Source organism: Kribbella sp. NPDC049174, assembly GCF_043197365.1.
Lineage (GTDB): Bacteria > Actinomycetota > Actinomycetes > Propionibacteriales > Kribbellaceae > Kribbella.
Map to the genome: position 1 here is coordinate 109,351 of NZ_JBICSZ010000002.1, position 53,915 is coordinate 163,265.

The window sequence follows — 53,915 nt, forward strand, 5'->3', positions numbered from 1 at the left end:
GGATGAAATCGGCGCGGTCCGCGGTCCACTCGGCCGGCAGCGCGTCGCGCGGGACGAGGCGCTGGATCAGCTCTCGCTCGGGGTCGGTGGGTGGCAGCGGAGGGCCTTTGCGCAGCCGGTGCAGGAGTTCGGCGAAGTGCTCCTCGATCAGCGCCGGCCAGCGGTGTTCCTCGTATTTGGAGACGGCACGAGCGAGATTGCTCAGGCCGAGGATCGGGCCGTCCGCAGAGGGATCGGCCGGGACGAGGGCCGCGCCACCCGTGTAGGTGACGTGCAGGCCGAGGCGGGCCGCTGCGGTGAGGCCGAGGCGCACGAATCGTGCGGCCTGGAGTCGGTTCAACGGAATCAGGACCGGGTGGGGCCGGTCGGAGTGGTTGCCTTGGGCACGTTCGGTGGAGCTGTCGATGGTCATCGTGGCCACCTCCTCGCCAGAGAAAGTACGAGGAACGGCACCCGATCCAGCCGGTCGTTTCGAACCTGTGGACAACTGCCCGGGATAGTCTGCGGCAACACCTCGGTAGACACGTCAGGCACGCAAGAGGAGTGGAACAGGATGTCCAGCACACCGTCGTCACGGCCCACCTCGGAGACGCGGTTGTCGCTGTCGCACATCACCGCGCAGAACGAGACCAACCTGCTGGGCACCGTGCACGGTGGCGTGATCATGACGCTGGTCGACTCGGTCGCCGGCGTGGTGGCGGCGCGGCACTCGGGTGGTCCCGCGGTCACCGCGTCGATGGACGAGATGACCTTCCTGGTACCGGTGCGGGTCGGTGACGTGGTGCATTTCAGTGGTCAGGTGAACTGGACCGGGCGCAGTTCGATGGAGGTTGGCGTACGGATCACGGCCGATCGGTGGGACTCCGTCGGGCCCGAGGTCCATGTCGCGTCGGCGTACCTGGTGTTCGTCGCGGTCGACGCCGACGGGCAGCCGCGGGCGGTGCCGCAGGTCGTCCCGGAGACCGACGAGGATCGCCGCCGGCTGCGCGAGGCCGAGATCCGGCGTAGCCACCGGCTCGCCCGCCGCGCCGCCATCATCGCCTCCCGCGAGGAAGACGCCCGCGAGAAAGAAGCTCCCCGGGAAGCAGCAACCGGGGAAGCCGCCCGGGAGGCCACGGCAGACACCGGGGACGGTGCGCCGTGACCCTGTTCGGCAGTGCACGGCGGCATCCGTCCGCGGTGTTGCTGCTGGTGCAGCTGCTCGGCGTCCTCGTCTACCCCGCGATGGAAGGCTCCCGCGGCGGTCGCGTCGCGTTCGAGATCCTCGGCATCTTCGTCCTCGTCCTGGCCGTCTTCTCCGTCCGCGCCACCCCTGGCCTGACCTGGGTCAGCATCGGACTCGGCATCCCGGCCGTCGTTCTCTCGCTGGTTGACGCGTTCAGCCCGACAGAGCCGGTCGTAGCCATCTCCGCCGTACTGCACGCGGCCTTCTACTTCTACGCCGCCTACAGTCTGCTGCGGTACATGCTGTCCGACCACGACGTCAGCACGGACGAGCTTTACGCGACCGGTGCCACGTTCACCTTGGTGGCTTGGGGTTTCGCCTACCTCTACGTGTTCGTCCAGGTACTGGTGCCCGGCAGCTTCACGGCAGCCGTCAACGCCGCCGCCGACCGTACCTGGATGGAGCTGCTCTTCCTGAGCTTCACCACCCTGTCCAGCACAGGTCTGAGCGACATCGTCCCGATCACGTCCTGGGGCAGGTCGGTGGTGATGCTCGAGCAGCTGGCCGGTCTCGGGTACGTCGCCATGGTCGTGTCCCGCCTGGTCGGTCTGACCATCACGCGCCGCAGCAACACTTAGACCCGCGGCCAACCCGCCAACAGATCAGCCGCAGCCCGGTAAGCCACCTCCGGCGCGTGCTCCATCGCGGCAACCCGGAAGCTCACCAGAGCACCCTCGTGCAGCAATAGCAGGCGGTCGGCCAGCTCACCGGGACCAGCGAGGCCGGCCAACGTCGCCTGCGCCTCGAACTCGGACCGCATCCACTGCTTCTGTCCGACGATCACCGGCATCGCCGGGTGGTCCGGCGCGGCCAGCTCCACGCTCGCGTTGATGAACCCGCACCCGTTCCGTGACCCCGCGACCCAGTCGGTCAGCGCGGCGAACAGTGCCAGGATCACCTCTTCCGGCGTCGACGGCTCGCGGGCCGCCAGCTGCTCGTCCAGGAACTCGTGCCACACCCGGTTGCGACGCTCGAGGTACGCCGCGATCAGCCGGTCCTTCGAGCCGAACCGGTCGTACAGCGTCTTCTTCGTCACGTCAGCGGCCTCGGCGATCGTGTCGACGCCGACCACCCGGATCCCCTGCTCGTAGAAGAGCGTGGACGCTGCCGTCAGAATGCGCTCGCCGGCCGGTGTCAGCGTGGCCGCCTCCGGCAGTCGCCGATCCACCAGCAGTCTCATCTGCTGATCAAGCATACTGACAGTATACCGACCGGTGTGGTTACTGTCCTTGTATGAAGACAGGGGAAGAGCACCCCGCCCCCTCGCTGCACTCGGGGGCGGGGGAGGTCGGGCAGACGCGCGGGGCCGAGGAGCCGTGCGTGGGCGCGGGCGAGGTCGGGCAGACGCACCGGGCCGAGGAGCCGCGGGTGGTCGCGGGCGCGGGCGCGGGAGTGGTCGCGGGTCCGGGGGTGGTGAGCTCTGTGCGGCGGGCGAAGCTGATGCCGTTGGCCGCGGGTGCCGGGTTTGTCGTGTTCTGGAGTTGCGGGTTCATCGGGGCGCGGTGGGGGACGGAGTACACGAGCGCCTTCGACCTGCTCGCATGGCGCTTCCTGGTCGCGGGTGCGCTGGCAGCCATCGTCTTGCTGGTACGGCGGCCGGCGATCACCCGCAGGGACCTCGTGACCCAGGTGTGGATGGCCCTGCTCACCCAGTGCGTCTACCTCGGTCTTATCTTCACCGGCATCGACCACGGCATCTCAGCCGGTGTCACCGCCCTCATCGGCTCACTCCAACCAATCCTCATCGCCACAGTGGCCGGACCCCTGCTCGGAGAACGCGTCAGCCAACGTCAGTGGATCGGACTGGTCGTCGGTGTCGTCGGAGTCGGTCTGGTCGTGGCTGACGACCTTCACGGCTCCCCACTGCTGTTCCTGCTGCCGTTCGGCGGTCTGCTCGGTCTCGTCGTCGGCACATGCATGGACCGACGCCGCAAGCCCAGCACCAACTCACTCGATGCACTCTGCGTGCAGAGCCTCGTGTCGGCGGTGTTCTTCGTCGCACTGGCGGCATCCACCGACCAACTGACGGTGCCGAGCCAAGTGGGCTTCTACGGCGCTGTCCTGTGGCTGGTGCTCCTGGCAACAGGTGGCGGCTGGGGTCTGTACCTGGTCAATCTGAAGCTCTCCGGCGCCACGCGCATCAGCAGCCTGCTCTACCTCGTGCCGCCGACCACGATGGTGTTCGCCTTCCTTCTGTTCCACGAGACGATCGGTCCGCTCGCCGTGATCGGCATGCTGATCTGCGCGATCGCCGTACTCCTGATCAGGTTGGACGAGCGAGCGGAACCTGTTCTGGCTACGCTGCGGGGATGGCGGAACCCCGGTGGCTGAACGAGCAGGAGCAGCAGGCGTGGCGCGCGTTCATCGCGGCGCAGCGCGTAGTGAACACCCGGATCGAGCAGCAACTGCAACGCGACGCAGGGATACCGCACACGTACTACGAGATCCTCGTCCGACTGTCCGAGGCGCCTGACGGCCGGCTGCGGATGAGTGAGCTCGCGGTGGCAACCCAGGGCTCGCGCAGCCGGCTCTCGCATGCGGTGAACCGGCTGGAGCAGGCAGGCTGGGTACGACGCGAGGGCATCGAGTCCGACCGTCGCGGTCAGGTCGCGATCATCACCGATCTGGGCCGGCAGAAGCTGGTCGAGACCGCACCCGGCCACGTGGAGGAAGTCCGCAAGTCGATCTTCGACGCGCTCTCCGAGGATCAGGTCGAGCACCTGCACGACATCTGCGCCACCCTCGCCCGGCACTCCGGTGACACGATCGACCGGGCCGCTTGGGAGCGCCGCTGAGATGAAGCGCCAAGCAGCAGTGGTCGTGCTGACAGCACTCCTGCTGACCAGTTGCAGCGACTCCGGCTCTCCCACCGCCGGCCCCAGCACGGTGCCGTCGTCTTCGGTCTCACTGCCCACAACAGCCGGGCCCACCCCGACGCCGACCCCCACACCGACGCCAACGCCAACCCCGACGGCCACGCCGACCCAGGCCAGCTGCATCGACCAGAAGCTGCAAGCCCTCACGCTGCGAGAGGAAGCGGCCCAGCTGATCATGACCGGCATCAGTGCCAACGGCATGACCTCGTCCCAGCGCTCCATCGTGCAGAAGCAGAAGCCCGGCGGCATCCTTCTGCTCGGCAACGGCGGCAGCCTCTCCCACACCCGTACGGCGATGGCAGCGACGACCGCTGCCGCCACGGTGATGGGCATCCGCCCGCTGATCGCGGCAGACCAGGAGGGCGGTCAGATCCAGCGTCTGAAGGGCCCTGGCTTCGACCGTATTCCGGCCGCGACCGTGCAGGGCACCTGGTCCAGCTCGAAGCTCACCGCGGAAGCGGAGGGGTGGGGCGACCAGCTCAAGGAGGCCGGTGTCAACGTCGACCTCGCGCCGGTCGCTGACGTCGTACCGAACTCACTGAAGGAGCAGAACGCTCCGATCGGCAGTCTGGACCGTGAGTACGGCAACACGCCCGGGGAGGTCGGGCCGCCGGTCCAGGCGTTCGTGAAGGGGATGCAGGCGGCCGGCGTGATGACCTCGGTCAAGCACTTCCCGGGACTCGGCCGGGTGCGCGGCAACACCGACTTCTCGTCCGGTGTGGTCGACAACGTCACCGTGCGCGGTGACGCGGACCTCCAGCCGTTCGCCGACGGGCTCGAGGCCGGTGCCGACATGGTGATGATCTCGACCGTCACCTACCGCAAGATCGACCCGAACAACCGCGCTGTGTTCTCGCCGACTGTCATCCAGGGCATGGTCCGCGGCGATCTGCAGTGGGACGGCGTGGTGATCACCGACGACGTCGGGGCGGCCGCCGAGGTCGCCTCGGTACCGGCGGGCCAGCGGGCGACCCGGTTCGTCGCAGCCGGCGGGGACATCGTCATCAACGCCACGGCAGGGCTGACCGCCACCATGGTGAACGCTCTGGTCGCCAAGGCCGAGCAGGACAAGGCGTTCGCCGCGCAGCTGACGAGTAGCGTGAGGCGCGTGCTGACACTCAAGGAGAGCCACGGCCTGGTGAGCTGCTGATGACGGAGGAGCAGGAACCCGACTACCGCTTCACCCTGGCCAACGAGCGGACCTATCTGGCCTACCTGCGGACCTCCCTGGCCTGCTACGCGGGCGGCCTGTCCGCCGTACAGTTCCTCGACCTCGGCCCGGACCGCTGGGCGGCCAAGGTCATCGGTGTGGTTCTGGTCACTGCCGGGATCGTCACCACGGCAGGTGCCTTCCGCCGCTGGCAGCAGAACTTCACCGCGATGCGCACCGGCGGTAGCCTCCCGGTGACCCGGCTGCCCTTGATGCTGGCAGCAACGATCGGTGTGGTCGGCCTGATCGGCCTGCTGTTCTCGATCTGGCGATGAGCACACCCGACCCCGGTCTGCAGCCCGAACGGACACTCCTCGCCTGGCGTCGTACGGCGCTCGGCCTGATCGCCAACAGCATCCTCCTGCTTGCTTCCGGCCACGGCACGTCGGACGTCCGCACCGGCCTCGGCATCGTCGTACTGGTCCTGTCGCTGGCCTGCTGGGCCGCGGTCAGCGCGGTATATCGCCGTACCAAGGGTGCTCCGGTCCATGCCCTCGGCCACCAACGCCTGCTGCGCGCGGCGGCCGGTCTGGTCCTGGTCGTCGGGCTGTTCGACCTGTACGCCGTGCTCACGCGGTGAAACCGAATGGTTACTCACCGGTCGTGTCCAGGCGGGGGAGTTCATCGCGACGCGGTACGTTGACTGGGCGGATGCCGCGTCAACGGTCCGTTCCCCCTAGCATGTTCACGGTTTGTCCCTCGTTCATCCGGAGCTTGAAGTGCCGTTACGTCTGCGTCCGAACGACCCGACGTTCTACGACCTTTTCACCGAGTCTGCCAACCACCTCGTGGACGGATCCCGGATCCTGGCCGAGTTGCTCGGCAGTACGGCGGGAACCGGGCTGTCGTCCAGTCACCAGATCGCCGCCGAGATGAAGGATGCCGAGCACGCGGCGGACGAGACCACCCACTCGATCATCCGCCGGGTCAACTCGACCTTCGTCACCCCGTTCGACCGCGAGGACATCTATCGGCTGGCCTCCGATCTGGACGACGTGATGGACTTCATGGAGGAGGCCGTCGACGCCGTCCACCTGTTCGGCCTGGAGAAGCTGCCGGAGGAGATCGCCGAGCAGATCGAGGTGCTCCAGCGGGCCGCCCAGCTGACCGCGGAGACGATGCCCCGGCTGCGGACCATGAAGGACCTGGCCGAGTACTGGATCGAGATCAACCGGCTGGAGAACACCGGTGACGCGGTTCATCGCCGCATCATCGCCAAGCTGTTCAGCGGCGAGTTCGACGCGCTGACGGTGATGAAGTTCAAGACCGTGGTCGACCTGCTGGAGGCCGCGATCGACGCCTTCGAGCACGTCGCCAACACGGTCGAGCAGATCGCCGTCAAGGAGAGCTGAGCGTGGAATTCGCGCTCGTCGTCGCGGTCATCGTCATCGCCTTGACGTTCGACTACACCAACGGCTTCCACGACGCGGCGAACGCGATCGCGACCTCGGTCTCCACCCGGGCGTTGACGCCACGGGTCGCGCTGGCGATGGCCGCGGTGATGAACTTCCTCGGCGCGTTCCTCGGTACCGAGGTGGCCGAGACCGTCGGCAAGGGCATCATCAGTATTCCGTCCGGCGAGCACGGGCTGGTCGTCGTGGTCGCCGCCCTGGTCGGCGCCATCACCTGGAACATGATCACCTGGTACTTCGGCCTGCCCAGTTCCTCGTCGCACGCGCTGATCGGCGGCCTGGTCGGAGCCGGGATCGCCTCGTCGAGCGTGGTGCTGTGGTCCGGCATCGCCGACAAGGTCGTCATCCCGATGGTGCTGTCGCCCGCGATCGGCTTTTTCGGGGCGTTCATCCTGATGACGGCGATCCTGTGGATCTTCCGGCGCAGCAACCCCGGCAAGGTCACCCGCGGCTTCCGGTTGTCTCAGGTGGTGTCGGCCGCCGCGATGGCGCTCGGCCACGGCCTGCAGGACGCGCAGAAGACGATGGGCGTGATCTTCCTGGCCCTGGTCACCACCGGATACGTGCAGCCGGACGACGGCATCCCGACCTGGGTGAAGGTCGCTGCCGCGACCGCGATCTCGCTCGGCACCTACTCCGGGGGCTGGCGGATCATGCGCACCCTCGGTCGCCGGATCATCCACCTGGACCCGGCTCGCGGCTTCGCCTCCGAGTCGGTCGCCGCGACCGTCCTGTACGTGATGGCGATCGGTCTGCACGCGCCGGTCTCGACAACCCACACGATCACCTCGGCGGTGATGGGTGCCGGCGCGACCAAGCGGCTGTCCGCGGTCCGCTGGGGTGTTGCCAGGGGTATCGTCGCGGCCTGGATCCTGACCATCCCGGCCGCCGGTCTGGTCGCCGCCCTCTGCTACGGTCTGGCCCACCTGATCCTGGAGTGAGCCCGCCGTACCAGAGGCACACCTGACCGGTGTCTCAGCGGTTCCAGCGGCGTACTGCCTTGGCCACGTCCTTGGGGCGGATCGAGCCGAGGTTGAGCTCCCAGGTGGCGGCCAGGCGGTCGCCGAGCTCGGGCAGGTTCAGGTAGGCCTGCGGCCGGACGGCCATCACCCAGGTCGCCGCCGCCGCGTGGCCCTGCTGGAAGAGCAGGTGGTTCGCGGTCGCCTCGATCCGGCGGCGCTTCTCGCCGTCCAGCCGGCTGGACGCCCAGTCCTGCATGATCGAGCCGTCGTCCGCGGTCATCCGGGCCAGGTACGTCAGCGGCCCGCGCCAGAACCCGCGGCTGCCGATGTTGTCCAGGCTCTCCAGCGGGAACCAGCCGTTCTGGCAGCGCCGGCCGTTGATCGCGGCCTCGACCTCTCGGGCCTGGGCCGCGTTCAGGCCCTGGACCGCCCAGTCGAGGAAGTACAGGCCGACGTCGGGGACCTCCTCCGCGACGTGTGGCGCCACGGTCAGCGTCCCCGGCTCGAAGAGATGCAGCTCTTCGGGTGATTCCAACACAACTTCCCCCGCCCACCTGAGTACGACGGCCGCGCACGCCACCGCGCGGCCGGGAACACAGGGACCCCCCAGGTTCCTGCACTGTCAACAGAGGTTCTTCGTACCCTCGTGCCGATCCGGGGTCAAGGTGTTGTCCGATTGCCGACTACTGCTGAGGCAAACGTCTACTTCTTCCGGTCCGCCCGGCGGGCCAGCTCCTCCTGGTCCAGCCGCTCGGCTTCGGCGGGGGTCGGGGCGCTGCCGCCGTACGAGGCAGGCAGCCACCAGGCGCCGGCCGGCTGCTCGGGGTAGGCGCGGATGGTGCGGTCGAGCATGCCGGCCATCGTCGAGCGCAGATGTGCGGTCGCCTCGACCGCGTCGTCGCCCCGGGTGACGGTGATCGGCTCGCCGACCGTGATCGCGATCGTGCGGTGCCGGGAGAAGTCGCGCGGATGGTCCTTGGTCAGCATCCGCTGCGTCCCCCACAGGATCAGCGGGATCACCGGTACGCCGGCCGCCGCGGCCATCCGGACCGTGCCGGACTTGAACTCCTTCAACTCGAACGACCGGCTGATCGTCGCCTCCGGGAAGACGCCGACGACCTCACCCGCGTTCAGGTACTGCAGCGCCTGCCGGTACGACGCCGTACCGGCCGCACGGTCCACCGGGATGTGGTGCATACCGCGCATCAGCGGACCCGAGTACCGGTTGCGGAACAAGACCTCCTTGGCCATGAACCGGACCAGCCGTTTGCTCGGGACCGCGCCGAACCCGCCGAGGACGAAGTCGACGTACGAGATGTGGTTCAACGCGATCACCGCGCCGCCGGCCCGTGGCACGTTCTCCGTCCCGGTCAGCTGGAACTTCAGGTCCAGCACCTTGAACGCCGTCTTCGCGAAGCCGATCACCGGCGGGTATACGAGGTCTCGCATCCCCCGACGCTACCGGGCCGGTCAAGACGGCAGGTTAAGGTGACCGTTGACAATTGGAGATCGCGGGAGCTCGCACCGTAGCGGGCTGAGAGGGCGGCTGGGTGAACCGGCGCCGCCGACCGCCGAACCTGTCCGGGTAATTCCGGCGTAGGGAGCAGCATTGTGACAACCATCGGCAATTCTGTCCGTCCGTCTGTCACCACCGGCCCGATCTCGGGCTCGGAGAAGATCTATCGCGGTGAGCTGGGTGTCCCGGCCCGCCGGGTCCACCTCACCAACGGCGAGCACTTCGACCTGTACGACACCTCCGGTCCGTACACCGACGCGTCCGCGACCATCGACGTCCAGGCTGGTCTGCCGGCGCTGCGGCGGGACTGGATCGCCGGTCGCGAGCCGTCGACCCAGCTCGCGCACGCGCGAGCCGGGACCATCACCGAGGAGATGAGGTACGTCGCCGTCCGCGAGGGCGTCGACCCGGAGTTCGTCCGGGCCGAGGTGGCCCGCGGCCGGGCGGTGATCCCGGCGAACCGGCGGCACCCCGAGTCCGAGCCGATGATCATCGGGAAGAAGTTCCTGGTGAAGGTGAACGCGAACATCGGCAACTCGGCCGTCACCAGCTCGGTCGAGGAAGAGGTCGAGAAGCTGGTCTGGGCGACCCGGTGGGGCGCGGACACGGTGATGGACCTGTCCACCGGCAAGAACATCCACGAGACCCGCGAGTGGATCCTGCGGAACTCACCGGTGCCGATCGGGACGGTGCCGCTGTATCAGGCACTGGAGAAGGTGAAGGGCGATCCGGCCGCGCTGTCGTGGGAGGTCTACGGCGACACGGTGATCGAGCAGTGCGAGCAGGGCGTGGACTACATGACCGTGCACGCCGGCGTACTGCTGCGGTACGTCCCGCTGACCGCGCAACGGATCACCGGGATCGTGTCGCGCGGCGGTTCGATCATGGCCGCGTGGTGCCTGGCACATCACCAGGAGTCCTTCCTCTACACGCATTTCGCCGAGCTCTGCGAGATCCTGCGGTCGTACGACGTGACGTTCTCGCTGGGCGACGGGCTCCGGCCGGGATGTATCGCGGACGCCAACGACGCTGCGCAGTTCGCCGAGCTGCGGACCCTCGGTGAGCTGACCAGGATCGCCTGGGAGCACGACGTCCAGGTGATGATCGAGGGGCCGGGACACGTGCCGATGCACAAGATCGCCGAGAACGTCCGGCTCGAGGAGGAGCTGTGCGGTGAGGCGCCGTTCTACACCTTGGGGCCGTTGGCAACTGATGTGGCGCCGGCCTACGACCACATCACCAGCGCGATCGGCGCGGCCCAGATCGGCTGGCTGGGTACGGCGATGCTCTGCTATGTCACGCCCAAGGAACACCTCGGTCTGCCGGACCGCGACGACGTGAAGACCGGTGTGATCACCTACAAGATCGCTGCCCACGCGGCCGATCTGGCCAAGGGACACCCCGGGGCGCAGGACTGGGACGACACGTTGTCCAAGGCAAGGTTCGAGTTCCGCTGGGAGGACCAGTTCAACCTCTCGCTGGACCCGGACACCGCACGGTCCTTCCATGACCAGACGCTGCCGGCCGAGCCGGCCAAGACCGCCCACTTCTGCTCGATGTGCGGTCCGAAGTTCTGCTCGATGCGGATCACTGCCGACATCCGCGCCTACGCCGAGGAGAAGGGCCTGACCTCGACCGAGGCCATCGAGGCCGGTTTCGCGGAGATGTCCGACACCTTCAAGGCGCACGACAAGAAGCTGTACCTGCCGCTGGCCGACTGAGTCGCTTCGGACCCGGAGTACGCCGTACTCCGGGCCCGAACCGTGCTGACGCGCAGTGAAGTCGCGGGGCGAGTCGAGATGCCGAGGGCCCGGGACTGAGCGGAGAATGAGGAGATCGGCGGGCCTGCGGGGCGATCACTGAGAGTGATCGGGTGAACCGATTCAGGTTTTTTCCTTCACTCTACGTGAATAAGACTGTAGCCTTAATGCGTTGGGAAGGAGGTGCAGGGCGGTGGTCTTCGTTCTCACGGTAGATCAACGGGGCAGCCGAAGCATGACCGATCTCGTACCCGAGCTACTGAACACCCTGAACCGACGGCCGCGGCGGACCGGGTTGCTCCGGAAGTTCGAGCGGACGGCCGGCGACGAGGTGCAGGGCGTGCTCTCGGAGGCTCGCGCCACCATCGACGTGATCGTGGAGCTGCTGCGCTCGGACACGTGGTATGTCGGGCTCGGCATCGGCGACGTCGCCCAGCCCTTGCCGCGCAGTACCAGGGCAGGCAGCGGCGACGCGTTCGTGCACGCGCGGGAAGCGGTGAACCGGGCCAAGTCGAGCCCGCACCACGTCAACGTGGTCGGGACCGATGCCCGCGTCGCCGAGCAGGTGGAGACGGTGCTGTGGCTGATGGCGTCGGTGCTGCGGCGCCGGAGTGAGCGCGGCTGGGCCGTGGCCGACCTGTTGGCCGAAGGACTCACCAGGCGGGAGATCGGCGTGAAGCTGGGGATCAGCCAGTCGGCGGTGACGCAACGGGCCCAGGCGGCCGGCTTCGTCGAGGAGCAACGTGGACGGGTGCTGGCAGCCGAGTTGCTGGGCGCCGGGGCCGCGGCGTGACGGCTCTGATCCTGTCGCTGACCGCGGCAGCCCTGGTCCTCGCCGTACTGGCCTGGGTGCCGAAGGCCGGCTCCACAGTGCAGATCGTGCTCAGCGGCGTGATGCTGGTCTGCCTGGTGGCAGTCGGCCTCTTGCTGCTGGCAGGCGACGGTGTGGAGGGCTGGGTCGAGCGCTGGTGGAACGTACTGCTCCTACTGGCCGGAGGCCTCGCCGTCACCGGTGGCGGCCCGCTGACGACGTCTGTGCTGGCTCTGGTCGACCGGGGCAACACCAGAGCCCAATCGACGCAGAAAGCCGGTGAGGTACTGCGTGGAGGCGCGCTGATCGGCTCACTCGAGCGCGGCGCCATCTACGCCGCTCTGGTGGCGGGCTGGCCGGAGGGCCTCGCGATCGTGCTGGCCATCAAGGGACTGGCCCGCTACCCCGAGCTGCGCAGCCCCGACCAGCCGGCCTCCGTCACCCCGCAGGCCGTCGCCGAACGCTTCATCATCGGCACCTTCACCAGCGTGCTCTGGTCCGTCACCTGCGCCGGCTTCCTGCTGTCGCGCTAGTTCGACCTGATCACGTACGTCGACATCACCTTGTCGTGCCAGGTCTGCTTCTGGTCGTCCCACAGCGGCCACAGCAGGTTCAGGAAGCAGGCGTTGTTGAAGAGCCCGGCCAGGAACTCGCGGAGGAACGCCTTGCCGGCGCCCACCGGCTGGAAGTAGGTGGAGTCGACCAGCCGCAGGTTCAGCACGCTCTTGCCGACGCTCTGCCCGGTCTTGCCCTGGCGGAAGACCCGGTTCCACAGGCCCAGCCCCAGGCTGACGGCGAGGCTGAGGAGGAAGACGAGGATCGCCCAGATCTCCGGATCGTCGTCGGGGTAGGTGTTGTCGGCGCGGGACGCGATGTTCGCGATGAAGATGCCGTACCCGATCAGGATCGGGATCGAACTGATCAACGAGTCGATCAGGAACGCGCCGGCGCGCGGACCCCATTCGGCGAGCGGGGCGGCCGGGGCTCCGTAGCCGTAGCCACCTTGCTGACCATAGGCTGGCTGGCCGTACTGCGGCTGCCCATAGTGCGGTTGCCCGTATTGGGGCTGCCCGTATTGGGGCTGGCCGTACTGGGGCTGGCCGTACTGAGGTTGGCCGTACTGAGGTTGGCCGTACTGCGGCTGCTGTCCGTACTGGGGCCGGCCGTCGGGCGGCGGTGTCGGAGTACTCACATCGATTCCATCTCTTGGAGTGTCACGTCAGAGGCGGATGACCACGTCGTTGACGACCTTGTCGTGCCAGGTCTGCTGCTTCTCGTCCCACAATGGCCAGAGCACGTTGAGAGTACAGATGTTGTTGAACAGGACCGAGCAGAACTCGCGGCCCAGGGTCGAGCCGATACCGATCAGCTGACCGGTCTCCGCGTGCACGATCTTCAGGCCGGTGACCTTCTTGCCGAAGGACTGCCCGGTGCGGCCCTGCTGGATGACCCGGTTCCACACCCAGACCAGGAACGCGACGAAGAACCCGCCCAGCATGGCGAGCGCGCCACCAGTCCCCAATTCCTGCTGGTCGCCGTCGATGACCAGCGACAGCACCAATCCGGTGACGGTGGGGACGAACTGGAGCAGCGAGTCGAGCAGTGAGGCGCCCACCCGGATCGGCCAGCCGGCCAGTTGCCCGGGTGGTGCGTACCCGTACCCGTAGCCCGGGCCGTAACCGCCTTGTCCGTAAGGGTTGCACCCCTGCTGGTGGTACTGACCGCCTGGCTGCCCCGGCGGGTATCCACCCGGCTGCCCTGGCGGGTACGCGCCGTACCCCGGTTGTCCTGGTGGGTATTGAGCCGGCCGGTCCTTGGGCCGGCTCTGCTCGCCGTACGGCGGGGTGCTCACGTGTGGGGTCCTTTCTGGGCGCTCCGGATCCGCAGGGACGAGTATCGCGGACCGGCCCGGAATGCCGGACGCCGCGGCCCCAAGAGGCCACGGCGTCCGGTGCTGCGCGGTGCTACGTCAGAGCTTGATGACGTAGGTGTTGTTGATCTTGTCCGCGAACGTCTGCTTCTTCTCGTCCCACAGCGGCCACAGGTAGCCGATGTAGCAGGCGGCGCTGTCCAGGATGTGGGTCAGCTGGCGCAGGAACGTCTTGCCCGGGCCGAGCGGCTGACCAGTGTTCGCGTCCACCAGCTTCAGGCCGAGGACCTGCTTGCCGACCGTCTGACCGGTGTTGCCCTGGCGGATCACGATGTTCCAGATCGCCAGGCCGATGCCGATCAGGTAGAAGATCAGCGCGATGATGGCCAGGTTCTCGTTCGCCGCCAGCGCGGCGCCGATGCCGTACGGCACACCCACGATCAGACCGTCGATCAGCGCACCGCCGACACGGTTCGGCCAGGCGGCCAGGTTGCCGGGGATCGCGCCGAAGCCCGGCTGCCCGTACTGCTGCGGGTAGCCCGGCTGGCCGTACTGGCCCGCCTGCTGCCCGTACTGACCGGGCTGCTGGGGCTGCTGACCGTACTGGGCGGGCTGCTGCTGGCCGTACTGCGCCGGCTGCCCGTAGCCCGGCTGCTGCTGAGCGCCGTACCCGGGCTGCTGCCCGTACTGGGCCGGCTGCGGCGCAGGCTGTCCGTACTGACCGGGCTGGCCGTACTGACCCTGCTGGGGGTCCTGCGGGCCGTAACCCGGCGGTGGCGTCGGAGAGCTCACGACGATCCCTTCTACTGTTGCTGGTTGAGGAGTGAGTTGCAGGCTAGTGGTCGGACGGCTCAGTTCCGGCTACGGATCCCACGTGATGAGAGTTACCGTTGTCCGGTGAGCCTTTCGCTGAGCGTCGTACTGCGGCCGACCGGCCCGGTCCAGCCTGTGGACAGACGGGTGCTGGGTCTGGCTGCCACCGGCGTCGGCGGATTCGGTCTCGCGGCCGTCTACCAGCTGTCCGGCGGGCGGATCGGGATTCCTTGCCTCCTGCACGCAACCACGGGTCTGAACTGCCCACTGTGCGGATCGACCCGGATGGCGGCCGCGCTGCTCCAGGGCGATCTGAACGCCGCCTGGCACTTCAACCCGGTGGTGCTCGTCCTCGGCCCGCTCATCGGTGTTGCCGTCGGCTACCAACTGCTTGCCTGGTCGCTCGAATCCTTGCGGCTGATCCGGCTGCCCCGGCTGCGGATGAGCCCGCGCGCGGTCGACTGGACGGTCAAGGGCCTGATCGCCCTGCTCCTGGTGTACGGCGTCGCCCGCAACCTGATCTGAGCCGTCGCCGGGCGGTGGTCCGGCCCGGCGACGGTGTCGTCTCAGCTCAGTAGTTGATCCAGCCGAGCCCGTAGGACGCGACGCCGAGCACCAGGGCGACGATGCCGCCGATCCAGGCGACCTTGGCCAGGGTGTCCGACCGGTTCTGCTCGCGGAACTTGCTCTGGGCAATCAGTCCCAGAGCGATCGCGGCCGGGCTGCAGCAGAACCAGCAGACGATGCCGATGATGGCCAGCGTCTGCGGGGTGTTGTTCTGCTGGACCCCGCCGCCGTAGGCGTACCCGCCGGGCTGGCCCGGGTACTGGCCGTAGGCGCCGGGCTGCTGGGCGTAAGAACCCGGGTACTGGCCTGGCTGCTGCTGACCGTAATCCGGCTGTTGTTGCCCATAGCCCGGTTGCCCGTACTGACCAGGCTGGCCCGGGTACGCGCCCGGCTGCTGCTGCCCGTACTGACCGGGCTGCTGGCCATAACCAGGCTGCTGCTGCCCGTAGCCAGGCTGCTGGCCGTACTGGCCCGGCTGGCCGTAGGCACCAGGCTGCTGCCCGTACTGACCGGGTTGGCCAGGCTGCTGACCGTACGGGTCTGGCTGCTGACCGTATGGGTCGGCTTGCTGGCCATATGGGTCCTGCTGCTGACCGTACTGGCTCGGCTGGTCGTCGTCGGACTGACCAGGCGCGCCGGGTGCTTCGCCGTACTGGCTGGGCTGCTCGGGCTGGTACGGCTGCTCGCCGTACTGGGTCGGCTCTTCTCCCGGGGTCTCAGGGGCGTCCTGCGGCCTGTCAGGGTCGTTCGGGTCGTCGCCGGGAGGCGTCGGAGTGCTCACCGCGGTCCCTTCTGAGAACGTCGAGGATCCTCGCAGGCTATCTTTTCCACAGGTGCCTGGTCACGCGTCCACACCGGATCCCTTGAACACTTAAAGTTGGCCGGGTGACTCAACCCCCTCAGCCTCCGCCGCCCGATCGCCGTCCCGACGATCCTTCGCCGGAGACCCGCCACCTACCGGTGCAGTACGAGCCGCCCACGCCGACGTTCGAGGCGGCGCCCGCCCCGCAGCACGGCCGGCCTCCGGGTCCGTACCAGCCGCCGGTCGGTGGGCCGTACCAGCCCGCGCAATCGCTGCCCCTGCAGGCATTGCCGACCGGGCCGGTGCTGGTGACCGTCGGCGACATCTCGGTCGAGCAGTTCCGGATCGTCACCCCGGCCGGCGTGCTGCCGACCCAGGGCACGAACTGGTCGGCGATGGACATGTCGCGGACCGAGGAGAAGATCCCCGCCTGGGCGATCATCCTGGCCATCGTCTTCGCGCTCGCCTGCCTGCTCGGTCTGCTCTTCCTGCTCTGCAAGGAGCGCAAGACCACCGGCTTCGTCCAGGTCACGGTGCAGAACGGCAACCGCACCCACAACACCCACGTCGGCGTGGCGTCACCGCGCGAGGTCGCTGACACCCTTGCCCGGGTCAACTTCGCCCGAACTCTCTGTGTCTGAACGCATCCTCAAGCAGATCGGCCGCCGCGAGCACACTGCTCGCGGCGGCCGAAGCTTGTCGGTACGACGGATCAGCCGAAGCGGCCGGTGATGTAGTCCTCGGTCGCCTTCTCGTTCGGGTTCGAGAAGATCTGCTTGGTCGGACCCATCTCGATCAGCCGGCCGGGCTTGCCGGTCGCGGCCAGGTTGAAGAACGCGGTCTGGTCCGACACCCGGGCCGCCTGCTGCATGTTGTGCGTGACGATCACCACGGTGAACTTGTCCTTCAGCTTCTCGATCAGGTCCTCGATCGCCAGCGTGGAGATCGGGTCGAGGGCCGAACACGGCTCGTCCATCAGGATCACCTCGGGCTCGACCGCGATCGCCCGGGCGATGCACAGCCGCTGCTGCTGACCGCCGGACAGACCCGCGCCGGGCTTGTCCAGCCGGTCCTTCACCTCGGTCCAGAGGTTGGCGCCCTTGAGCGACCTCTCGACCACCTCGGTGAGCTTCTTGCGGTCCTTGACGCCGTTCAGCTTCAGTCCGGACGCGACGTTGTCGAAGATCGACATGGTCGGGAACGGGTTCGGCCGCTGGAACACCATGCCGACCACCCGGCGGACCGCCACCGGGTCGATCCCGGTCGCGTACAGGTCCTGCTGGTCCAGCATGACCTTGCCCTCGACCCGGGCGCCGGGGATCACCTCGTGCATCCGGTTCAGGGTGCGCAGGTAGGTGGACTTGCCGCAGCCGGACGGACCGATGAACGCGGTGACCGAGCGGGGCTCGATCGTCATCGACACGTCCTCGACGGCCTTGAAATCGCCGTAGTAGACGTTGAGGCCGCTGACCTCGATGCGCTTCGCCATATCGACTCAGAACCTCTCGTGACTATTTCGACTTGATGGTGCTGAACCGGGCGACGAGCCGGGCCAGCAGATTGAGTGCCAGGACAAGCAGGATCAGCGTGAGTGCCGCCGCCCAGACCCGGTCCGCGGCCGGCTCCAGGGCCAGCTCGGTCCGGTCCTGGTTGATCATCGTCGGCAGTGCGCCCATGAACCCGTCGAACGGGTTCAGGTTGATGTTCTTGGAGTAGCCGACCAGGATCAGCAGCGGCGCGGTCTCACCCATCACGCGGGCCAGGCCGAGCATCACGCCGGTGACGATGCCGCCGAACGCGGTCGGCACGACCACCTTCAGGATCGTCTTCCACTTCGGCACCCCGAGCGCGTACGACGCTTCGCGCAACTCGTCCGGTACCAGCTTCAGCATCTCCTCGGTGGAGCGCAGTACGACGGGCAGCATCAGCAGCACCAGCGACAGCGAGACGGCGAACCCGACCCGGTTGAAGCCGAACACGGTGATCCAGACCGCGTAGATGAACAGCGCGGCGACGATCGACGGAACGCCGGTGAGGATGTCGATCATGAAGCTGACCACCCGGGCGGCCTTGGTGCCCTTGCCGTACTCGACCAGGTAGATCGCACCCATGATGGCGATCGGGACCGCGATCGCGGCGGTGATCAGCGCCATGATCAGCGTGCCCATGATCGCGTGGTAGGCGCCGCCGCCCTCGCGCCGGACGGTGATCCCGCGCTGCGACTGGCTCCACCAGTCCGCGCTCAGCAGCAGGCTGTAGCCCTTGCTGACCACGGTCCACAGGATCCACAGCAGTGGGATCAGCGCGACCACGAAGGCGAGCACGATCAGCACGGTGGCGAGAGTGTTCTTGAACGCCCGGGCGCCCGACTTGCCGGTCAGGTCCAGGGTCTGGCCGTCGTACGCCGGCTTGTTCGCGGCGATCGTGGTCACGATGAGGCTCCTTCGGTCGCGGCCGATGCTCCGGCGCGGCGGTTGCGGCGCGGGCGCTTCCCGCCCGGGCCGCTGCGGGCGACGATGATCCGGGCCGCGGAGTTGACCAGGAACGTCACCACGAACAGCACCAGACCGGCCGCGATGTAGGCGCCGGTCTTCTCCGGCGAGTCGAACTCGGCGGCGTTGTTGGCGATCTTCGACGCGAACGTCTCGCCACCGGCGAAGATCGACGAGTTCCACGGGTCGTTGCCGTTCGGCACGGACAGGATGATCAGCACCGCGACGGTCTCACCGAGCGCCCGGCCCAGGCCGAGCATCGAGGCGCTCACCACACCGGACCGCCCGTACGGCAGCACGGCCATCCGGATCATCTCCCACTTGGTCGCGCCGAGGGCCAGAGCGCCCTCACGATGCTCGATCGGGGTCTGCGCGAAGATCTCCCGGCTGATCGCGGTGACCACCGGCAGGATCATGATCGCGAGTACCACCGACGCGGTGAACACCACGCCGACGTTGTCGCCGGGCGGCTTCTCGAACACCGGGAGCCAGCCGAGCGCGGAGGCGAGGCCGTCGATCACCGGGCGCAGGATCGGCGCGAAGAACAGGATTCCCCACAGGCCGTAGATGATCGACGGCACCGCGGCGAGCAAGTCGATCGCGTGTGCCACCGGTGCGGCCAGCCGCTTCGGCGCGTAGTACGTGGTGAACAACGCGACCCCGACCGCGATCGGGACCGCGATCAGCATCGCGATGATCGAGCTGACCACGGTGGTGTAGAACAGCGCGGCGATACCGAACCGGGGGTCGGTGCCGCCGGGCTCCCAGATCCGGGAGAACAGGAAGCTGCTCTTGTTGTCGGCCAGGGACGGGATCGCCAGCGCCAGCAGGAAGATGCCGACGAAGGCGACGATGGCGACCACCAGGCCGCCGGAGCCGCGGGCCAGGCCGGCGAACAACCGGTCGCCGAGGTGACCGACCGGGCCGAGCTCGAGCTTCGGTCCGGTCTGCGTCAGGGTCTGTGCCGTGGTGCCTGCACCGTCCGCGGCCACCTGGTCCGCGGTCGGGGTGCCGGCGGTGGCCTGCGCCGCTGCCTCGGCCGCTGCCTCGTCGGAGGCCGGGCCGGTCGGCCGGTCGGGCGGGGCCGTGCCGTCTGGACTACTCATCGATGGTGCTCCAAGCGCCTGGGTCGTGGGCTTTGACTGCTGCGGGTCCGACGAGGCGAAGCCCCGGCCGCCTCCGATGACTCGGACCGGCCGGGGCTCGCATCAGTGCCGTTTCGTCGTCAGCTGATCGACTGGATCGCGGCGTCGACCTTGGTCCGGATCTCGTCCGGGAGCGGCGCGTAGTTCAGCTCGGTCAGCGAGGACTGGCCCTCGGTGCTGGAGAAGTAGCTCAGGAAGCTCTTGACCAGCGCGGTCTTCTCGGCCGGCAGGCCCTTGCTGCAGGCGATCTCGTAGGTGACCAGGATGATCGGGTAGGCACCCGCCTCCTTGGTCGCGTAGTCCAGCTTCATCGACAGGTCGCTGCCGGTACCGGCCGGCTTCGCGGCGGCCAGCGCCTTACCGGCGGTCTCGGCGGTCAGCTCGACCGGGGTGCCCGAGCCGTTGTCGATCTGCGCGACACCGAGCTTGTTGTCGACGGCGTACGACCACTCGACGTAGGTGATCGAGTTCTTGGTGCTCTTCACGCCCTCGGCGACACCCGCGGACTTCTCCTTGCCGGCGCCGGTGCCGGTCCACTTCTTGGCCGGCTTACCGGTCCAGGCGCCACCGCCGGCGGCGGCCAGGTACTTGGTGAAGTTCTCGGTGGTGCCGGACTCGTCGGACCGGAAGAACACCGAGATCGGGGCGGACGGCAGCGTCACACCCGGGTTGAGCTTGGCGATCTCCGGCGCGTTCCAGGTCTTCACGGCGCCCTGGAAGATCTTCGCGGCGGTCGCGCCGTCCAGGATCAGCTTGTCCAGGTCGTCGACGTTGTAGGCGATCGCGACCGGGCCGATCACCATCGGCAGGTTCAGCGCGGCGTTGTTCTGGCAGCGCTTGGCCGCGGCCGCGGCCTCGGAGTCGCCGTCGGACGCCTCGGTCTTCAGCGCCGAGTCCGATCCGGCGAAGTCGACCTGGGCCGCGGTGAACTGCTTGATACCCGCACCGGAACCGGTCGGGTTGTAGTTCACCGTGACGTCGGCGCACTTCTCGTTGTACTTGGCGATGACTTCCTCGATGGCGTTCTTCTGCGCCGAGGAGCCCTCTGCGTTCAGGGTGCCCTGCGGGCAGTCGGCGCCGGCCGACGACGAACCCTCCGGGCTCGAGGAACCGGACGGCTCCGGGTCACTGCCACAGGCGCTCAGAGCGAGAACGCCGAGGGATGCCACGGCGACGGTGCCGACGCGGAGCAGGCGATTGACGGACACGAGAGTGTTGCCCTTCTGCGGGAATCAGACTTCTGAACTTCCACCGACGGTAGGGAGACGAGGTGACCGACCGGTCCGTCGCCGGTGAACGAGCGGTGAACGATTCCAATAGCGTCGGCGACGCTTGGCGTGCCGCCAGGCGGCCAGCAGGTGAACTGAGTAAGGAGTCGTGACTCTGCGTCGATGCAAACGACTGTTGGCTCACGCTTCGGTGACGCTCAGCTGTCTCCCTCGCCAGGGGGACGGCGGTCATTCGCGCGGGGGAAGCGATCGACGGCCGGCACGACAAGAGTTGGTGCGTGAAGACATCGACAGCCCACGCGGCAGGCTACGTCACAGTCGCCGCGATGGTGCCGTACCTCTCGATCAAGACCGCCTGGCTTCTCGGCAGCGACATCGGCGTCGTTCAGCCCGGCCTGATGCGTACTGCGCCCTTCGTCGTCGGCAACCTGATCACCGCCGCGATGGAGGTTGCCGGCGCCGCGCTGGCGTTGGCGCTCGTTCACCGATGGGGGCGACGACTGCCCGTCTGGCTGGTGTTGTTCCCGCTGTGGGTCGCCGGCGGCCTGCTCGCGCCAGTGATGCTCGCGGCCCCGCTCGGCTTCCTCGCCGGGAACAGCACCACACCGGTGGCAGACAACCCCATCGACGGTCTGCACGGTTGGGTGTACGGCGTCGTTTACGCGGGCTTCATCCTGCAGGGCGCCGGGCTGGGGGTTGCGTTCATCCTGCATGTCCGCGCCCGCTGGGCGCACGTCTTCCGCGCCCGCCTCGACGCCAAGGATTCACCAGGCTCGATCCACATCAGGGTGACTGCTGTACTCGGAGCGCTTGTCGCGCTGGTTGTCACGGTCCGATTGTTCTGGGCCTTCGGCGGGACCTACCGGGCTGGTCACTGAGGTGCGGGACGGCCGGAGCGTTGCCCAACGGGCATTGGACGTTTCGACGGCGAGTCTGGCGCTCGCGGGTCTGCTCGGACTGGTCATCCTCGTCACCCGCCGGCCACGAGCCATCCGGGCCTGGGGTCCGCTGGGGGCCGCGTGGCTGGGGACCGGCGCGATGTTCTGCTCGGGCGGCTATCAACTCACCCTCCTGCTCGCGCCCAGCACACCGTTCGATGCGGCCGGCGGTGGATGGTTCGGCCTGATCATCGCCGCCCAGGTGGTTGCCGGCCTGCTGGGCGCGATCATCCTTCGCGGAGTTCCCCTCCCGCCGAGTCGTGAAGTGGCTCACAGATGTCACAGCCGACCGCGGCATCTCGTCTCGGGGGCATGACAAATACGGAACAGACCTCGGTGTTGATCACCGGAGGCAACAAGGGACTTGGTTTTGAGGCGGCCCGGCGGCTCGGCGAGCAGGGTTGGACCGTCTTCCTCGGCTCGCGTGACGAAGGTCGAGGACAGGCAGCTGCCGACAAGCTGGCTGCCGAGGGCGCGAACGTGGTCATGATCCCGCTGGACGTGACCTCGGACGAGTCGGTGGCCGAGGCGGTCCGGCTCGTGCAGAAGCACACCGAACGGCTGGACGTGCTGATCAACAACGCCGGCGCGCCAGGCAAGGGTGTTGCGCCGGCGGACGCGACGGCTGATGAGATCCACTCCGTCTACGACACCAACGTGTACGGACCGATCAGGGTGACGCACGCGTTCCTTCCGCTGCTGCAGGCGGCGGAGAACCCCCGGGTGGTGATGGTGTCCAGCGGAGGCAGTTCCTTCACCGTCGTGACCGATCCGGAGCAGCCTTTCTCGAAGTTCCACGAACTTGCCTACAGCTCGTCGAAAGCAGCGCTGAACATGGTCACCGTCCGGTACGCCCAGGCGCTGCCGAAGATCAAGTTCAACCTCGCGACTCCCGGCGAGATCGCGAATCGCAAGTTCGCCGCCACCGACATGAACAACCACACCGGCCAGCTGACGGTCACCGAGGGCACCGACTCGATCCTGAGACTCGCGATGCTCGACGCCGACGGGCCGACCGGAATCTTCGTCGACCGCCTGGGTCCCGTTGCATGGTGAGCACCTGCCGCGCTCAGGGCGGATCGGCTATCCGCCCTGAGCCGACTGGCTGGTGCGCAGGTCAGCCTTCGAGCCGGCGGCGGGTCTGCTGCAACTCGCGGGTGATCGCCCAGGCGTCCCCCACCGGACCGAGGTGCCCGAGCTTGTCGGGGTTGAGCACCGAGCGGATCGTCTGGATCCGTCCGTCGAGAGTGTCGAGTGCGAACGTGCTGACCACCTTGCCGTCCCGATCGCGAAGAATCGCGCCCGGCTGGCCGTTCAGCTCGCGGAGCTCCACGCTCGCCTCGATCCGGGCGAGCACCGGGAACATCGACGCGAGGAGGCGGGCCACGTTGTCGGCACCGACCACGCTCCTGGCCAGTGCGGGCGCCTTGCCTCCCCCGTCCCCGACCAGCTGGACGTCGGCCGCCAGCAACTCACGCACTCCATCGATGTCGCCGTCCCGGAGCGCGTCGAAGAACCGCGCCGCCAGTTCGTCGCGCTCCCGGCGGTCCGCCTGGAACCGGGAGCGTCCCAGGTCCATGTGGCGCCGCGCCCGGACCGCCAGCTGGCGGCAGGCCGCCTCCGACCGCCCGACGGCGGACGCGACCTCCGGAAAGCCGAACCCGAACACTTCCCGCAGTACGAAGACCGCCCGTTCGAGCGGGGACAGCCGCTCGAGCAGCACCAGGGCCGCCATCGACACCGAGTCCGCCAGTTCGGCCGACCGCGCGGGATCCTCGTAGGGGTCGGTGAGCAGCGGCTCGGGGAACCACTGCCCGACGTACTTCTCCCGCCGGACACGCGCCGAGCGCAGTACGTCGATCGAGACGCGCGTGACCACGGCGGAGAGGAACGCCTTGGTCGACGCCGGCTTCGTCGGGGAGGACTCGTAGCGCAGCCAGGTCTCCTGGACCGCGTCCTCCGCCTCGGCCACGCTGCCGAGGATCCGGTAGGCGATCGAGAACAGCAGCGCCCGCAGCTCCTCGAACTCCTCAGCCGGCGTCACGCGGGTTCTCCCGTGACACTCTGCAGCCGGCCGAGAACTCCGGTTCCACCCGTCACGAACACTCGCATCACGTCGACCTCCTATCAGGTACTGGCTTCCACCACCAGGACGAGACAGCCGAAGCATTCTGTGACATGGAGGACGGCACTGAGGAGACGAACGTGAGTCAGCTGGAGAAGTCCTCCGGGGCGACACCGTCGAGGAACTGGCGGAAGCGTTCCAGCTCGGCCTGCTCTTCTTCCGGGGTGGCGACGCCGGCTTCGCGCAGGACCTGTTCGGTACAGCGGATCGGGGTGCCGAGTCTGACCGCGAGGGCGACCGAGTCGCTCGGCCGGGCCGAGACGCGGGCGCCGTTGGCCAGTACGAGCTCGGCATAGAACACGGCGTCGCGCAGTTCGACGATCTCGACCGCCTCGATGTGCACGCCGAACGCCTCGATCAGGTCGCGCATCAGGTCGTGGGTGAGCGGCCGCGACGGACGGAGGCCCTGCTCCTCGTAGGCGATCGCGGTCGCCTCGACGGAGCCGATCGAGATCGGCAGGTAGCGGTAGCCCTCGGTCTCGCGCAGCATCATCACCGGCGCCCGGTTGGGTGATTCCATCCGGATCCCGATCAGTGTCAGTTCTCGCATCATCGTCATGGTGCGCCCCGAACCTCTCCTCAGACCCGGGCCCGGTGGGGCGCCAGGTTCCTCGGTAGGAACATACCCGCCAGTTCCGGTGTCATCCGGCCACCCCGGCGGCTGTGCCTTGATCGTCACCGACCCGTGCCACTCCGTATGCCGTACCGCGGAACGCGGCGCCGGTCAGGGGGCGCCGAAGCGCTCGTAGATCAGCCGGCCGTCGCCCAACCGGTGGGCGACCAGGAACGCTCCCGGCGAGAACTTCCCCACCCTCAGCCCGAATTCGCGAGCCAGCGCGGGCAGCACCGGCCGGTGCGAGCAGACGACCGTCACCTTGCCCGGCTTCCATGCCTTGTCGGCCAGCCCGCGGACCGCATCGGCGTCCGCGCCGAATCCACGCTCCGAGATCTCCGGCCAGAGGTGGATGTGCCGGTCGATCGAGGCGGCGTACGGCGTGACTGTCGCAACGCACCGTTCCGCGTCGCTGCTGATGATCTTGTTCACACCCAGCGCGGCCAGTACGCCGGTGAGCCGCTCGGCCTGGCCGGTCCCGGTGGTGTCGAGCGGCCGGACCGTGTCCTTGCTCTCCCATTCCTTCCGCTTGACCGCCTGCGCGTGACGCAGCAGGACCAGTGTGGCGACGACGGGCACGACACGACCCAGGCAGTCGAGGATGTCCACGTCACGCGGGTAGCTGAGCCTGTCGCGGGCCTCGTCCACCGAGAGCCAGGCGACTTTGTCGACCTCGCTGTTGGGCTCGAACTCGGCGTCCTCGTCCGCTGTGGCGGACCAGTAGTGCACGAGCTTGTCCGCGGTCCCGCCGTTCTTGCGGACCGTGTAGCGCTGCACACCGAGCGACGGACCGAGGACCACCTGCTGCCCGGTCTCTTCCTCGATCTCACGCCGCGCACCGATCAGCACGTGCTCGTGCGGCGTGAGCTTGCCCTTCGGAAGCGACCAGTCGTCGTACCGCGGCCGGTGCACGAGCAGCACCTGCCGGGTGCCGTTGCGCTCACGCCAGACGACACCGCCCGCGGCGATGACGGTCGCCGGGTTGCTCATGGATTCACCCTAGGTAATGGGGTCAGCAGTTCTGCGGCGCCCACGCGTGGCGATGAGTCTTTCCTGCAGATCGCGCAGTGATGCTCCGTCCGGACCGGTCAGTCTGGGCTGCCAGGTGTCGTCAGGCTGCAGCCACCACGAGCTGGTGTCCTGGTCGAGCGCCAGGTCGAACATCTCCCGCAGCTCACCGACGTGGTCCAGCTCCTTCAGCTGGACCAGCACCTCGACGCGGCGGTCCAGGTTGCGGTGCATCAGGTCCGCCGAGCCGATCCACACCTCCGGCTCACCGCCGTTCTCGAACCAGAACACCCGGCTGTGCTCGAGGAACCGGCCCAGGATGCTGCGCACCTGGATGTTCTCGGACAGCCCGGGTACGCCGGGGCGGAGCGTGCAGATGCCGCGGATCCACAGCTCCACCGGTACGCCGGCCTGCGACGCTCGGTAGAGCGCATCGCACAGGGCCTCGTCGACCAGGCTGTTCACCTTGATCCGGACCCGGGCCGGACGACCGGCCAGGTGGTGCTGCACCTCTCGGTCGATGCGCTCGACGAGCCCACGTCGTACCGACTGGGGAGCGACCAGGATCCGCCGGTACCCGGCGCTGCGGGCGAAGCCGGAGAGGTGGTTGAACAGGTGTGCGATGTCCTCGGTGACCACCCTGTCGCTGGTGAGCAGTCCGAGGTCCTCGTACAGCCTGGCGGTCTTGGGGTGGTAGTTGCCGGTGCCGATGTGGGCGTACCTGCGCAGGCCGTCCGGCTCGTCGCGGACCACCATCGACAGCTTGCAGTGCGTCTTGAGGCCGATGACGCCGTACACGACGTGGCAGCCGGCGTGCTCGAGCTGACGGGCCCACTTGATGTTCGCCTGCTCGTCGAAGCGGGCCTGGATCTCCACCAGCACCAGGACCTGCTTGCCGGCCTCGGCGGCGTCGATCAGCGCGTCCACGATCGGGGAGTCACCGCTGGTCCGGTAGAGCGTTTGCTTGATCGCGAGCACGTGCGGATCGGCCGCGGCCTGCTCGATGAACCGCTGCACGCTGGTCGAGAAGGAGTCGTACGGGTGGTGCACCAGGACGTCGCGCTGCTTCAACGCGTAGAACATGTCCGCCGGGTTGGCCGTCTCCACCTCGGCCAGGTGCGGGTGGGTGGACGGCACGAACGCCGGGTACTTCAGCTCGGCCCGGTCCAGACCCGCGATGGCGAACAGGCCGCGCAGGTCCAGCGGACCGGGCAGCTCGAACACCTCCGCCTCGGTGACACCCAGCTCCGACAGCAGCAGCGCCTTCACCTGCGGGTCGATCGACTCCTCGACCTCGAGCCGGACCGGCGGACCGAACCTGCGGCGCAGCAGCTCCTTCTCGAGCGCGGCCAGCAGGTTCTCCGCGTCGTCCTCCTCGACCTCCAGGTCCTCGTTGCGGGTGACCCGGAAGGTATGGTGCTGAATGACCTCCATCCCCGGGAACAGCTGTCCCAGGTGGGTTGCGATGACGTCCTCCAGCGGTACGAACCGGCCCTCGGCCACCGGGATGAACCGCGGCAGCAGCGGCGGCACCTTCACCCGGGCGAAGTGCTCGCCACCGGTGTCGGGGTTGCGGACCACGACGGCCAGGTTCAGCGAGAGACCGGAGATGTACGGGAACGGGTGCGACGGGTCCACCGCCAGCGGGGTCAGCACCGGGAACACGCGTTCCCGGAAGAACCGGGTCATGTCCTCGCGCTCGGTGTGCTCCAGATCGTCCCAGCGCAGGATGTCGATGCCCTGCTCGGTCAGCGCCGGCTGGACCACCTTCCGCCAGGTCTCGGCGTGCCGGTCCATCAGCTCACGGCTGCGCGTCAGGCTGCGGTCGAGCACCTCGCGCGGCATCAGCCCGCTGGCCGCCTTCACCGCCACCCCGGCCGCGATCCGGCGCTTCAGACCGGCCACCCGGACCATGTAGAACTCGTCCAGGTTGCTGGCGAAGATGGCCAGGAACTTGGCCCGCTCGAGCAGCGGGATCCGATCGTTCTCGGCCAGCTCTAGGACCCGTTGGTTGAAGGCCAGCCAGCTCAGCTCTCGATCCGAGAACCGATCCGCCGGAAGGTCTCCGGCCGCCGCGATGTCGTACGGCGGCTCGACGTCGTACTCCCGGTTGTGGGATGCCAGCAAGTCTCCAGCCACGTTGACCAGCATCGCACCCTTTGGTGAACGAGAGGTGGCCGAGGGCATGTCGATCTTCGGTTGCTTGCCTTGCCGCTTCTGTTGCTAGCGTCACTCCTTGTGAACCCACGACTGGACTCGCTGCTCCGCGGCACGGTGACCGCCGTCCAAGCGAACGCCCTGACACCGCTGTACGCGCTGCCCACGGCGGTCCGGCGGCGGCTCGCCGGCACACCGATCCAGATCGACGGCAACACCCTCTGCCCCGAGCTGCAACTGCTCCTGCGGGTGCAATCGTTGTTGCCGAGAACAACGAAATCCGACGCCGCCACCGCGCGTGCGCACCTGAAGACGTTGTGCAAACTGGTCTCCGGGCACCCGCGTGAGCTACAGCGCGTGACCGATCTCACCGTCCGCGGCGCCGACGGCCAGCTCGGGGCCCGCCTCTACGTCCCCCGCGACGCCGGCCGAGGCCTGCTGGTCTTCCTTCACGGCGGTGGCTGGGTCGTCGGCGATCTCGACACCCACGACGCACTCTGCCGCGCGCTCGCCGAGGACGCCGGCATCCGGGTCCTGGCGGTCGACTACCGGCTCGCCCCGGAGGCCCCGGCCCCGACCGCCGCCGAGGACGCCATCGCCGCCTTCACCTGGGCCGTCGACCACGCCGAAGACCTGGGCGCCGACCCGTCACTGGTCGCCGTCGGCGGTGACAGCGCGGGCGGCAACCTCGCCGCCGTCGTCGCCCAGCAATGCGTCCGCCGCGACCTCCCGCGGCCCGCACTCCAGGTCCTGCTCTATCCCGCCCTCGACCTGGTCCACCGCCGCCCCAGCCGAGACCTCTTCGGCGAAGGCGACTTCATCCTCACCGAGTCCGACATCATCTGGTACCGCGACCACTACACCCCGGACCCGTCGATCCGCCCCGACCCGATCGTCTCCCCACTCCTGGCCGACGACCTCACCGGCCTACCCCCCACCTACATCACCACCGCCGGCTTCGACCCCCTCCGCGACGAAGGCAACGAATACGCCGAAGCCCTCAAGTCCGCCGGCGTCCAGGTAACCCACCACCCCCACCCCGCCCTGACCCACGGCCACAGCAACCTACAAACCCTCCCCGGCCACACCCGCGAGGCTCACAAAGCCCTAACCACCCACCTCCGCCAAACCCTCAACCCCTAACCCCCCGGCTCCACCAACACCGGCACAGCCTCCCGAACCTGCAGCGGGGTAGCCGGTCCAGTGACCGGAATCGTCCCGTCCACGTACTGCGGTCCCGTGCCGGCCACGTCGAAACTGGCCGCATAGTGTGCCGTCACAGTGAGGCTTACCGATCCACGCTTCAAGTACTTATGCGTGATCTCCTTGGCCGGAAACGGAGACCCCGGCGATTCCGTGGTCACCGTCGTCCCATCTCCAAAGTTCCAGGTGTAACGCACCGGCGTAGCCCTGACCACCACCGGAAATCCCAGCAACGTCACCGTCCGAACGGTCACGCCGTTGTCATCGGTATAGACAATCGTGTCGTAATTGACGAGCGTCCGTCCCGTCGGCTGCACATGCACAACCAACTGCGGAAACAGCACAACCCGCCACTGCGCCAGGATCTGCTCCCACGTCACATCCTGCGGCCGCGGCTGCACCACCTCAGGCGGCAACGTCCGCCGCGTCGGCCTCAAGGTCTCAGGCACAACAGGCTGGCATCGATTCGGCCCCGGCGTAGTCCCATCAGCCTCACGCAACCCGCAGATACCGATGTTCATGCGGAACGGTCGTTGCTGATCCGCTCGGGGTTTAGGCGCGGATCGCCCCGGGCGGGGGTGACGCGGGCTCTGCGGCTTCGCTGCCTGCTCCGGCGTGCTGTTGAGCTGACTGCGTTCGCGTTGCCGCCTCCGTTGTTCAGCGGTGAGCACCAGACCGTGCTTCCCGCCGCGTCCTGTGACCTTCGGAGGCGGTGTCGCAGATGCCTCGAACGAACCATTCTGATCGACGACTGTCGACCCGGCGGCGTGCGTCGTTCCCACAGCCGCCGCGCATGCGACGGTCGCGACAAGCAGCGGCGGAACCAGCCAGGTGACGCGCCTCACTCGATGATCTCCAGCTCGTACATGATCCAGTTGCTGCCTTGTGTAGCGAGCGTGAACTCCATCACCGCCGTGCTGGCCGGGCGAGCAACGGGCTTGGCCGACGGCGACGGGCGTTCCATGTAGGCACCACTGCGTACCTCGGCGGAGCCGCCGACCTTTCCTGAACTTCCGCGAACGACTTCCTTCACAGAGACAAGATGGTCGAGGTAGTCGCCGGACAGGCCGCCATTCGATCCGTTCGAGAACTTGACGAAATCGCTGATCGCCTTACAGCCGATGCAGCCTTTGTCGCTTTCGCTGAGGAAGTACTGCGAGTCGCCTGTGGCGTAGGCGTAATTCTGTAGCGAAATGTAGTAGCTGATGAAGGATTCGGCCGCGGCGAGTGTCAACCCCGTCGCGTTCGAAGGCCGTGTAGGCGGAGACGCTGGCGCGGAGGTAGCCGTAGGTGTCGTCGTGGCTGTCGGGGCAGTCGTTCCAGTAGGGCCGTTCGATGTGGCGGTTGAGCCGCTTGGTGGGTTTGTGTTGGGGCGGCCGGCTTCAGGGCTGCCGGGGGTGCAGGCGGGTAGGAGCGCTAGTGCGCTGAGGCAGGCCAGGAGGAGTGGTAGGGGCCTGTTGCGGTTAGTCACGGGTGTCAGCCCTCCGTAGTCGACACCGATCGTAACGGCGGGTGGGAGCGGCTCGGGATGTCAAAAGGTGCAGCTGTGGATAAGTGGTTGGGGCCGGGAGCCGCCCGGCTGGGGGGTTAGAGGCACGGACGGCTCCCGGCTGATGGCGAGACGGGGGTGGGTGGGGTTTATGACGCGAGGTGAGCGGGTGAGTTCGCTGTGATGCCGTTCACAGGGGATTGGTGGGGGCGAACTGGACGTCCAGGGCGGCTGTGGTGAAGCCCAGGGAGGTGTAGAGGCCGCGGGCGGCGGTGTTGGTGCCGTCGACGTACAGGACGATGGCGTCCAGGCCGCGGTCCTCCTGGAGGTGCTGGAGTCCCTGGAGGGTCAGGGCCTTGCCGAGGCCGCTGCCCTGGTAGGCGGGGGATACGCCGACGACATAGACCTCACCGACTCCTTCCTCGACCTTTGTCCAGTGGAACCCGGCCAGCGCGCCACTCGTCGAGTCCACGGCCAAGAAGAAGCCGGCCGGGTCGAACCACGGCTGCTGGAGCCGCTCGGCCAGGTCGGCGGCTGTCCAACTGCCCTGCTCCGGGTGGTCCGCAAACGCCAGGCTGTTGACCTCCAGCCACGCTGCCTCGTCCTGCCCGGGTACGAACGCCCGTACGGCGATCCCCTCCGGCCAGACCGGTTCGGGGAGTGCGGCCCTGGTACGCCGGAGGAAGTAGAGCTCCCGAGTTACCTCCAGACCCAGTCGTGCTGCGAGTTCGTCGCTGCCCGGGAGTCGTCCATGCGCCCACACGCGGACCCGTGCACCGCCGTGGTCGAGCAGCATGCGTAGTAACGCAGTACCAGTGCCCTGTCGTCTGGCTGCGGGGGAGACGACCAACTCGGCCGAGCCGTCCGGTGCCAGGGCGCCGTACCCGATCAGGTTTCGGGCGCTCTGGAGGCCGGTCACCTCGATCGTGCCCGGTTCGCCTTCGTACGCGAGGACGTGCAGGTCGCCTGGGTGTTCGCCGTCGAGGTGGAGCAGGGTGCGTTCCGACAGCGGGTTCACCCCGTCGCTCTGTGCAGCCAGGCGGGCGAGTTCCGTGATGGCGGAGGCGGTGGCCGAGGGCAACGGTGAGGGTACGGCTTCGAGGGTCACCCGAATACCGTAAAAGGTCCGGGTCAGTTCATGCTCAGGTCCTTGGAGAGGTCGCGTCACCTCGGGTAATTTTCGCGGCACCGCACACCAGCGGAGACCGAGACTACGACGGAGTAGACATGGCCTTGACAGGACGAGACACGACGCGGCTGCGGGGACGGCGGGCTGTCGGCCTGCTGGCCGCCGGGATGGCCGCGGTACTCGGCTTGGCCACGGGGGGAACCGTGACCCAGGCTGCGACGGCCAAACCCAAGCCGACGCACACCCAGATCCAGCTGCTCGCCATCAACGACTTCCATGGGAACCTGGCGCCCAACAGCCCGACCAGCTCGAGCGGCAACGTCAACGGCACGCCCGCGGGTGGCGCCGAGTTCCTCGCGACGCACCTGAAGCAGATGCGTGCCGCCGCCGCGGCCAAGGGGCAGCAGTCCGTCACGGTCGCCGCGGGTGACCTGATCGGCGCCTCGCCGCTGCTGTCGGCGGCGTTCCACGACGAGCCGACGGTCGAGGCGCTGAGCGGGATGGGTCTGGAGATCGCCTCCGTCGGCAACCACGAGTTCGACGAGGGCTGGCACGAGCTGCTCCGGATGCAGTCCGGCGGCTGCCTGCCGGACGGCGACGGGCAGAACAACCAGAACTCCTGCCCCGACCCGGCGAAGCCGTTCACCGGCGCGAAGTTCAAGTACCTGTCGGCGAACGTGTTCTTCGAGAACACCCAAGACACGCTGTTCGCGCCGTACAAGATCAAGACCTTCAAGGATGGCCGCAAGGTCGGGTTCATCGGTATGACGCTGGAGGACACCCCGAACATCGTCACCAAGGCCGGTGTCGAGGGCCTGACCTTCACCGACGAGGTCGCGACCGCCAACAAGCTGGTCCCGATCCTGAAGAAGAAGGGCGTCGAGTCGATCGTCGTGCTGCTGCACGAGGGTGGTTTCCCGGCCGACCCGCGGGCGTACAACAGCTGTCCCGGGATCTCCGGGCCGATCATCGACATCAACGCGGGCCTGGACCCGGAGATCGACGCGATCATCTCCGGCCACACCCACCAGGGCTACAACTGCACGCTGCAGGACAAGGACAAGCAGCCGCGGCTCGTCACCAGCGCGTCCTCGTTCGGCAAGCTCGTCACCGAGGTGCGGCTGAGCATCGACAACAAGACCGGTGACGTCGACCGGGCGAACACGATCGCCAACAACCAGATCGTCACCCAGGACGTGCCGAAGGACGCCCGGACCAGCGCGCTGATCACGAAGTACCAGACCCTGGTCGCGCCGATCGCGAACAAGGTGATCGGGCACATCACCACGCCGTCGGTGTCGCGGACGCCGGACGAGTCGCTCGAGTCGCCGCTGGGCAACCTGATCGCGGACGCGCAGCTCGCCGATCCGTCGGTGGTGACGGACGGGAAGACGCCGGTGGTGGCGTTCATGAACCCGGGCGGTATCCGCGCCGACCTGGCGTCGAACGCTGGTGCGGTCACCTTCGGACAGGCGTTCACCGTGCAGCCGTTCAACAACTTCCTGGTGTCGATGGACATGACGGGTACGCAGATCAAGGCCCTGCTGGAGCAGCAGTTCTCCGGCGTGAACGGTCCGGAGGCGCCGAAGTTCAAGGTGCTCCAGGTCGCCGGTATCACCTACACCTGGAACCCGGCCGCGGCCGCGGGCTCGAAGGTGGTTCCCGGTTCGATCGAGATCGCCGGCCAGCCGCTGGTGGACGGTACGACTTACCGCATCGTCACGAACAACTTCCTCTCCGACGGCGGCGACGGCTTCCCGGCCTTCACCACCGCGACGAACAAGTTCTTCGGCGGCCTCGACATCGACGCCTTCTCCAACTACCTGACCGCCCACGACCCGTACACCCCGGTCGCTACCGACCGCATCTCTATCGGCTCCTGAGCCTGCTCCGGTACGTCGCGAGTCGACGTGCCGGAGGCAGGAGCGCTACGCACGTACGCCGGTACGCCGCCGACCGCGGCGTACCGGCGACGCGGGGGAGCCGCAGCCGGCGGGAGCTGGGACGCGGATGACAGGATCGCCGGCGCGTTCGACAAGCCGGCGGGTGCAGCCGTCCGGGTCGGCGCTAGGCGGTGAGCCTGACCAGGTGGGCGGCGTGCTGGCGACCGGGGAGGCCGGGGTGCTGGCGACCGGGGAGGGCGGCGTGCTGCCGGTCAGGTAGGTCGGGATGGCGCGGTTTGGGGTGTTCTTGAGGTTGAGCGGGCAGCTTTTTACGTTCTGGGGGGTTGCTGGTACCTTGCGTATTCGGTCTTTCACGGAAGGTGACCGATGGCGCACGTTGCTCCGACTTCGCATCGCCGTGCGACCCGCGCGTCGCATCGCGGGCATCGCAGTGCAGACGGGCCGATCCAGCTCACGACCTGGCTGGGGCTCACGTTCGCGATGGTTCTCGGTCTGGTGCTGACCGGACGGTCGCACGTCGGCGTTCATGCGGCCGGTATCACGCTGCTGATCATGCTGGTGCCGCTGACTGTGGCGGTGTTCGGTGCCGGGTTGCGGCGCGGGATCGGCTCCGGGAAAGCGGCGCTGGTGACGGCCGTCGCGTTCACGTTCGTCCTGCTCAAGTTCTTTCTCTGAGCCCGGGCGTTCTGGAACCCGATCAGTCGCCCGCGAGGATCAGCCGCCGGCGAACGCGCCCGCGAGGATCAGCTGCCCCGTGAGGATCAGTCGCCCGCGGATGTCAGCCGCTGGCGAGCGCGCCCGCGGCTGATCAGCCGCCGGCGAATGGGGGGAGGGCGTCGACTTGGGCGCCTGCGTGGAGGGTGGTGGTGGGGTCGGCGCGTTGGCCGTCGAGGAGGAAGGTGCAGATGCCGAGGACGCGGGCGAGCTCGGGGCGGTCGGCCGAGACGGCGCCGATCAGGTCGCGGATCGAGGCGGCTTCGGCGGTTGCGGAGGACTCGCCGGCGGCCGTGCGGGCGGCGGCGAAGTACCTGATGGTGACTTCCGGCATCTGAGAGAAGGCCTCACTAATCGGTTAAGTCTTCCGCTATTATGTCAGCTTGCTCTTGCTTTCCAGTGTGACTCAGGCCCCCGGCAACGACGCCGCTGGGGCCTGACGTGCAAAAGGACCGGATCGCTCACCGGGGATCCGACGACCAGCACAAGGAGACAGCGTGAGTACGTTGCTTCTGCTGACGAACGCGCTGCAGGCGTCCACCGAGGTGCTGCCCTCGCTCGCTCTGCTGCCGCACCAGATCCGGATCCTTCCCGCCGAGGTCGCCGCTCTGGTCGACGCCCCGGACGCGGATGCCGTCCTGCTCGACGCCCGCCGGGACCTGGTCGCGGTGCGTGGCGTGTCCCGTCTGATCCGGACCACCGGGGTCGACGTACCGCTGATCCTGGTCGTCACCGAGGGCGGTCTGACCGCGGTGAACGCCGACTGGGGTGCCGACGACGTACTGCTCGACACCGCCGGTCCGGCCGAGATCGAGGCCCGGCTGCGGCTGGTGATCGGCCGCCTCGCGGCGGCGCGGAACGAGGACCCCGACACCTCCCTGATCCGCAGCGGTGACGTCGTGATCGACGAGGCGTCGTACACCGCCAAGCTGAACGGACGGGCGCTCGATCTGACCTACAAGGAGTTCGAGCTGTTCAAGTTCCTCGCGCAGCACCCGGGGCGGGTGTTCACCCGGGAGCAGTTGCTGCAGGAGGTGTGGGGGTACGACTACTTCGGTGGGACCCGGACGGTCGACGTGCACGTACGGCGGTTGCGCGCGAAGCTCGGCCCGGAGCACGAGGCGCTGATCGGGACCGTCCGCAACGTCGGCTACCGCTTCGTCATCCCGCCCAGCACCACCCGCGAAACCGCGGACGCCACCGCCTGACCTCTTCACATCCCGACAAGCCGCCAGAGCCCGAGCTCCGGCGGCTTTGTCAGCTCCTGGGCCCAGGTCCTGAGCCGGAGGTCCGGCGGCTTCGTCGGCGCCCTGGTCCGCAACCGCGGCATCGGACGAGTCCTGAGCCGGAGCTCCGGCGGCTTCGTCAGGTCCTGAGCCCGGCCGGGAGTGACGCTCTCGGGAGGTAGGTTGCTCGTGTGGCGGCGGAAACGGGGAGCCTGCTCACTACGGTGGGGCGGGCTGGGGGATTGTTCGGGCGGGCCTGGCCTCGGCTATTGGCCGTGTTCTTGATTGCGCAGCTGGTGCATCGAGCGCTGCAGTGGGTGGCTGTCCAGGCAGGCGCCAAGGCCGAAGCGGCCGGGATCGCAGTGCTGGCGTTGCTGGTGGTGGTCTCGCTGGCAATGTATGTCGCGATGTTCCTGGTGCTCAGGGGTGAGCTGCCGTTCCACAAGCGGGCGGTTGCCGAGGGCATGCTTGCGCCTGACGGGGTAGAGCCGGGCGTGGAGCATCGGGCGCTGGACGCGCTTGCGGCGGCGCTGCTGCCGTTCCTGGCGTTCTACGCGGCGTACAAGTTCCTCCAGGCCGAGGCGCTCGACTACGAGTACCAGTTGGCTGTTCACAAGGTGAACGAGACGGTGGCGACGGTCCTGACCGGCGGGTCGGCGCCGCAGGAGTCGCAGGGGCTGCAGTCGTTGTCGACCTGGTTGTTCATCGGCCTGGGCGTCTCGGCGTACCTGCTCCGGCTCGCGGCCAAGAAGTGGAAGCGGGAGAAGGAAGGCCCGGTCCGGAAGCTGTTCGTTACGTATCTCGAGGCGTTGTGGATCTTCGTGGTCGCGTACCAGGCGTCCTCGTTCATCCCGTCGCCGAAGACGTGGCTGCAGGAGCGGCAGGTCTGGCTATGGGTGCAGGACGCGTACGGCTGGGTGCTGGACCACGTGCTGGGGATCAGCCAGGTCCGCGAGCTCTGGGACACCGGCACCGGATTCGTTGCCGCCGGTATCGGCGATCTGTGGAACGCCGCGGTGCTGCCGCTGATGTGGATCACGATGACGGCGGTGATCTACGGCCGGGCCGCGCACAAGGTGGAGAAGGCGCAGCCGCGCTGGCGGTTCGACCGGATCACGAATCGCTGGCAGCGGACGCCGCGGATCGTCCGGGCGGCGGGCAACTCGGTGGTGGCGGACTGGCGGGACCGGTGGACGCCAGTGATGGACGCGTTCCGGTTGGTGGTGCGGTCCGGGCTGCGGCCGATGCTGGGGTACTTCCTGGCCTGGGCGGTGGTGACGTTCGCGGCCAGCGGGGTGTGGATCGCATTGAAGCTGTGGGTGCTCGGCCCGCACTCGCTGCAGTTCTGGCAGGTCGTTGACGAGCCGCTGAGCCTCGTTACCGACGGCCTGAAGATCATGCTCCAGGTCAGCCTGCTGGCCGCCGCGTACGACCGGATGATCGGCGGCCTGTCCGGATACCTGACCCCACGGACCCGCGCCGTGCACGAGCAGCCCGAGGGCGACCAGGGTGTGACCGACCTGTCGGCCGCTACCTCGGGAATGCCAAGTACTGAGGGAGCTTCGTAGCCCACGTGATCGTCGGCTCCGCGCTTGAAGCGACAGCGGACGGTACGACGAACACGGCGACCGTGTCGAAGGGCTTACCAGCCACCGGCTTCAGGTAGTACTGCGCAGCCGCACCACGCCAACTCTGCGGCTCCGAGTCGTACCCACCCGTGCAACCGGTCGGCCGATCCTGGAAGTCGCCGGCAGTCGACGACGACTCGTTCCACACCCGTCCATCCGGCGCTCGCAGTTGCGGCCGGCACCCGCCGAGTCCCTCCAGTGCAGACAGGTTGTCGACCTGCAGACGGAAGTACACGCGCACCCGCGTGGCTCCGGCCGGTATGGGATCGACCTGCCGGCCGGCGCCCGCTTGGGGGTCCTCCTCGACGCTGGCGGCGTACCAGGTGGCTCCTGCGTACGACGTCCCGCCCGCGGCGACGGCCACCGGGTCACGCGGCTCGGCGGCGTACCAGGACTTGTAGTCGCTCCGCGTGGACCACCAGCCGGCCAGCGGGATGGCGATGACCAACGCTCCCAGCGCGGCCGTGTTCGTGCGGAACCAGCCCCGCCGGGCCCGGCGCGCGCCGGTCATGACTCGCTCGCCCGGGTTAGCGACACCACGTCCTCGACCGTCGGAGCCGAGTCGACCCCGAGCGGGATGGTTGCCTGCGGCTCCAGATCGCTGAAGATCGCCTTCTCCATCACCTGCAAGGTTGCTCCAGGCAACTGGGAAGCCGGCAACTCGACCACGAACGACCCCCGCACCGGGATGTCCGGGGCGAACTCGAAACCGGTCAGATCCACCCGGTCGAGGCCGCTGCGGTTGGCGCCGAGATAGATGACTCCGTCCGCGGCCTTGATCCGGACCGAGGCCAGGTGGATCGGCTCGCGGGTTGCGGTGACGACGGCGTCCACGACAACGAAGTTCGACAGGGTGTCGCGCGCCGTCGACGAGCCCGGGATCCGCAGCTTGCGACCGATCCGGACGCCCTCGATGGTCAGGTCGAACCGCGGTGTCTTCACCGCACGACCGACGACCCCGTTCACCGCGACGGGTTCCTGGATGTCCTTCTGCGTCGGGGTGAGGCGGTAGAGACCGACGATCGCGACCAGCACAGCGAGTGTGAGCGACACGTTGACCAGCTTGCGCGCGCTCATTTCGTGTTGTCCTTGACCGCGACTGTGCTCTCGGCGGCGATGTCACCCGGCAGCCACTTCTCGTGGTGATCCAGCAGCGACTGCTCCTGGTGGTCGTAACCCCGCACCGTGAGCTCGACCGACGGCGGCAACTCGGTGGCCTTGGGCAACTTCCAGACGTACGCGACGTCCTCGGCGAAGCCGGGTGTGAGCACCGGATTCATCGTCGCGTCGCGCAGATTGGTGGTGCCGAGCGGCGCGTCGGTGTCCTTGATCCCCGGTACGCCGACCAACCTGATCAGGTCGCTGGACGGCGCCGTACCGGTGTCGTCGGTGACCTTCAGCTTGGTCACCACAGCGATGAGCGCGCCGCCGTCGTCCGGTGTGAACAGCGGCTTGAGGTCCTTGACCGTGACCACGCGCTGGATCGTCACCTCGTACCGGCCGGCATCGATCGCCGTACGGGCGTCAACGCGCGGTGTCTCGTCCGCGGCCTTCTTCAGGCCGCCGAACACGGCCGAGATCGCCAGCAGCACCGCACCCGTGCTGAACACCCACGTCCGGACCGACCGGCCGCGCACCTTGATGTCTTTCAGTTCCGGGAGTTCTTCCTCCCGGCCCCCGCTCCCCGTTTCCTGCACGGGCAGCAGCCTAACCATCGAGAGGTCCGGTTGAATGGGCGTTGTGGACAGCGGGCTGGTGGTGCGGGCGGGGGTGGTGATCCCGGAGACGGAACTGCAGTGGCGCTTCTCCCGGTCCAGCGGTCCGGGTGGGCAGTCGGTCAACACGACGGACAGCCGGGTCGAGCTGAGTTTCGACGTCGCGGGTACGACGGCTTTCACCGACGTACTGCGCGCTCGCGCGCTCGAGCGACTCCAGTCTCGGCTGGTGAACGGCGTACTGACCGTGGCTGCGTCGGAGCACAAGTCTCAGTGGCGCAACCGGGAGGCGGCGCGGGCCCGGTTGGCTGCGCTACTGCGGGACGCGATCGCGGCGCCGCCGAGGCAGCGTCGGCCGACCAGGCCCAGTCGGAACTCGGTCCGCCGCCGGCTGGACGAGAAGAAGCGCCGCAGCGAGACCAAGCGACTCCGCGGCCGCCCCGACGACTGAAAGGTCCCCCGACGACTGAAGCCGCCCGTTGTCCGAGGGGTGAACGACCGTTTGAGCCCATCCACCAGCGACGTACGCTGGATTGTCATGAGCCTGGGGATGTGGGTGCTGGTCGGTGCGGTCGCCGCCGGCGTCGTTCTCAGTCTGCTCAAATCCAAGCTCGACGGGCGGTTCCGGGGCACCCGGCTGCTGCGAAAGACACAGGCGCACGAGGTGGACAGCGTGGACCGGGTTTCGGCGGCGGACGTCGGCGGTGAGCTGGGCGAGCGCGCGACATTGCTGCAGTTCTCCTCGGCCTTCTGCGCGCCGTGCCGGGCGACCCGGCGGACCCTGGCCGAGGTCGAGGGCATGGTCGACGGCGTGCGGCATGTCGAGCTCGACGCGGAGGCTCATCTCGAGCTGGTCCGCCGGCTGGACATCCTCCGCACCCCGACGACTCTGGTCCTCGACAGCACCGGCGCGATCGTCAAGCGAGCCAGTGGCGCACCGCGCAAGCCCGACGTGATCGCCGCGCTGGCGACCGCGATCGAGCACGCACCCCGCTGAGCCGCGTCCGGTTACTGCCACCGGTTGGCGGATGGACCGCCGGGTAGGTGATGCTTTGGCGGTGAGCTATCCAGCCGGTTGGTACGACGACCCACAAGACCAGGCCCAGCAACGCTACTGGGACGGCAGCGCGTGGACCGACGACCGCCGTCCACGGCAGGGCCCTCCGCCGTACCAGGGCACGTTCGGCCAGCCCGCCGGCCAGCAGTTCGGGCAGCCGGCCCAGCACGGCCAGGTGTACGGCGGCGCCCAGCCAGGGCCGGCCCAGTACGGACAGCCACAGCAGTACGGCGGCCAGCCGCAGCAGTACGCCGGTCAACCGCAGCAATACGGTGGTCAGCCGCAACAGCCGTACCCGCAGCAGCAGTACGGCCAGGGCTACGGCTATCCCGGTCAAAAGGTGTACACGACCCCTGACGGTCAGCAGCTCTCCGGCTGGTGGCGCCGGGTGTTCGCCCGCATCATCGACTCGATCATCGTCGGCATCATCGGCCTGCCGCTCACCGGCTACTTCTACTGGCAGTACTTCAAGTCCGTGTGGGCCTACATGGAAGACACCATGGACAGTGCCGCGGCCGGTACGCCGCAGACGAGCTTCGCACTGCCCGCGGACGCCTATCAGTGGATGATCCCGGCGGTGCTCATCGGCATCGTGGTCTCGTTCGTGTACGAGTACTTCTTCCTCACCCGCAGTGGCGCCACCCCGGGCAAGAAGGCAGTGGGGATCGCGGTCCGGCTGCGCGACGTACCCGGTCCACCGCCGGGAGTCGCGGTGGTGAAGCGGTTCGGCTTCTACACCTCGCTCAGCCTGCTCAGCGCGATCCCGGTGATCGGCACCCTGTTCAGCTTCCTCAGTCTGATCAACTATCTGTGGCCGCTCTGGGACGACAAGAAGCAGGCGCTGCACGACAAGTTCGCCGGAACCAACGTGGTCAGGACGTAGTCTTGTCCGCAATGTGATCAATTGTCTCATTTGATGGGACCACGGGTGGCGGGCCCGCCCGCTTTCCGTACTCTCGATCCGTGGCTTACACGACATGGTTGACCAAGCGCCGGGCAGTGGACAACTGCCGGATGCGCTCGTCGCTGTGTCGTCGCCGCTGACCAGGCGGCGTCCCGAGCGCTGCGGAGACCGGTAGCTGAGCACGGTTCCGCGTACGTCGCCTCCCGCGTATCCGGGCGGGTCTGACTCGAACCACCTCCTCCTCCGGGAGTCGTCATGTCCGATCAGACGGCACAACAAGCCACCAAGGTCGACCCGCGTGGACTCCGGTTCGCGGCGGGCGTCACCACCGTGCTGCTCGCGTTGACGCTGATCCTGAACAGCGCCTGGCCGCTCGCGGTCCAGGCCGTGGTGTTCGCGATCTCCGTCGCGTTCGGCGTCCAGGCGTCGCCGTACGGGCAGCTGTTCAAGCGGCTGATCCGCCCCCGGCTGGGTCCGCCCAAGGAGCTGGAGGACGCGGCCCCGCCGCGGTTCGCCCAGTTGGTCGGCCTCGTCTTCGCGGTCGCCGGTCTGGCCGGGTATCTGACCGGTGCCACCGTGCTGGGCGTGGTCGCCACCGGATTCGCCCTGGTCGCCGCCTTCGTGAACGCGGCCGTCGGGCTCTGCCTCGGTTGCGAGGCCTATCTGCTGATCCACCGCATTCGTACGCCAACCCGTGGCACCAACGCAGCTACCAACTGAGAGGCAGCACACCATGAGCAGGGAATCCGCGCTCGTCTCGGCCGACTGGGTCGAGGAGCACAAGACCGACGCCGGTGTCGTCCTGATCGAGGTCGACGAGGACGTCTCGGCGTACGACGCCGGCCACATCGCCGGTGCGATCAAGCTGGACTGGAAGGACGACCTGCAGGACCCGGTCCGGCGCGACTTCGTCAACCAGGAGCAGTTTGAGGCGCTGCTGTCCGACCGCGGCGTCAAGGACGACGACACGGTCGTCCTGTACGGCGGCAACAACAACTGGTTCGCGGCCTACGCGTACTGGTACTTCAAGCTGTACGGCCACGGTGACGTCCGGCTGCTCGACGGCGGCCGCAAGCGCTGGGAGCTGGACAGCCGCGAGCTGACCGACGAGGTCGTCAAGCGCGAGGCCACCGAGTACAAGGCCAAGGCGCCGGACCTGACCATCCGCGCCTTCCGCGACGAGGTCGGCGAGGCCATCGGCGTGAAGAACCTGGTCGACGTCCGCAGCCCCGACGAGTACGCCGGCCGGCTGCTGGCCCCGGCCCACCTGCCGCAGGAGCAGGCGCAGCGGGCGGGTCACATCCCGACCGCCGCGAACATCCCCTGGAGCAAGGCCGCCAACGACGACGGCACCTTCCGGGCCGACGACGAGCTGAAGGCGCTGTACGCCGACGCCGGTGTCGACTTCGGCAAGGACACCATCGCCTACTGCCGCATCGGCGAGCGGTCGGCGCACACCTGGTTCGTCCTGCACGAGATCCTCGGGCAGGCGAACGTCAAGAACTACGACGGTTCCTGGACCGAGTGGGGTTCGCTGGTCGGCGTACCCGTTGCCCTCGGCGACGAGCCCGGAAAGGCCTGACACATGTGCGGAGCGAAGAAGGGCGGCCTCGACCTCAAGGGTGTCGACGTCGATAAGGAAGCAGTGATCCAGGGCCAGGTCCTGCGCGGTGAGGAGCCGGTCGGCGGCGCGTACGTGCGGCTGCTGGACGCCTCTGGTGAGTTCACCGCCGAGGTGCCGACGTCGGCGACCGGGCATTTCCGGTTCTTCGCGGCGCCGGGCAGCTGGACGCTGCGGACGCTGGCCCCGAAGGCCGAGCCGGTCGACCGCCAGGTCGTCGCCCAGTACGGCGCGGTCGCCGAGGTGGCCGTCGCCGTCTGAGCGGTACGCCGAAAACTGGCCCGTCACCGATGGCGGTGGTCGGTCGTTACTGATGGTGCCGCCACCACCTGACGGCGGCCCACCCTGATGGCGGTGCACCCTGATGGCCCGAAGGGCCCGGACCTTGCGCGTTCGGGCCCTTCGGCATGTCCGGATTCGCCTGTACGACGGGCGGTTTCGGCCATTGCTCCGGGGTTACGGGTCGCCCCGGGAATCTCGCGCACCGAACCTGCATGTAACGGTTTGGTCTCGGAGCGGAACGGTCTCGTTACCTACCGCAACCGGCTGAGTTGTGTCTGTGTCCTGGCCCGCCATCCGGGTCACGTCATCACTCAGGGAGGAGGGGTCATGAGACCCCGCATCGGATACAAGAAGCTCGCTGCTGTCGGTGTTGCGGCAGTTGTCGGCGTGGCTTCTACGATCGCGCTGACCTCGGGCTCGGCGTCCGCGGCGCCCGTTTTCGGATACAGCGGCTACGCGTTCGGCACCGACGTCCAGTCGGGTCTGGCGAACAGCGGCCCGCAGGTCGTCAGCCAGATCAGCTGCACCACGGACTCGAACCGGTCCGACAAGAACGACCTCGCCGCCGCGAACGTCAACAACCAGGCGATCGCCCGCACCGTGCGGACCGACACCCACTCGTTCAACAACAAGAGCGGCAACGGTGTCACCAGCAACGCGACCGCGGTCGACATCAAGCTCGGCAACCTGCTTCACCTGACGGGTGTGAAGACCACCACCACGTCGGTGTACAAGAACGGCAAGCTGTCCTACACCGGCAGCACCACCTTCGCCGGCGTCAAGATCGGTGCCGTCTCTGTGCCGGCGCTGCTCAAGCCCGAGCCGAACACCAAGGTCGCCGTTCCGGGCCTCGGCTACATCGTGCTGAACCGCGTCGGTGGCGTGAAGACCAGCACCGGCATCTACTCGTACGCGCAGGCCGTCGTGCTGCACGCGAACGTGAAGAACCAGTACATCCCCGAGGGTGTCGACGTCGCGGTACTGAAGACCCGCGCGGAGATCACCAAGCCGGCCACCGCGATGGTGATCGGTGACGCCTACGGCACCAAGGCGCACGTGGACAAGCTGGTCGTCTCCGGTCCGACGTCCTACCAGTCCACCTGCCAGGGCACTGAGGGCAAGACGATCCGGAACGCGGTCGGCGAGCTGAACATCCCGAAGGTCGCCTACGTGGGTGCGGTCTACACCACGAAGAACGGCTTCATGAGCCTGGACAAGTCCGCGGTGAAGTTCACCGCGCACACCGCGGGCGTGAAGGTCGGCAACCTGTCCATCGGCGCGATCGAGTCCTCGGCCGCGGCGTGGAAGACCAAGGACGGCAAGGTCGGTCTGGACTGGTCCGGGACCGTCGCCTCGATCAAGGTCGGCAACAAGGTCTACGCCGTGCCGAACAAGCCGAACAGCACGCTGGAGATCCCGGGCATCGCCAAGCTGACCTTCAACCAGATCGTCAAGCAGCAGCGCTACATCGCGGTCAACGCTCTGGTGATCGACGTGTACAGCCTGAACACCAAGGTCATCGTCGGCCACTCGGCCGCCGGCGTCATCGGCTGATCCAGCCGAACGCACCTTTCTGAGTCGAACCTCACCGATTCAGAACACAACACACCGGCCCCGGCTGGATCCCCAGGATCCGGCCGGGGCCGTTCTTCGTCCGCGGCTCAGGCGTCGAGGATGAGGGTGACCGGTCCGTCGTTCACCAGGGCGACGTCCATGTGGGCGCCGAAGCGGCCGCGTGCCACTTTGGCACCCAACGACTCCAGGGCTGCGCAGAAGGCGTCGTACAAGGGTTCGGAGACCGGGCCGGGGGCGGCGGCGCTCCAGGACGGGCGGCGGCCCTTGCGCGTGTCGGCGTACAGGGTGAACTGGCTGATGGCGAGGATCGGTGCCTGCTCGTCCGCGCAGGAGCGTTCGTCGCGGAGGATGCGGAGGGTCCAGATCTTCGCCGCGAGGGCTCGAGCCTTCTCCTCGGTGTCGTCGTGGGTGACGCCGAGGAGGACCACCAGTCCCGGTGCGTCGATCGCGCCGACGACCTCGCCCTCGACGGTGACCGAGGCCTGGCTGACTCGCTGTACGACTGCTCTCATGCCCCAATCCTGCCGTGCGGGAGATCGTCCGGTTATCAGGGCATCAGGCAGGCAAATGTCCCGTCAACAGGCGGGATCTGGCAGGATCTGTTCATGGCCTCGACTCTGATCACCGTTGCTCCCACCGGCGCCGAGACCGCCAAGGCGGACTGTCCGGCGCTGCCGACCACGCTCGACGAGCTGGTGGAGACCGCCAAGCGGTGCGAGGCCGCCGGGGCCGCGATGATCCACATCCACATCCGCGACGGTGAGCACAAGCCGACGCTGGACCTCGGGCGGCTGACCGAGACGGTGGCCGCGGTCCGGCAGAACACGGCCCTGATCGTCCAGCTGTCGACCGGCGGCGCGGTGACCGATCCGTTCGACCACCGGCTCCGGGTGCTCGATGCCGCGCCGGACTCGTGCTCGCTGACGATGGGCACGGTCAACTTCGGCGACGACGTGTTCATGAACCCGTGGCCGTTCGTGACCGAGCTCTACCGGTTGACCCAGGAGCGCGAGGTCGTGCCGGAGTTCGAGCTGTTCGACCTGGGGCACGTGGCCGCGCTGCACCGGTTGCTGGACAAGTTCGGCCTGCCGTACGGCGGCCGGGTGCACTGCGACCTGGTGATGGGCGTTCCGGGCGGCATGCCTGGTACGACGGACGCCTTGGTTGCCGCGGTCAACGCCCTGCCGGACGCGGTCACCTCCTGGTCCGCGACGGGAGTCGGGCGTACAACGCTCCCGGTCGCGCTGGCCGCGTTGTCGAAGGGCGGCCACCTGCGGGTGGGGATGGAGGACACGCTGACTCTGGCCAAGGGGCAGCCGGTCACCCACAACGCCGAGCTGGTCGAGCGGGCGGCGTCCCTCGCGACCCTGGTGCAGCGCCCGCCGATGTCACCGGACGAGGCCCGCGAACTGCTCAACGTCAAGCGCTGAGGTCCTTGCCTCAAGCAACTCACCGGGCCGGTCGGGACCGTGTCTGCCGTCGGGTGGTTGACCACTCCGTCCGTCGGCTCCCGGACCTGGGATCCGACCGGCGCCCCGGTGCGTCTGTCCCGGAGGTGGTGGCACCGGTCGGGGCTTAGGCTTGGCGGGCTGAGGAGAGGAGTCGACGGGTGAAGACGCAGCTGCGGCCGTCCGACGATGACGAACGCGCCATGGCCGACCTGGCCGAGGTCTCCGACTGGAGATCCGTCTGGGGACCACCGGGAGCCGGCCTGGACGCGATCCGCGCCCTCGTCTCCCGGGTCACCGCGGTCACCGGCTGGCGTCCGTGGGCTCCCGGCAACATCGATCCCGACCGCTACACCTGGGGCCTGGTCACTCCGCGCGAGACCGTGATGCTGGTGCTGCCGGACGCCGTACTGCCGGAGAGTCCGCGCAGCGGCTGGTCGGCGTACGAGATCGGCGCGGCGGAGGTGGCGGACGCGGAGGAAGGGCTGGACGACAACTGGCCCGCGCAGCTGCTGCTGGCGCGGAAGCACTGGGGTGCTCCGGTGTTCGTCGGTCCGGGATCCGATCCGCGGGTTCCCCCGGAGTGGCGGGGGCGCCGTCGCCACCTGGCGGTCTGGCTGCGGCCGGGCGCCGAGTTTCACCTGTACGCGACCCAGCCCGGGCCGGATGACACGCAGGCCGGCTTCGGGTACTCCGTCTATGCGAGCGAGGTGGCTTGATGGCTGACGCGGAAGAGATTTTCCAGCAGGCGATGGCCGAGGTGCGCAGGCAGCTCCAGGCGTTGCGCCGGATCGTGGACGGTCTCAGCCGCCGGCAGCAGGCGCGCTCGTTGCTGGAGCAGATGCGCAACGCCCGGCAGCAGAACCCGGAGCTCGACCGGGCGCTGAACGACCGCGAACGGTCGGACCAGTGGCGGGAGCACGAGCGGCAGATCCAGCAGATCCAGGAAGAGACCAACCGGCTGCAGGAGGACAACGCCCGGCGGGCGGAGGAGATCCAGCGTCAGCAGGAGGAGCTCCAGCGTCGGGAGGAGACGAACCTCGACCGTGACGGTGACCGGGTGCCGGACGACGTCGAGAACCGGCGTGGGGCCGAGGAGGCGAACCGCCGGCGCGACGAGCAGTCCGCGGAGGACGAGCAGTACCGGGATCAGGACGGCGACGGGGTTGATGATGCCGTCGAGGACCGGGAGCGGGAGCAGGCCGAGCGGGACCGGGAAGCCGAGGCGCGGAGGGAAGAGGAGCGCCGGCGGGAGCGTGAGGAGCGGGAGAGCACCGAGCGGGGTGCTGATGCGGCCGCGCCGGTAGCAGCAGCCGCAGGTACGGCGGCCGCCGTCGACGAACTCGACGAGGAACGCGACCGCGAGCTGAACGATCCAGAGGCCGAGCAGATCCGGCAGGACGAGCTGGAGGGTCCGGAGGCTGAGCAGGGGGTGGAGGCGGATCGGGTTCGGCAGGAGGAGCTGGACGGGCCGGAGCGTGAGCAGGAGCCGGAGGCGGACCGGGTTCGGCAGGAAGAGTTGAACGGGCCGGAGGCTGTGCAGGAGCCGGAGGCGGACCGGGTTCGGCAGCAAGAGCTCAGCGGGCCGGAGGCTGAGCAGGGGCCGGAGGCGGGTCGGGTTCGCCAGGAGGAGCTGAACGGGCCGGAGGGTGATCAGAGCCCGGAGCTTGGTGATGATGGTGTGAGCCAGCCTGCTGGTGAGCAGGCTCGGCAGGAAGAGTTGAACGGGCCGGAGGGGGAGCAGACCGGGCAGGACGTCGGCTCCGGTGGTGTTGTGCCGGCCGGGGTTGGGGCGGACCAGCTGGGCCAGCAGGGGGAGCGGCCGCGGGATCCGCTCGAGGATCGGCTGGATCAGGATCGCGCTCAGAAGCAGAGCGGTCGGATGAGTGTGACCGCCGACAGCATCAACGGCGTGGACACCAGAGGCCAGCAACTGCCGGAGGGCGTCTACGCCGGCAGCGCAACGAACCTGCGCGTCGAAGGAACAGGTGCCGGCAACGACGAGCGTGGCGAAGAAGCCGGTGCCGGCGAGGATCGGGGCCGGCCGAACATCCAGTTCGCCGGCGGCACCGTCGACGGTGTGCAGCTCCCCAACGACCACTCCGTCAACTTGGAGGAGTTCGAGCGGCTCAGGGCGCAGCAAACCGCCACCGCCCCCGCAGCCGGCGCGACAAACCGGACGGAGGGCGCAGCCGTAGCAACCGCGCACGGCGGCCGCACCCCCGGCCAGCAGCACCGCGAGGTCACCAGCAACCAGGGCGCGGGCCGGGAATCAGATTCCGGCGGCCGCGAACCCCGCGGCCGCGGCTAGCCCCAGCGCGTCAGTACACGATGGCCTGGGCGTTGTCCGCCAGGATCTCCTCGGTGAACGCCGGCGCGCCCGCGACGCGGGCGCCTGGCAGGAGGTCCTCCGACGTGAGGTCGCGGCGCTTGGCGCACTGGGTGCAGACGGTCAGCTGACCACCTTCCACCACCGCCGTGACGAGGTCCGCCAGCGGCGCCGCATGCGGCAGCTCGAAAGCCTCCGCCCGACCGGGTACGGCGAACCAGACCGCCTCCCCGGTCAGCCACAGCGACACCGTGGCTCCGGCGGCGACGGCGGTCGCGGCCACTGTGAAGGCCTGGTTGGCGCGCTCGGGCTCTTCGGCGCCTGCGGTCAGCTTGATCACCAGCGTGCGGGACATCACGCCACGGTAGCCGAAGGACCGCGGTGACCATCCTCTAGACTGAGTGACGTGCTGCACGTCATCTTCACCAGTCTGCTGGTTCTGGTCTGTGTCTTCATGGGCTGGTTCTCGGCGTTCGTCGTCTACCGGCTGTACCGCGGCCGCAGCACGAACTGATGGCGTTCGAGATCCCGCAGGACCTCCACCCGGACCTGGTGCCGCTGGCCTGGTTGCTCGGTCGCTGGGAGGGCCGCGGTCACGGGGACTACCCGACGATCGAGAAGTTCGAGTTCGGCCAGCAGATCGACTTCAGCCACAACGGCAAGCCCTACCTGCACTACGTCAGCCAGACCTACGTGGTCGGCGAGGACGGTAAGAAGGAGCGCCCGCTCGCGGTCGAGACGGGGTTCTGGCGGCCCAAGCCGGACAACAAGCTCGAGGTGATCCTCGCGCACCCGACCGGCTTCGCCGAGATCTGGTACGGCGAGATCGACGGCGCCAAGATCGAGCTGCGGACCGACGTCGTCGCCCGCACCGAGACGGCCAAGGAGGTCAGCGCCGGCCACCGGCTCTACGGCCTGGTCAAGGGCGAGCTGATGTGGGCCTACGACATGGCCGCCGAGGGTCAGCCCCTGCAGCCGCACCTCTGGGCCACGCTCGTTCGCAGCTGAGTCTCAGCTCTCGGCCACCCAGGAGTACTCCACCTTCGGGCGCCCGCTGCGGCCGTCGTACCGCTGGGTGCGCAGCGCCTGGCCTTGGTCCGCGAGGTGTTCGAGGTAGCGTCGCGCCGTGATGCGTGAGGTGCCGAGCGACGCGGCGACCTCTTCGGCCGTCCAGCCCTCGCGGTTGCCGAGCAACTGGACGACGCGATCCAGCACCGATCCGGCCAGCCCCTTCGGCACCGACGAGACGGTTGCCGGGTGCAACAACCGGTCCACCTCGTCCTGATCCGCGACCACCTGACCCGATTCGGCCGCCTTCCGTTGCCGCGCGTACGCCATCAGCCGGTCCCTCAAAGTCTCGTAGGCAAAGGGTTTCAGCACGTACTGCACCACGCCGATCCGCGCCGCCGCCTGGACCGCGGCCACCTCGCGGGCCGACGTCACCGCGACCACGTCCGTTTGGTTGCCCAGGGCCCGCATACGCCGGACCACGTCCAGTCCGTGACCGTCCGGCAGGTTCATGTCCAGCAGCACCAGGTCCACCTCGCCCCGGGCCAGCACGTGCAGCGCGCGGGCCGCCGTACCGGCGACGCCGAGACAGCTGAAGCCGGGCAGCCGGTCGACGTAGGTGCGATGGGCCTCCGCGGCGACCGGGTCGTCCTCGACGACGAGGACCCGCAGGTCAGGCACTGGCGTCCACCGCCCGCGGCAGCCGGACCCGCACGGTCAGCGCCGGTACGTCGTCCAGCTCGGAATCGGGGTCGACCATCAGCGTGCCCTGCCAGCGCTCGACCGTACTGCGGACCAGCACCAGCCCGAGGCCGTGACCCGGTTCCGCCTTGGTGGTCCAGCCGCGATCGAACATGTGGGCCAGCTCGACCGCGCCGAGCTCGGCGCCGGTGTTCGTGACGGCCAGGTCGATCGCGTCCGGCGTCGTACTCGCGCGCAACTCGACCCGGCGTGGAGCGGATCCACCGCGCGCGGCCTCGATCGCGTTGTCGAGCAGGTTGCCGACGACCGTGACGACGTCCTGCGCCGGCAGCCGGGTGTTGAGTGACTCATGACCGAGCTCCAACGTGAGAACCACTCCGCGTTCCTGGGCCTGGGACAGCTTGGCCAGCAGCAGCGACGCGAGCACCGGGTCGCCGACCGTGCCGACCACGCGGTCCGTCATTGCCTGGGCGAACTGTAGCTCCGACACCGCGAACTCGCGGGCGCGTTCCGGCTTGCCGATCTCGATCAGGCTGACCACTGTGTGCAGCCGGTTCGAGGCCTCGTGGTTCTGCGCCTGCAGGGATTCGGCCAGGCTGCGGACCGCGTCGAGTTCACCCAGTAGTCGCTGCAGCTGGGTGTGGTCCCGGAGTGTGACGATCCGCCCGGACCGTGCCGGTTGCTGGTTCACGACCACCACACCCTCGGCGCCGAGGTGGAGTTCGTCGTACGCCGTCCGCCCGGCGGTCAGCAGCTCGGACAGCGTGGTGCCCAGGTGCAGTTCCTCGATCGGAGTGCCGGGAAGGACGGTCCGCAGGCCGAGCAGGTTCCGGGCCTCGTCGTTGACGAGTTGGACCCGGCCGTCGGCGTCGAGCAGGACCAAGCCCTCGCGGGCTGCGCGCAGGACGCCTTCGTAGAAGTCGAGCATCCGGGCCAGTGCCTGGGTGCCGATGCCGCGCGTGGCCCGTCGTACTCGCCAGGAAACAAGAGCGTTGCCGGCGATCGCGATGCCGAGCATCAGGCTCGCGACGCCGAGCATGGAGCGGACGTCGAGCCGGATCAGTTCCCACCAGCCGGGCGGGGCGACCCCCGCGGCCGCGGCGTCCCGGTCGGCCTGGGCGCGGGACTGGGCGATCATGGTGATCCAGACCGCTGCGATCAGCACCCCGGCCGTGATCGTCTGCAGCCAGAGGACCTGGCGGCGCAGCTCCCACGACCGCTGTTTCATGCCGACAGTGTGCACAGGATGAGCGGATTTGTGCATTCCAGCGGGGTCACTGGTCCGGTGTGGCGAACGATATGAACGAAATGCGCAGTTCCCCTGTGCGTCACGTCACAGTTACTCGGGTACAGCCCGCCCGGCCGATACAGGAGTCCCCACATGTCGAGCCCGACTGAGTCCCGACCGACACCGGTCCGCAACGATCGGACCCACTTCCTCTACATCGCCGTCATCGTCGCCGTACTGCTCGGCATCGGTGTCGGTTTCCTCTTCCCGAACTTCGCGGTCGAGCTGAAACCGCTCGGCACCGGGTTCGTGAACCTGATCAAGATGATGATCAGCCCGGTCATCTTCTGCACGCTGGTGCTCGGCATCGGCTCGGTTCGCCAGGCCGCCAGTGTCGGCAAGGTCGGCGGCCTCGCGCTCGTCTACTTCCTGGTGATGTCGACGGCCGCGCTCGCGATCGGCCTGCTGGTCGGCAACCTGGTCCAGCCCGGTTCCGGTCTGAACCTGACCGACACCCTGCGCGAGGCCGGCCAGAAGCAGGCCGCGGGGGCGCACGAGACGACGTCCGACTTCATCCTCGGCATCATCCCCAAGACGATCGTCTCCGCGCTGACCGAGGGTGAGGTTCTGCAGACCGTCCTGGTCGCCCTGCTGATCGGCTTCGCACTGCAGGCGATGGGCTCGGCCGGACAGCCGATCCTGACCGGTATCGGGCACCTGCAGCGGCTGGTGTTCAAGGTGCTGTCGATGATCATGTGGGCCGCACCGATCGGTGCGTTCGGTGCCATCGCGGCCGTGGTCGGCGCCACCGGCACGGACGCGCTGGTCAGCCTGGGCAAGATCATGCTGGCCTTCTACATCACCTGTCTGCTCTTCGTGGTCGTTGTCCTGGGCACCGTTCTGCGACTGGTCGCCGGGATCTCGGTCTTCCAGCTGCTGCGCTACCTGGGCCGTGAGTTCCTGCTGATCGTGTCCACCTCGTCCTCGGAGACCGCGCTGCCGCGGCTGATCGGGAAGATGGAGCACCTCGGCGTCGGCAAGCAGGTGGTCGGTATCACCGTCCCGACCGGCTACTCGTTCAACCTGGACGGCACCGCGATCTACCTGACCATGGCGTCGCTGTTCATCGCCGAGGCGATGGACCAGCCGTTCTCACTCGGGCAGCAGATCTCCCTGCTGGCGTTCATGATCATCGCCTCGAAGGGTGCGGCCGGTGTCACCGGTGCCGGTCTGGCCACCCTGGCCGGCGGGCTGCAGTCGCACCGGCCCGATCTGGTCGACGGCGTCGGCCTGATCGTCGGCATCGACCGGTTCATGTCCGAGGCCCGGGCGCTGACCAACTTCGCCGGCAACGCGGTCGCGACCGTCGTGGTCGGGCAGTGGGTCGGGGCGTTCGACAAGGACCAGGCCCGGCAGGTCTTCGCCGGTGAGGATCCGTTCGACGAGGCCGCCTTCGCTGCCGGTGACACCCACGCGGGCGACGTACCGCAGGTCACGGAGCGGCCCGTCGACAGCGGTACAGCCCACCACTAGACACCTCTCTCACCCCTCCGGCACTGCCCGTCAGCCCCTGGCAAGCTGACGGGCAGTGTCACGTCTAGCTCCCGGTCAGCTTCTCGACCACGGGAGCCAGGTCCTCGAGGTACGTCGAGTTGACCGTGATGTATGACGTACCGAACTCGTCCCGGCGCCGCAGCAACTCGTCGACCATCTGCTGAGGTGTGCCGCGCAGCATCATCAGCGAGTCGCTCGCCTCGAGTTCCTCCGGCGACACCCCGGCGGCCTGCCGGGTCCAGGGCGGGAGCTCACGCGTCCCGGCGGCGAACAGGTTCATCGCCAGTTCGATGTTGTCCGCCCGCGGTCCGGCCAGCTCACGCAGGTCCCGGACCAATCGCAGGACCTCGACCCGCGGTGTCATCGCGTCCTTGGCGATCGACACGATGTCGGCCCGGGCCGCCGCCAGGGCCAGCGCCCGCGGTCCGCCGGCGGCCAGCATGATCGGCGTACGACGGTCGCCGTCGAGCCGCTCCAGGAGGTCCAGCGTCTCCCGGACCTGGTCGCGACGCTCCTTGCCGGACCCGAACGGCAGTCCGAGCTCGGCCGCCTGCTGGTCGGTGCCCGGCCGTCCGGTGCCGATGCCGAAGTCGAACCGGCCGTCGGTCAGCACGGTCAGCGTGTGCGCGTCCCAGGCGGCCTGCCGGGGCGTCCGCAGCGGTGCCGCGGCCACGAAGGTGCCGACCCGGACGTCCGCGAGTGTCGCGGCCATCGCGAGGGACGCGAACGGCGACGGCAACTGCAGCCCGTCGGGCATCAGCACGCTCGAGTAGCCGAGGTCGGCCGCTCGCCGTACGGTCGTGGTCCACTGCTCCGCGGTCGCCGGGCTGCCCACCACGCCGAACCGGAATCGCCTGTCGCTCATCGCCTTGCTCCCTTCGAGTTTTTGGTACCTCCAGGCTGTCCGGGAGCCGGTGGTGTCCACATCCCACGGTGGGAGGCGATCGTCGTACGCCGCGCGACGTACTCTGGTGACATGTCACTGAAGCGCAGCCCCCTGCTGGACCGGCCCGGCGCAGTCGAGGCCGACGGAGTCGACGCCGGCGTCGCGGCCCACTACGGGTCCGATCTGCGGGAGCAGCGGGCCCTGACGGCCGGCAACGGGTTCGTCGACCTGTCGCACCGCGACGTGGTCACGATCAGCGGCCCGGACCGGCTCACCTGGCTGCACGCGCTCACGACGCAGTACTTCGAGGGCCTCAAGCCCGGGACGTCGACGACCGCGCTGCTGCTGTCGCCGACGGGTCACATCGAGCACGTGCTGTACGGCGTCGACGACGGCGAGACCTTCTGGCTGCACACCGAGCCCGGCGCGGCCGCGGCGATGATCGAGTGGCTGCAGAAGATGGTGTTCATGTCCCGCGTCGAGATCACCGACGTGACCGACGACTACGCGATCATCTGGCGCCCGGGCCAGGCGGCCGAAGGCGGTCCGCTGACGCGCAGTGGCGACGATTCGCTCGGTGGGCACGAAGTGTTCCTGCCGCGTGCGGAGCTGGCCGGGCTGGACGGGCCGGCCGCCGGGATCTGGGCGTACGAAGCGCTCCGGATCGAGGCGGGCGCGCCGCGGTTCGGCCTGGACACCGACGAGCGTGCGATCCCGAACGAGGTGGGCTGGCTCGGCGTCGGAGTCCACCTGAACAAGGGGTGCTACCGCGGTCAGGAGAC

64 protein-coding genes and 1 riboswitch (2 of these 65 only partly in view) are annotated in these 53,915 nt (G+C 68.3%); of the genes, 36 read left to right on the forward strand and 28 right to left on the reverse strand.

The window, feature by feature from the left end; genetic code table 11:
• On the reverse strand, window positions 1–412 hold the start of the coding sequence (locus ACGFIF_RS10985) for a hypothetical protein (protein WP_393153931.1). 566 nt of this gene lie to the left of the window's left edge; only the first 412 of its 978 coding nucleotides appear in the window; its start codon is at window positions 410–412; the stop codon falls past the left edge of the window.
• Between the two features lie 141 nt (window positions 413–553).
• On the opposite strand from ACGFIF_RS10985, the gene ACGFIF_RS10990 reads away from it, so the two are divergent.
• A complete protein-coding gene (locus ACGFIF_RS10990) occupies window positions 554–1,144 on the forward strand; it encodes an acyl-CoA thioesterase (protein WP_393153933.1) in 591 nt (196 codons plus the stop codon).
• Complete coding sequence (locus tag ACGFIF_RS10995; protein WP_393153935.1) at window positions 1,141–1,803, forward strand: potassium channel family protein; 663 nt, start codon at window positions 1,141–1,143, stop codon at window positions 1,801–1,803. The genes ACGFIF_RS10990 and ACGFIF_RS10995 overlap by 4 nt, the downstream gene beginning before the upstream one ends.
• On the opposite strand, the gene ACGFIF_RS11000 is transcribed toward ACGFIF_RS10995, so the two are convergent.
• The gene (locus ACGFIF_RS11000) at window positions 1,800–2,420 is read right to left on the reverse strand and encodes a TetR/AcrR family transcriptional regulator (protein WP_393153937.1); all 621 of its coding nucleotides are present in this window, start codon (window positions 2,418–2,420) and stop codon (window positions 1,800–1,802) included. The two genes, ACGFIF_RS10995 and ACGFIF_RS11000, sit on opposite strands and share 4 nt — an antisense overlap.
• A gap of 38 nt (window positions 2,421–2,458) precedes the next feature.
• Here ACGFIF_RS11000 and ACGFIF_RS11005 point away from each other — a divergent pair, with 38 nt between their 5' ends.
• From ACGFIF_RS11005 to ACGFIF_RS11035, 7 genes are all read left to right on the forward strand, one after another.
• The gene (locus ACGFIF_RS11005) at window positions 2,459–3,556 is read left to right on the forward strand and encodes a DMT family transporter (RefSeq protein WP_393153939.1); all 1,098 of its coding nucleotides are present in this window, start codon (window positions 2,459–2,461) and stop codon (window positions 3,554–3,556) included.
• The gene (locus ACGFIF_RS11010) at window positions 3,535–4,020 is read left to right on the forward strand and encodes a MarR family winged helix-turn-helix transcriptional regulator (RefSeq protein ID WP_393153942.1); all 486 of its coding nucleotides are present in this window, start codon (window positions 3,535–3,537) and stop codon (window positions 4,018–4,020) included. The genes ACGFIF_RS11005 and ACGFIF_RS11010 overlap by 22 nt, the downstream gene beginning before the upstream one ends.
• Window position 4,021: 1 nt before the next feature.
• Window positions 4,022–5,251, forward strand: a complete 1,230-nt coding sequence (locus tag ACGFIF_RS11015; RefSeq protein ID WP_393153945.1) for a glycoside hydrolase family 3 N-terminal domain-containing protein — start codon at window positions 4,022–4,024, stop codon at window positions 5,249–5,251.
• Window positions 5,251–5,586: a YidH family protein gene (locus tag ACGFIF_RS11020; RefSeq protein WP_393153947.1), complete on the forward strand. Its 336-nt coding sequence runs from the start codon at window positions 5,251–5,253 to the stop codon at window positions 5,584–5,586. The genes ACGFIF_RS11015 and ACGFIF_RS11020 overlap by 1 nt, the downstream gene beginning before the upstream one ends.
• Window positions 5,583–5,891: a DUF202 domain-containing protein gene (locus ACGFIF_RS11025; RefSeq protein WP_393153950.1), complete on the forward strand. Its 309-nt coding sequence runs from the start codon at window positions 5,583–5,585 to the stop codon at window positions 5,889–5,891. The genes ACGFIF_RS11020 and ACGFIF_RS11025 overlap by 4 nt, the downstream gene beginning before the upstream one ends.
• Before the next feature lie 139 nt (window positions 5,892–6,030).
• Window positions 6,031–6,663: a DUF47 domain-containing protein gene (locus ACGFIF_RS11030; RefSeq protein ID WP_393153952.1), complete on the forward strand. Its 633-nt coding sequence runs from the start codon at window positions 6,031–6,033 to the stop codon at window positions 6,661–6,663.
• 2 nt (window positions 6,664–6,665) lie between these two features.
• Window positions 6,666–7,664, forward strand: coding sequence for an anion permease (locus ACGFIF_RS11035; protein ID WP_393153955.1), 999 nt, complete (start codon window positions 6,666–6,668; stop codon window positions 7,662–7,664).
• Window positions 7,665–7,698: 34 nt separating this feature from the next.
• Here ACGFIF_RS11035 and ACGFIF_RS11040 read toward each other — a convergent pair whose 3' ends face one another.
• The gene (locus ACGFIF_RS11040; protein ID WP_393153958.1) at window positions 7,699–8,223 is read right to left on the reverse strand and encodes a hypothetical protein; all 525 of its coding nucleotides are present in this window, start codon (window positions 8,221–8,223) and stop codon (window positions 7,699–7,701) included.
• A 164-nt stretch (window positions 8,224–8,387) separates the two neighbouring features.
• Window positions 8,388–9,134, reverse strand: a complete 747-nt coding sequence (locus tag ACGFIF_RS11045; RefSeq protein WP_393153961.1) for a lysophospholipid acyltransferase family protein — start codon at window positions 9,132–9,134, stop codon at window positions 8,388–8,390.
• A gap of 52 nt (window positions 9,135–9,186) precedes the next feature.
• Window positions 9,187–9,306: riboswitch (TPP riboswitch) on the forward strand.
• On the opposite strand from ACGFIF_RS11045, the gene thiC reads away from it, so the two are divergent.
• The 3 genes from thiC to ACGFIF_RS11060 all read left to right on the forward strand — a co-directional run bounded on the left by thiC (window position 9,297) and on the right by ACGFIF_RS11060 (window position 12,305).
• Window positions 9,297–10,922, forward strand: a complete 1,626-nt coding sequence (gene thiC / locus ACGFIF_RS11050) for a phosphomethylpyrimidine synthase ThiC (protein WP_393153964.1) — start codon at window positions 9,297–9,299, stop codon at window positions 10,920–10,922. (Overlaps the previous riboswitch by 10 nt.)
• Window positions 10,923–11,196: 274 nt before the next feature.
• Window positions 11,197–11,754: a transposase gene (locus tag ACGFIF_RS11055; protein ID WP_393153966.1), complete on the forward strand. Its 558-nt coding sequence runs from the start codon at window positions 11,197–11,199 to the stop codon at window positions 11,752–11,754.
• Window positions 11,751–12,305 carry a hypothetical protein gene (locus tag ACGFIF_RS11060; RefSeq protein ID WP_393153969.1) on the forward strand — a complete coding sequence of 185 codons (555 nt, stop codon included), beginning with the start codon at window positions 11,751–11,753 and terminating at the stop codon, window positions 12,303–12,305. Before ACGFIF_RS11055 ends, ACGFIF_RS11060 begins: the two co-directional genes overlap by 4 nt.
• Here ACGFIF_RS11060 and ACGFIF_RS11065 read toward each other — a convergent pair.
• The 3 genes from ACGFIF_RS11065 to ACGFIF_RS11075 form a co-directional block, all read right to left on the reverse strand.
• A complete protein-coding gene (locus ACGFIF_RS11065) occupies window positions 12,302–12,964 on the reverse strand; it encodes an RDD family protein (RefSeq protein WP_393153971.1) in 663 nt (220 codons plus the stop codon). The two genes, ACGFIF_RS11060 and ACGFIF_RS11065, sit on opposite strands and share 4 nt — an antisense overlap.
• A 27-nt stretch (window positions 12,965–12,991) precedes the next feature.
• Window positions 12,992–13,624, reverse strand: coding sequence for an RDD family protein (locus ACGFIF_RS11070; protein WP_393153974.1), 633 nt, complete (start codon window positions 13,622–13,624; stop codon window positions 12,992–12,994).
• A gap of 117 nt (window positions 13,625–13,741) precedes the next feature.
• A complete protein-coding gene (locus ACGFIF_RS11075; RefSeq protein WP_393153976.1) occupies window positions 13,742–14,434 on the reverse strand; it encodes an RDD family protein in 693 nt (230 codons plus the stop codon).
• Between the two features lie 105 nt (window positions 14,435–14,539).
• On the opposite strand from ACGFIF_RS11075, the gene ACGFIF_RS11080 reads away from it, so the two are divergent.
• Complete coding sequence (locus ACGFIF_RS11080) at window positions 14,540–14,980, forward strand: DUF2752 domain-containing protein (RefSeq protein ID WP_393153978.1); 441 nt, start codon at window positions 14,540–14,542, stop codon at window positions 14,978–14,980.
• Window positions 14,981–15,026: 46 nt separating this feature from the next.
• Here ACGFIF_RS11080 and ACGFIF_RS11085 read toward each other — a convergent pair whose 3' ends face one another.
• Window positions 15,027–15,803 carry a hypothetical protein gene (locus tag ACGFIF_RS11085; RefSeq protein WP_393153980.1) on the reverse strand — a complete coding sequence of 259 codons (777 nt, stop codon included), beginning with the start codon at window positions 15,801–15,803 and terminating at the stop codon, window positions 15,027–15,029.
• A gap of 104 nt (window positions 15,804–15,907) precedes the next feature.
• On the opposite strand from ACGFIF_RS11085, the gene ACGFIF_RS11090 reads away from it, so the two are divergent.
• On the forward strand, window positions 15,908–16,465 hold the full coding sequence (locus ACGFIF_RS11090) for a hypothetical protein (protein WP_393153982.1): 558 nt from the start codon (window positions 15,908–15,910) through the stop codon (window positions 16,463–16,465).
• A gap of 71 nt (window positions 16,466–16,536) precedes the next feature.
• On the opposite strand, the gene pstB is transcribed toward ACGFIF_RS11090, so the two are convergent.
• The 4 genes from pstB to pstS all read right to left on the reverse strand — a co-directional run bounded on the left by pstB (window position 16,537) and on the right by pstS (window position 20,669).
• Window positions 16,537–17,313 (reverse strand): phosphate ABC transporter ATP-binding protein PstB, encoded by a 777-nt coding sequence (gene pstB, locus ACGFIF_RS11095; RefSeq protein WP_393153984.1) that lies wholly within the window; start codon window positions 17,311–17,313, stop codon window positions 16,537–16,539.
• A gap of 22 nt (window positions 17,314–17,335) precedes the next feature.
• Window positions 17,336–18,256: a phosphate ABC transporter permease PstA gene (gene pstA, locus ACGFIF_RS11100; RefSeq protein WP_393153986.1), complete on the reverse strand. Its 921-nt coding sequence runs from the start codon at window positions 18,254–18,256 to the stop codon at window positions 17,336–17,338.
• Window positions 18,253–19,422, reverse strand: coding sequence for a phosphate ABC transporter permease subunit PstC (pstC, locus tag ACGFIF_RS11105; protein WP_393153988.1), 1,170 nt, complete (start codon window positions 19,420–19,422; stop codon window positions 18,253–18,255). Before pstC ends, pstA begins: the two co-directional genes overlap by 4 nt.
• A 119-nt stretch (window positions 19,423–19,541) precedes the next feature.
• Window positions 19,542–20,669, reverse strand: coding sequence for a phosphate ABC transporter substrate-binding protein PstS (pstS, locus tag ACGFIF_RS11110; protein WP_393153990.1), 1,128 nt, complete (start codon window positions 20,667–20,669; stop codon window positions 19,542–19,544).
• 299 nt (window positions 20,670–20,968) lie between these two features.
• Between pstS and ACGFIF_RS11115 the strand changes: the two genes are divergently transcribed.
• Genes ACGFIF_RS11115 through ACGFIF_RS11125 form a run of 3 tightly spaced genes read left to right on the forward strand, consistent with a single transcriptional unit; the run spans window position 20,969 to window position 22,684 of the window.
• Entirely contained in the window at window positions 20,969–21,568 is a 600-nt protein-coding gene (locus ACGFIF_RS11115; RefSeq protein ID WP_393153992.1) for a hypothetical protein, read from the forward strand.
• Window positions 21,569–21,602: 34 nt separating this feature from the next.
• Entirely contained in the window at window positions 21,603–21,944 is a 342-nt protein-coding gene (locus tag ACGFIF_RS11120) for a hypothetical protein (RefSeq protein ID WP_393153994.1), read from the forward strand.
• Window positions 21,941–22,684 (forward strand): SDR family oxidoreductase, encoded by a 744-nt coding sequence (locus ACGFIF_RS11125; RefSeq protein ID WP_393153996.1) that lies wholly within the window; start codon window positions 21,941–21,943, stop codon window positions 22,682–22,684. Before ACGFIF_RS11120 ends, ACGFIF_RS11125 begins: the two co-directional genes overlap by 4 nt.
• A 61-nt stretch (window positions 22,685–22,745) precedes the next feature.
• On the opposite strand, the gene ACGFIF_RS11130 is transcribed toward ACGFIF_RS11125, so the two are convergent.
• The 4 genes from ACGFIF_RS11130 to ACGFIF_RS11145 all read right to left on the reverse strand — a co-directional run bounded on the left by ACGFIF_RS11130 (window position 22,746) and on the right by ACGFIF_RS11145 (window position 27,525).
• Window positions 22,746–23,672, reverse strand: coding sequence for an RNA polymerase sigma-70 factor (locus ACGFIF_RS11130; RefSeq protein ID WP_393153998.1), 927 nt, complete (start codon window positions 23,670–23,672; stop codon window positions 22,746–22,748).
• A 166-nt stretch (window positions 23,673–23,838) separates the two neighbouring features.
• Window positions 23,839–24,303, reverse strand: a complete 465-nt coding sequence (locus ACGFIF_RS11135; RefSeq protein ID WP_184802629.1) for a bifunctional nuclease family protein — start codon at window positions 24,301–24,303, stop codon at window positions 23,839–23,841.
• Between the two features lie 174 nt (window positions 24,304–24,477).
• Complete coding sequence (locus tag ACGFIF_RS11140; protein WP_393154000.1) at window positions 24,478–25,356, reverse strand: NUDIX domain-containing protein; 879 nt, start codon at window positions 25,354–25,356, stop codon at window positions 24,478–24,480.
• Window positions 25,357–25,365: 9 nt separating this feature from the next.
• Window positions 25,366–27,525, reverse strand: coding sequence for an RNA degradosome polyphosphate kinase (locus tag ACGFIF_RS11145; RefSeq protein WP_393154002.1), 2,160 nt, complete (start codon window positions 27,523–27,525; stop codon window positions 25,366–25,368).
• Between the two features lie 87 nt (window positions 27,526–27,612).
• On the opposite strand from ACGFIF_RS11145, the gene ACGFIF_RS11150 reads away from it, so the two are divergent.
• A complete protein-coding gene (locus ACGFIF_RS11150) occupies window positions 27,613–28,674 on the forward strand; it encodes an alpha/beta hydrolase (protein WP_393154004.1) in 1,062 nt (353 codons plus the stop codon).
• On the opposite strand, the gene ACGFIF_RS11155 is transcribed toward ACGFIF_RS11150, so the two are convergent.
• The 3 genes from ACGFIF_RS11155 to mshD all read right to left on the reverse strand — a co-directional run bounded on the left by ACGFIF_RS11155 (window position 28,671) and on the right by mshD (window position 31,331).
• Window positions 28,671–29,255 carry a PKD domain-containing protein gene (locus ACGFIF_RS11155; protein ID WP_393154006.1) on the reverse strand — a complete coding sequence of 195 codons (585 nt, stop codon included), beginning with the start codon at window positions 29,253–29,255 and terminating at the stop codon, window positions 28,671–28,673. The two genes, ACGFIF_RS11150 and ACGFIF_RS11155, sit on opposite strands and share 4 nt — an antisense overlap.
• Window positions 29,256–29,575: 320 nt before the next feature.
• On the reverse strand, window positions 29,576–30,205 hold the full coding sequence (locus tag ACGFIF_RS11160) for a DUF6318 family protein (RefSeq protein WP_393154008.1): 630 nt from the start codon (window positions 30,203–30,205) through the stop codon (window positions 29,576–29,578).
• A gap of 208 nt (window positions 30,206–30,413) precedes the next feature.
• A complete protein-coding gene (gene mshD, locus ACGFIF_RS11165) occupies window positions 30,414–31,331 on the reverse strand; it encodes a mycothiol synthase (protein WP_393154010.1) in 918 nt (305 codons plus the stop codon).
• A gap of 119 nt (window positions 31,332–31,450) precedes the next feature.
• Here mshD and ACGFIF_RS11170 point away from each other — a divergent pair, with 119 nt between their 5' ends.
• From ACGFIF_RS11170 to ACGFIF_RS11180, 3 genes are all read left to right on the forward strand, one after another.
• The gene (locus tag ACGFIF_RS11170) at window positions 31,451–33,235 is read left to right on the forward strand and encodes a bifunctional metallophosphatase/5'-nucleotidase (RefSeq protein WP_393154012.1); all 1,785 of its coding nucleotides are present in this window, start codon (window positions 31,451–31,453) and stop codon (window positions 33,233–33,235) included.
• Between the two features lie 27 nt (window positions 33,236–33,262).
• Window positions 33,263–33,430 (forward strand): hypothetical protein, encoded by a 168-nt coding sequence (locus ACGFIF_RS11175; RefSeq protein WP_393154014.1) that lies wholly within the window; start codon window positions 33,263–33,265, stop codon window positions 33,428–33,430.
• Window positions 33,431–33,622: 192 nt separating this feature from the next.
• The gene (locus tag ACGFIF_RS11180) at window positions 33,623–33,931 is read left to right on the forward strand and encodes a hypothetical protein (protein ID WP_393154016.1); all 309 of its coding nucleotides are present in this window, start codon (window positions 33,623–33,625) and stop codon (window positions 33,929–33,931) included.
• Between the two features lie 133 nt (window positions 33,932–34,064).
• Here ACGFIF_RS11180 and ACGFIF_RS11185 read toward each other — a convergent pair whose 3' ends face one another.
• Complete coding sequence (locus ACGFIF_RS11185; RefSeq protein WP_393154018.1) at window positions 34,065–34,304, reverse strand: MoaD/ThiS family protein; 240 nt, start codon at window positions 34,302–34,304, stop codon at window positions 34,065–34,067.
• Window positions 34,305–34,467: 163 nt separating this feature from the next.
• Between ACGFIF_RS11185 and ACGFIF_RS11190 the strand changes: the two genes are divergently transcribed.
• Both ACGFIF_RS11190 and ACGFIF_RS11195 read left to right on the forward strand, forming a co-directional pair.
• On the forward strand, window positions 34,468–35,178 hold the full coding sequence (locus tag ACGFIF_RS11190; protein ID WP_393154020.1) for a winged helix-turn-helix domain-containing protein: 711 nt from the start codon (window positions 34,468–34,470) through the stop codon (window positions 35,176–35,178).
• A 293-nt stretch (window positions 35,179–35,471) separates the two neighbouring features.
• On the forward strand, window positions 35,472–36,764 hold the full coding sequence (locus tag ACGFIF_RS11195) for a hypothetical protein (RefSeq protein ID WP_393154022.1): 1,293 nt from the start codon (window positions 35,472–35,474) through the stop codon (window positions 36,762–36,764).
• Here the strand turns inward: ACGFIF_RS11195 and ACGFIF_RS11200 are convergent.
• Genes ACGFIF_RS11200 through ACGFIF_RS11210 form a run of 3 tightly spaced genes read right to left on the reverse strand, consistent with a single transcriptional unit; the run spans window position 36,727 to window position 38,521 of the window.
• Window positions 36,727–37,335, reverse strand: a complete 609-nt coding sequence (locus ACGFIF_RS11200; RefSeq protein ID WP_393154024.1) for a hypothetical protein — start codon at window positions 37,333–37,335, stop codon at window positions 36,727–36,729. The genes ACGFIF_RS11195 and ACGFIF_RS11200 overlap by 38 nt on opposite strands.
• Window positions 37,332–37,901, reverse strand: coding sequence for a hypothetical protein (locus ACGFIF_RS11205; RefSeq protein WP_393154026.1), 570 nt, complete (start codon window positions 37,899–37,901; stop codon window positions 37,332–37,334). The genes ACGFIF_RS11200 and ACGFIF_RS11205 overlap by 4 nt, the downstream gene beginning before the upstream one ends.
• Entirely contained in the window at window positions 37,898–38,521 is a 624-nt protein-coding gene (locus tag ACGFIF_RS11210) for a hypothetical protein (RefSeq protein WP_393154028.1), read from the reverse strand. Before ACGFIF_RS11210 ends, ACGFIF_RS11205 begins: the two co-directional genes overlap by 4 nt.
• Before the next feature lie 34 nt (window positions 38,522–38,555).
• Here ACGFIF_RS11210 and arfB point away from each other — a divergent pair, with 34 nt between their 5' ends.
• The 7 genes from arfB (at window position 38,556) to ACGFIF_RS11245 (ending at window position 43,957) form a co-directional block, all read left to right on the forward strand.
• A complete protein-coding gene (gene arfB, locus ACGFIF_RS11215; RefSeq protein WP_393154030.1) occupies window positions 38,556–38,990 on the forward strand; it encodes an alternative ribosome rescue aminoacyl-tRNA hydrolase ArfB in 435 nt (144 codons plus the stop codon).
• A gap of 87 nt (window positions 38,991–39,077) precedes the next feature.
• Entirely contained in the window at window positions 39,078–39,536 is a 459-nt protein-coding gene (locus ACGFIF_RS11220; protein WP_393154032.1) for a TlpA family protein disulfide reductase, read from the forward strand.
• 61 nt (window positions 39,537–39,597) lie between these two features.
• The gene (locus ACGFIF_RS11225) at window positions 39,598–40,479 is read left to right on the forward strand and encodes an RDD family protein (protein WP_393154034.1); all 882 of its coding nucleotides are present in this window, start codon (window positions 39,598–39,600) and stop codon (window positions 40,477–40,479) included.
• A 276-nt stretch (window positions 40,480–40,755) separates the two neighbouring features.
• Entirely contained in the window at window positions 40,756–41,220 is a 465-nt protein-coding gene (locus ACGFIF_RS11230) for a DUF4395 domain-containing protein (RefSeq protein ID WP_393154036.1), read from the forward strand.
• A 13-nt stretch (window positions 41,221–41,233) separates the two neighbouring features.
• Window positions 41,234–42,082 carry a sulfurtransferase gene (locus tag ACGFIF_RS11235; RefSeq protein WP_393154038.1) on the forward strand — a complete coding sequence of 283 codons (849 nt, stop codon included), beginning with the start codon at window positions 41,234–41,236 and terminating at the stop codon, window positions 42,080–42,082.
• Between the two features lie 3 nt (window positions 42,083–42,085).
• Window positions 42,086–42,382 (forward strand): DUF1416 domain-containing protein, encoded by a 297-nt coding sequence (locus ACGFIF_RS11240; RefSeq protein ID WP_393154040.1) that lies wholly within the window; start codon window positions 42,086–42,088, stop codon window positions 42,380–42,382.
• Between the two features lie 348 nt (window positions 42,383–42,730).
• Entirely contained in the window at window positions 42,731–43,957 is a 1,227-nt protein-coding gene (locus tag ACGFIF_RS11245) for a choice-of-anchor P family protein (RefSeq protein ID WP_393154042.1), read from the forward strand.
• A gap of 107 nt (window positions 43,958–44,064) precedes the next feature.
• On the opposite strand, the gene dtd is transcribed toward ACGFIF_RS11245, so the two are convergent.
• Window positions 44,065–44,490, reverse strand: coding sequence for a D-aminoacyl-tRNA deacylase (dtd, locus tag ACGFIF_RS11250; protein WP_393154044.1), 426 nt, complete (start codon window positions 44,488–44,490; stop codon window positions 44,065–44,067).
• 93 nt (window positions 44,491–44,583) lie between these two features.
• Here dtd and ACGFIF_RS11255 point away from each other — a divergent pair, with 93 nt between their 5' ends.
• The 3 genes from ACGFIF_RS11255 to ACGFIF_RS11265 all read left to right on the forward strand — a co-directional run bounded on the left by ACGFIF_RS11255 (window position 44,584) and on the right by ACGFIF_RS11265 (window position 47,737).
• A complete protein-coding gene (locus ACGFIF_RS11255; RefSeq protein ID WP_393154046.1) occupies window positions 44,584–45,408 on the forward strand; it encodes a 3-keto-5-aminohexanoate cleavage protein in 825 nt (274 codons plus the stop codon).
• A gap of 179 nt (window positions 45,409–45,587) precedes the next feature.
• Window positions 45,588–46,145 carry a hypothetical protein gene (locus tag ACGFIF_RS11260; protein WP_393154048.1) on the forward strand — a complete coding sequence of 186 codons (558 nt, stop codon included), beginning with the start codon at window positions 45,588–45,590 and terminating at the stop codon, window positions 46,143–46,145.
• Window positions 46,145–47,737, forward strand: coding sequence for a hypothetical protein (locus ACGFIF_RS11265; protein ID WP_393154050.1), 1,593 nt, complete (start codon window positions 46,145–46,147; stop codon window positions 47,735–47,737). The genes ACGFIF_RS11260 and ACGFIF_RS11265 overlap by 1 nt, the downstream gene beginning before the upstream one ends.
• Window positions 47,738–47,747: 10 nt before the next feature.
• On the opposite strand, the gene ACGFIF_RS11270 is transcribed toward ACGFIF_RS11265, so the two are convergent.
• Window positions 47,748–48,110 carry a DsrE family protein gene (locus ACGFIF_RS11270; RefSeq protein ID WP_393154052.1) on the reverse strand — a complete coding sequence of 121 codons (363 nt, stop codon included), beginning with the start codon at window positions 48,108–48,110 and terminating at the stop codon, window positions 47,748–47,750.
• Window positions 48,111–48,268: 158 nt separating this feature from the next.
• Here ACGFIF_RS11270 and ACGFIF_RS11275 point away from each other — a divergent pair, with 158 nt between their 5' ends.
• Entirely contained in the window at window positions 48,269–48,763 is a 495-nt protein-coding gene (locus tag ACGFIF_RS11275) for an FABP family protein (RefSeq protein ID WP_393154054.1), read from the forward strand.
• 3 nt (window positions 48,764–48,766) lie between these two features.
• On the opposite strand, the gene ACGFIF_RS11280 is transcribed toward ACGFIF_RS11275, so the two are convergent.
• Together ACGFIF_RS11280 and ACGFIF_RS11285 are read right to left on the reverse strand one after the other, a co-directional pair.
• Window positions 48,767–49,444, reverse strand: a complete 678-nt coding sequence (locus tag ACGFIF_RS11280) for a response regulator (protein ID WP_393154056.1) — start codon at window positions 49,442–49,444, stop codon at window positions 48,767–48,769.
• Window positions 49,437–50,693 carry a sensor histidine kinase gene (locus ACGFIF_RS11285; protein ID WP_393154058.1) on the reverse strand — a complete coding sequence of 419 codons (1,257 nt, stop codon included), beginning with the start codon at window positions 50,691–50,693 and terminating at the stop codon, window positions 49,437–49,439. Before ACGFIF_RS11285 ends, ACGFIF_RS11280 begins: the two co-directional genes overlap by 8 nt.
• A 153-nt stretch (window positions 50,694–50,846) precedes the next feature.
• Here ACGFIF_RS11285 and ACGFIF_RS11290 point away from each other — a divergent pair, with 153 nt between their 5' ends.
• Complete coding sequence (locus tag ACGFIF_RS11290; protein ID WP_393154060.1) at window positions 50,847–52,226, forward strand: cation:dicarboxylate symporter family transporter; 1,380 nt, start codon at window positions 50,847–50,849, stop codon at window positions 52,224–52,226.
• 64 nt (window positions 52,227–52,290) lie between these two features.
• Here ACGFIF_RS11290 and ACGFIF_RS11295 read toward each other — a convergent pair whose 3' ends face one another.
• Window positions 52,291–53,112: an LLM class flavin-dependent oxidoreductase gene (locus tag ACGFIF_RS11295; RefSeq protein WP_393154062.1), complete on the reverse strand. Its 822-nt coding sequence runs from the start codon at window positions 53,110–53,112 to the stop codon at window positions 52,291–52,293.
• 111 nt (window positions 53,113–53,223) lie between these two features.
• Here ACGFIF_RS11295 and ACGFIF_RS11300 point away from each other — a divergent pair, with 111 nt between their 5' ends.
• Window positions 53,224–53,915, forward strand: the 5' portion of a protein-coding gene (locus tag ACGFIF_RS11300; RefSeq protein ID WP_393154064.1) for a YgfZ/GcvT domain-containing protein. Its footprint extends 304 nt past the window's final position; the window shows 692 of its 996 coding nt (coding positions 1–692); it begins with the start codon at window positions 53,224–53,226; the stop codon falls past the right edge of the window.

Excerpts from the sequence above, each read along its gene's own strand:
- ACGFIF_RS11200 (WP_393154024.1), bottom strand. The coding sequence starts at position 37,335 with ATGACCGGCGCGCGCCGGGCCCGGCGGGGCTGGTTCCGCACGAACACG.
- dtd (WP_393154044.1), bottom strand. The coding sequence starts at position 44,490 with ATGAGAGCAGTCGTACAGCGAGTCAGCCAGGCCTCGGTCACCGTCGAG.
- ACGFIF_RS11290 (WP_393154060.1), top strand. The coding sequence starts at position 50,847 with ATGTCGAGCCCGACTGAGTCCCGACCGACACCGGTCCGCAACGATCGG.
- ACGFIF_RS11000 (WP_393153937.1), bottom strand. The coding sequence starts at position 2,420 with ATGCTTGATCAGCAGATGAGACTGCTGGTGGATCGGCGACTGCCGGAG.
- ACGFIF_RS11135 (WP_184802629.1), bottom strand. The coding sequence starts at position 24,303 with ATGCGAGAACTGACACTGATCGGGATCCGGATGGAATCACCCAACCGG.
- ACGFIF_RS11240 (WP_393154040.1), top strand. The coding sequence starts at position 42,086 with ATGTGCGGAGCGAAGAAGGGCGGCCTCGACCTCAAGGGTGTCGACGTC.
- ACGFIF_RS11220 (WP_393154032.1), top strand. The coding sequence starts at position 39,078 with ATGAGCCTGGGGATGTGGGTGCTGGTCGGTGCGGTCGCCGCCGGCGTC.
- ACGFIF_RS11235 (WP_393154038.1), top strand. The coding sequence starts at position 41,234 with ATGAGCAGGGAATCCGCGCTCGTCTCGGCCGACTGGGTCGAGGAGCAC.
- ACGFIF_RS11245 (WP_393154042.1), top strand. The coding sequence starts at position 42,731 with ATGAGACCCCGCATCGGATACAAGAAGCTCGCTGCTGTCGGTGTTGCG.
- ACGFIF_RS11185 (WP_393154018.1), bottom strand. The coding sequence starts at position 34,304 with ATGCCGGAAGTCACCATCAGGTACTTCGCCGCCGCCCGCACGGCCGCC.
- ACGFIF_RS11140 (WP_393154000.1), bottom strand. The coding sequence starts at position 25,356 with ATGAGCAACCCGGCGACCGTCATCGCCGCGGGCGGTGTCGTCTGGCGT.
- ACGFIF_RS10990 (WP_393153933.1), top strand. The coding sequence starts at position 554 with ATGTCCAGCACACCGTCGTCACGGCCCACCTCGGAGACGCGGTTGTCG.
- ACGFIF_RS11285 (WP_393154058.1), bottom strand. The coding sequence starts at position 50,693 with ATGAAACAGCGGTCGTGGGAGCTGCGCCGCCAGGTCCTCTGGCTGCAG.
- ACGFIF_RS11270 (WP_393154052.1), bottom strand. The coding sequence starts at position 48,110 with ATGTCCCGCACGCTGGTGATCAAGCTGACCGCAGGCGCCGAAGAGCCC.
- ACGFIF_RS11055 (WP_393153966.1), top strand. The coding sequence starts at position 11,197 with ATGACCGATCTCGTACCCGAGCTACTGAACACCCTGAACCGACGGCCG.
- pstC (WP_393153988.1), bottom strand. The coding sequence starts at position 19,422 with ATGAGTAGTCCAGACGGCACGGCCCCGCCCGACCGGCCGACCGGCCCG.
- ACGFIF_RS11010 (WP_393153942.1), top strand. The coding sequence starts at position 3,535 with ATGGCGGAACCCCGGTGGCTGAACGAGCAGGAGCAGCAGGCGTGGCGC.
- ACGFIF_RS11205 (WP_393154026.1), bottom strand. The coding sequence starts at position 37,901 with ATGAGCGCGCGCAAGCTGGTCAACGTGTCGCTCACACTCGCTGTGCTG.
- ACGFIF_RS11265 (WP_393154050.1), top strand. The coding sequence starts at position 46,145 with ATGGCTGACGCGGAAGAGATTTTCCAGCAGGCGATGGCCGAGGTGCGC.
- ACGFIF_RS11230 (WP_393154036.1), top strand. The coding sequence starts at position 40,756 with ATGTCCGATCAGACGGCACAACAAGCCACCAAGGTCGACCCGCGTGGA.
- ACGFIF_RS11145 (WP_393154002.1), bottom strand. The coding sequence starts at position 27,525 with ATGCTGGTCAACGTGGCTGGAGACTTGCTGGCATCCCACAACCGGGAG.
- ACGFIF_RS11125 (WP_393153996.1), top strand. The coding sequence starts at position 21,941 with ATGACAAATACGGAACAGACCTCGGTGTTGATCACCGGAGGCAACAAG.
- ACGFIF_RS11170 (WP_393154012.1), top strand. The coding sequence starts at position 31,451 with ATGGCCTTGACAGGACGAGACACGACGCGGCTGCGGGGACGGCGGGCT.
- ACGFIF_RS11275 (WP_393154054.1), top strand. The coding sequence starts at position 48,269 with ATGGCGTTCGAGATCCCGCAGGACCTCCACCCGGACCTGGTGCCGCTG.
- ACGFIF_RS11020 (WP_393153947.1), top strand. The coding sequence starts at position 5,251 with ATGACGGAGGAGCAGGAACCCGACTACCGCTTCACCCTGGCCAACGAG.
- pstB (WP_393153984.1), bottom strand. The coding sequence starts at position 17,313 with ATGGCGAAGCGCATCGAGGTCAGCGGCCTCAACGTCTACTACGGCGAT.
- ACGFIF_RS11045 (WP_393153961.1), bottom strand. The coding sequence starts at position 9,134 with ATGCGAGACCTCGTATACCCGCCGGTGATCGGCTTCGCGAAGACGGCG.
- ACGFIF_RS11005 (WP_393153939.1), top strand. The coding sequence starts at position 2,459 with ATGAAGACAGGGGAAGAGCACCCCGCCCCCTCGCTGCACTCGGGGGCG.
- arfB (WP_393154030.1), top strand. The coding sequence starts at position 38,556 with ATGGGCGTTGTGGACAGCGGGCTGGTGGTGCGGGCGGGGGTGGTGATC.
- ACGFIF_RS11025 (WP_393153950.1), top strand. The coding sequence starts at position 5,583 with ATGAGCACACCCGACCCCGGTCTGCAGCCCGAACGGACACTCCTCGCC.
- ACGFIF_RS11180 (WP_393154016.1), top strand. The coding sequence starts at position 33,623 with ATGGCGCACGTTGCTCCGACTTCGCATCGCCGTGCGACCCGCGCGTCG.
- ACGFIF_RS11015 (WP_393153945.1), top strand. The coding sequence starts at position 4,022 with ATGAAGCGCCAAGCAGCAGTGGTCGTGCTGACAGCACTCCTGCTGACC.
- ACGFIF_RS11255 (WP_393154046.1), top strand. The coding sequence starts at position 44,584 with ATGGCCTCGACTCTGATCACCGTTGCTCCCACCGGCGCCGAGACCGCC.
- ACGFIF_RS11295 (WP_393154062.1), bottom strand. The coding sequence starts at position 53,112 with ATGAGCGACAGGCGATTCCGGTTCGGCGTGGTGGGCAGCCCGGCGACC.
- ACGFIF_RS11155 (WP_393154006.1), bottom strand. The coding sequence starts at position 29,255 with ATGAACATCGGTATCTGCGGGTTGCGTGAGGCTGATGGGACTACGCCG.